At 30.5% G+C, this 55,856-nt stretch carries 64 protein-coding genes (1 of these 64 cut by a window edge); 35 read left to right on the forward strand and 29 right to left on the reverse strand.

Going from position 1 to position 55,856, the window contains the following annotated elements; all coding sequences use genetic code 11:
- The 4 genes from AJ888_RS09505 to AJ888_RS06560 all read right to left on the reverse strand — a co-directional run.
- Positions 1-93, reverse strand: a 93-nt coding sequence (locus AJ888_RS09505; RefSeq protein WP_250538648.1) for a hypothetical protein, incomplete at its 3' end; no start/stop codon positions are given.
- A 213-nt stretch (positions 94-306) separates the two neighbouring features.
- Entirely contained in the window at positions 307-879 is a 573-nt protein-coding gene (locus AJ888_RS06550; protein ID WP_002861073.1) for a cytolethal distending toxin subunit A, read from the reverse strand.
- Positions 880-893: 14 nt separating this feature from the next.
- Positions 894-1,700, reverse strand: coding sequence for a cytolethal distending toxin subunit B family protein (locus AJ888_RS06555; protein ID WP_002861074.1), 807 nt, complete (start codon positions 1,698-1,700; stop codon positions 894-896).
- 17 nt (positions 1,701-1,717) lie between these two features.
- Positions 1,718-2,518, reverse strand: a complete 801-nt coding sequence (locus AJ888_RS06560) for a cytolethal distending toxin subunit A/C (RefSeq protein ID WP_070296208.1) — start codon at positions 2,516-2,518, stop codon at positions 1,718-1,720.
- A gap of 454 nt (positions 2,519-2,972) precedes the next feature.
- On the opposite strand from AJ888_RS06560, the gene surE reads away from it, so the two are divergent.
- The 3 genes from surE to blaOXA are packed head-to-tail and all read left to right on the forward strand — an operon-like array spanning position 2,973 to position 5,150.
- A complete protein-coding gene (gene surE, locus AJ888_RS06565; protein ID WP_002861076.1) occupies positions 2,973-3,749 on the forward strand; it encodes a 5'/3'-nucleotidase SurE in 777 nt (258 codons plus the stop codon).
- Positions 3,739-4,404 carry a ThiF family adenylyltransferase gene (locus tag AJ888_RS06570; RefSeq protein WP_079860917.1) on the forward strand — a complete coding sequence of 222 codons (666 nt, stop codon included), beginning with the start codon at positions 3,739-3,741 and terminating at the stop codon, positions 4,402-4,404. Before surE ends, AJ888_RS06570 begins: the two co-directional genes overlap by 11 nt.
- Entirely contained in the window at positions 4,401-5,150 is a 750-nt protein-coding gene (gene blaOXA, locus AJ888_RS06575) for an OXA-184 family class D beta-lactamase (RefSeq protein ID WP_002861078.1), read from the forward strand. Before AJ888_RS06570 ends, blaOXA begins: the two co-directional genes overlap by 4 nt.
- Here the strand turns inward: blaOXA and traT are convergent.
- A complete protein-coding gene (gene traT / locus AJ888_RS06580; RefSeq protein WP_002861079.1) occupies positions 5,147-5,923 on the reverse strand; it encodes a complement resistance protein TraT in 777 nt (258 codons plus the stop codon). The genes blaOXA and traT overlap by 4 nt on opposite strands.
- 132 nt (positions 5,924-6,055) lie before the next feature.
- Positions 6,056-6,445: a hypothetical protein gene (locus AJ888_RS06585; protein ID WP_180753238.1), complete on the reverse strand. Its 390-nt coding sequence runs from the start codon at positions 6,443-6,445 to the stop codon at positions 6,056-6,058.
- Positions 6,446-6,572: 127 nt separating this feature from the next.
- On the opposite strand from AJ888_RS06585, the gene AJ888_RS06590 reads away from it, so the two are divergent.
- Positions 6,573-6,800, forward strand: coding sequence for a helix-turn-helix domain-containing protein (locus AJ888_RS06590; RefSeq protein ID WP_002870726.1), 228 nt, complete (start codon positions 6,573-6,575; stop codon positions 6,798-6,800).
- On the opposite strand, the gene AJ888_RS06595 is transcribed toward AJ888_RS06590, so the two are convergent.
- From AJ888_RS06595 to AJ888_RS06625, 7 genes are read right to left on the reverse strand one after another with little or no spacing between them, the layout of a single operon-like run.
- Complete coding sequence (locus AJ888_RS06595) at positions 6,797-7,675, reverse strand: sulfate/molybdate ABC transporter ATP-binding protein (RefSeq protein WP_002861082.1); 879 nt, start codon at positions 7,673-7,675, stop codon at positions 6,797-6,799. The genes AJ888_RS06590 and AJ888_RS06595 overlap by 4 nt on opposite strands.
- Positions 7,672-8,346 carry a molybdate ABC transporter permease subunit gene (gene modB / locus AJ888_RS06600; protein WP_002861083.1) on the reverse strand — a complete coding sequence of 225 codons (675 nt, stop codon included), beginning with the start codon at positions 8,344-8,346 and terminating at the stop codon, positions 7,672-7,674. Before modB ends, AJ888_RS06595 begins: the two co-directional genes overlap by 4 nt.
- Positions 8,339-8,740, reverse strand: a complete 402-nt coding sequence (locus AJ888_RS06605; protein WP_002861084.1) for a molybdopterin-binding protein — start codon at positions 8,738-8,740, stop codon at positions 8,339-8,341. The genes modB and AJ888_RS06605 overlap by 8 nt, the downstream gene beginning before the upstream one ends.
- The gene (modA, locus tag AJ888_RS06610; protein ID WP_002861085.1) at positions 8,737-9,486 is read right to left on the reverse strand and encodes a molybdate ABC transporter substrate-binding protein; all 750 of its coding nucleotides are present in this window, start codon (positions 9,484-9,486) and stop codon (positions 8,737-8,739) included. Before modA ends, AJ888_RS06605 begins: the two co-directional genes overlap by 4 nt.
- 50 nt (positions 9,487-9,536) lie before the next feature.
- Positions 9,537-10,223, reverse strand: coding sequence for a malonyl-ACP O-methyltransferase BioC (gene bioC, locus AJ888_RS06615; RefSeq protein WP_044793919.1), 687 nt, complete (start codon positions 10,221-10,223; stop codon positions 9,537-9,539).
- On the reverse strand, positions 10,220-10,831 hold the full coding sequence (locus tag AJ888_RS06620) for a pimeloyl-ACP methyl esterase BioG family protein (RefSeq protein ID WP_002898995.1): 612 nt from the start codon (positions 10,829-10,831) through the stop codon (positions 10,220-10,222). The genes bioC and AJ888_RS06620 overlap by 4 nt, the downstream gene beginning before the upstream one ends.
- Positions 10,828-11,970 carry an aminotransferase class I/II-fold pyridoxal phosphate-dependent enzyme gene (locus tag AJ888_RS06625; protein ID WP_002906398.1) on the reverse strand — a complete coding sequence of 381 codons (1,143 nt, stop codon included), beginning with the start codon at positions 11,968-11,970 and terminating at the stop codon, positions 10,828-10,830. The genes AJ888_RS06620 and AJ888_RS06625 overlap by 4 nt, the downstream gene beginning before the upstream one ends.
- 67 nt (positions 11,971-12,037) lie before the next feature.
- Between AJ888_RS06625 and AJ888_RS06630 the strand changes: the two genes are divergently transcribed.
- Positions 12,038-13,321 (forward strand): adenosylmethionine--8-amino-7-oxononanoate transaminase, encoded by a 1,284-nt coding sequence (locus AJ888_RS06630; protein WP_044793921.1) that lies wholly within the window; start codon positions 12,038-12,040, stop codon positions 13,319-13,321.
- Here AJ888_RS06630 and AJ888_RS06635 read toward each other — a convergent pair.
- The 3 genes from AJ888_RS06635 to AJ888_RS06645 are packed head-to-tail and all read right to left on the reverse strand — an operon-like array spanning position 13,308 to position 14,578.
- Complete coding sequence (locus tag AJ888_RS06635) at positions 13,308-13,913, reverse strand: dethiobiotin synthase (RefSeq protein ID WP_044793922.1); 606 nt, start codon at positions 13,911-13,913, stop codon at positions 13,308-13,310. The two genes, AJ888_RS06630 and AJ888_RS06635, sit on opposite strands and share 14 nt — an antisense overlap.
- A gap of 9 nt (positions 13,914-13,922) precedes the next feature.
- Positions 13,923-14,237 (reverse strand): DMT family transporter, encoded by a 315-nt coding sequence (locus AJ888_RS06640; RefSeq protein ID WP_002857436.1) that lies wholly within the window; start codon positions 14,235-14,237, stop codon positions 13,923-13,925.
- 2 nt (positions 14,238-14,239) lie between these two features.
- Positions 14,240-14,578: a DMT family transporter gene (locus AJ888_RS06645; protein ID WP_002880510.1), complete on the reverse strand. Its 339-nt coding sequence runs from the start codon at positions 14,576-14,578 to the stop codon at positions 14,240-14,242.
- Positions 14,579-14,711: 133 nt separating this feature from the next.
- On the opposite strand from AJ888_RS06645, the gene AJ888_RS06650 reads away from it, so the two are divergent.
- From AJ888_RS06650 to AJ888_RS06730, 17 genes are all read left to right on the forward strand, one after another.
- A complete protein-coding gene (locus tag AJ888_RS06650; RefSeq protein WP_002791314.1) occupies positions 14,712-15,248 on the forward strand; it encodes a 50S ribosomal protein L25/general stress protein Ctc in 537 nt (178 codons plus the stop codon).
- Entirely contained in the window at positions 15,245-15,790 is a 546-nt protein-coding gene (gene pth / locus AJ888_RS06655; RefSeq protein WP_002854409.1) for an aminoacyl-tRNA hydrolase, read from the forward strand. Before AJ888_RS06650 ends, pth begins: the two co-directional genes overlap by 4 nt.
- A gap of 1 nt (position 15,791) precedes the next feature.
- Positions 15,792-16,850 (forward strand): LptF/LptG family permease, encoded by a 1,059-nt coding sequence (locus tag AJ888_RS06660; RefSeq protein WP_002870737.1) that lies wholly within the window; start codon positions 15,792-15,794, stop codon positions 16,848-16,850.
- 43 nt (positions 16,851-16,893) lie between these two features.
- Positions 16,894-18,102, forward strand: a complete 1,209-nt coding sequence (gene lysA, locus AJ888_RS06665; protein WP_070296210.1) for a diaminopimelate decarboxylase — start codon at positions 16,894-16,896, stop codon at positions 18,100-18,102.
- Between the two features lies 1 nt (position 18,103).
- Positions 18,104-18,865, forward strand: coding sequence for an HAD-IIA family hydrolase (locus AJ888_RS06670; protein WP_044793926.1), 762 nt, complete (start codon positions 18,104-18,106; stop codon positions 18,863-18,865).
- The gene (pheA, locus tag AJ888_RS06675) at positions 18,859-19,932 is read left to right on the forward strand and encodes a prephenate dehydratase (RefSeq protein WP_044779539.1); all 1,074 of its coding nucleotides are present in this window, start codon (positions 18,859-18,861) and stop codon (positions 19,930-19,932) included. Before AJ888_RS06670 ends, pheA begins: the two co-directional genes overlap by 7 nt.
- The gene (gene hisC / locus AJ888_RS06680; RefSeq protein WP_002922251.1) at positions 19,922-21,016 is read left to right on the forward strand and encodes a histidinol-phosphate transaminase; all 1,095 of its coding nucleotides are present in this window, start codon (positions 19,922-19,924) and stop codon (positions 21,014-21,016) included. Before pheA ends, hisC begins: the two co-directional genes overlap by 11 nt.
- A gap of 53 nt (positions 21,017-21,069) precedes the next feature.
- Positions 21,070-22,752, forward strand: a complete 1,683-nt coding sequence (fliF, locus tag AJ888_RS06685; protein WP_002861099.1) for a flagellar basal-body MS-ring/collar protein FliF — start codon at positions 21,070-21,072, stop codon at positions 22,750-22,752.
- Entirely contained in the window at positions 22,752-23,780 is a 1,029-nt protein-coding gene (gene fliG / locus AJ888_RS06690; RefSeq protein WP_002854670.1) for a flagellar motor switch protein FliG, read from the forward strand. The genes fliF and fliG overlap by 1 nt, the downstream gene beginning before the upstream one ends.
- A gap of 7 nt (positions 23,781-23,787) precedes the next feature.
- Positions 23,788-24,618 carry a flagellar assembly protein FliH gene (fliH, locus tag AJ888_RS06695; RefSeq protein WP_002861100.1) on the forward strand — a complete coding sequence of 277 codons (831 nt, stop codon included), beginning with the start codon at positions 23,788-23,790 and terminating at the stop codon, positions 24,616-24,618.
- Complete coding sequence (gene dxs, locus AJ888_RS06700; protein ID WP_070296211.1) at positions 24,611-26,458, forward strand: 1-deoxy-D-xylulose-5-phosphate synthase; 1,848 nt, start codon at positions 24,611-24,613, stop codon at positions 26,456-26,458. The genes fliH and dxs overlap by 8 nt, the downstream gene beginning before the upstream one ends.
- An 85-nt stretch (positions 26,459-26,543) precedes the next feature.
- On the forward strand, positions 26,544-26,954 hold the full coding sequence (perR, locus tag AJ888_RS06705) for a peroxide-responsive transcriptional repressor PerR (protein ID WP_002861102.1): 411 nt from the start codon (positions 26,544-26,546) through the stop codon (positions 26,952-26,954).
- Between the two features lie 45 nt (positions 26,955-26,999).
- Positions 27,000-28,196: a hypothetical protein gene (locus AJ888_RS06710; protein WP_002861103.1), complete on the forward strand. Its 1,197-nt coding sequence runs from the start codon at positions 27,000-27,002 to the stop codon at positions 28,194-28,196.
- 2 nt (positions 28,197-28,198) lie between these two features.
- Positions 28,199-28,906, forward strand: a complete 708-nt coding sequence (gene ubiE, locus AJ888_RS06715; protein WP_070295317.1) for a bifunctional demethylmenaquinone methyltransferase/2-methoxy-6-polyprenyl-1,4-benzoquinol methylase UbiE — start codon at positions 28,199-28,201, stop codon at positions 28,904-28,906.
- A complete protein-coding gene (gene xseA, locus AJ888_RS06720; RefSeq protein WP_070296212.1) occupies positions 28,903-30,066 on the forward strand; it encodes an exodeoxyribonuclease VII large subunit in 1,164 nt (387 codons plus the stop codon). Before ubiE ends, xseA begins: the two co-directional genes overlap by 4 nt.
- A gap of 9 nt (positions 30,067-30,075) precedes the next feature.
- Complete coding sequence (serC, locus tag AJ888_RS06725; RefSeq protein ID WP_070296213.1) at positions 30,076-31,152, forward strand: phosphoserine transaminase; 1,077 nt, start codon at positions 30,076-30,078, stop codon at positions 31,150-31,152.
- Positions 31,149-31,499, forward strand: coding sequence for a RidA family protein (locus AJ888_RS06730; protein ID WP_070296214.1), 351 nt, complete (start codon positions 31,149-31,151; stop codon positions 31,497-31,499). Before serC ends, AJ888_RS06730 begins: the two co-directional genes overlap by 4 nt.
- On the opposite strand, the gene AJ888_RS06735 is transcribed toward AJ888_RS06730, so the two are convergent.
- The 6 genes from AJ888_RS06735 to AJ888_RS06760 all read right to left on the reverse strand — a co-directional run bounded on the left by AJ888_RS06735 (position 31,496) and on the right by AJ888_RS06760 (position 34,789).
- Entirely contained in the window at positions 31,496-32,470 is a 975-nt protein-coding gene (locus tag AJ888_RS06735) for a beta-ketoacyl-ACP synthase III (protein WP_070296215.1), read from the reverse strand. The two genes, AJ888_RS06730 and AJ888_RS06735, sit on opposite strands and share 4 nt — an antisense overlap.
- Positions 32,463-33,449: a phosphate acyltransferase PlsX gene (plsX, locus tag AJ888_RS06740; protein WP_002861109.1), complete on the reverse strand. Its 987-nt coding sequence runs from the start codon at positions 33,447-33,449 to the stop codon at positions 32,463-32,465. The genes AJ888_RS06735 and plsX overlap by 8 nt, the downstream gene beginning before the upstream one ends.
- A 5-nt stretch (positions 33,450-33,454) precedes the next feature.
- The gene (gene rpmF, locus AJ888_RS06745) at positions 33,455-33,601 is read right to left on the reverse strand and encodes a 50S ribosomal protein L32 (protein WP_002858674.1); all 147 of its coding nucleotides are present in this window, start codon (positions 33,599-33,601) and stop codon (positions 33,455-33,457) included.
- Between the two features lie 23 nt (positions 33,602-33,624).
- On the reverse strand, positions 33,625-33,978 hold the full coding sequence (locus AJ888_RS06750) for a hypothetical protein (RefSeq protein ID WP_002857618.1): 354 nt from the start codon (positions 33,976-33,978) through the stop codon (positions 33,625-33,627).
- On the reverse strand, positions 33,979-34,392 hold the full coding sequence (gene ndk / locus AJ888_RS06755; protein WP_002854376.1) for a nucleoside-diphosphate kinase: 414 nt from the start codon (positions 34,390-34,392) through the stop codon (positions 33,979-33,981). It abuts the gene before it with no gap.
- 112 nt (positions 34,393-34,504) lie between these two features.
- Complete coding sequence (locus tag AJ888_RS06760) at positions 34,505-34,789, reverse strand: DUF362 domain-containing protein (protein WP_002854354.1); 285 nt, start codon at positions 34,787-34,789, stop codon at positions 34,505-34,507.
- A 205-nt stretch (positions 34,790-34,994) separates the two neighbouring features.
- Here AJ888_RS06760 and AJ888_RS06765 point away from each other — a divergent pair, with 205 nt between their 5' ends.
- On the forward strand, positions 34,995-35,591 hold the full coding sequence (locus AJ888_RS06765) for a peroxiredoxin (protein ID WP_002854219.1): 597 nt from the start codon (positions 34,995-34,997) through the stop codon (positions 35,589-35,591).
- 118 nt (positions 35,592-35,709) lie between these two features.
- Positions 35,710-36,798 (forward strand): flagellar biosynthesis protein FlhB, encoded by a 1,089-nt coding sequence (flhB, locus tag AJ888_RS06770; RefSeq protein ID WP_002861110.1) that lies wholly within the window; start codon positions 35,710-35,712, stop codon positions 36,796-36,798.
- A gap of 5 nt (positions 36,799-36,803) precedes the next feature.
- Here flhB and motB read toward each other — a convergent pair whose 3' ends face one another.
- The 3 genes from motB to polA are packed head-to-tail and all read right to left on the reverse strand — an operon-like array spanning position 36,804 to position 40,981.
- Entirely contained in the window at positions 36,804-37,547 is a 744-nt protein-coding gene (motB, locus tag AJ888_RS06775; RefSeq protein ID WP_002861111.1) for a flagellar motor protein MotB, read from the reverse strand.
- A gap of 2 nt (positions 37,548-37,549) precedes the next feature.
- On the reverse strand, positions 37,550-38,326 hold the full coding sequence (motA, locus tag AJ888_RS06780) for a flagellar motor stator protein MotA (RefSeq protein WP_002854170.1): 777 nt from the start codon (positions 38,324-38,326) through the stop codon (positions 37,550-37,552).
- Positions 38,327-38,341: 15 nt separating this feature from the next.
- Positions 38,342-40,981: a DNA polymerase I gene (gene polA / locus AJ888_RS06785; protein WP_002861112.1), complete on the reverse strand. Its 2,640-nt coding sequence runs from the start codon at positions 40,979-40,981 to the stop codon at positions 38,342-38,344.
- A 160-nt stretch (positions 40,982-41,141) separates the two neighbouring features.
- Here polA and AJ888_RS06790 point away from each other — a divergent pair, with 160 nt between their 5' ends.
- On the forward strand, positions 41,142-42,503 hold the full coding sequence (locus tag AJ888_RS06790) for an MFS transporter (protein ID WP_002854208.1): 1,362 nt from the start codon (positions 41,142-41,144) through the stop codon (positions 42,501-42,503).
- Positions 42,500-43,507, forward strand: coding sequence for a nucleoside hydrolase (locus AJ888_RS06795; RefSeq protein WP_002861113.1), 1,008 nt, complete (start codon positions 42,500-42,502; stop codon positions 43,505-43,507). The genes AJ888_RS06790 and AJ888_RS06795 overlap by 4 nt, the downstream gene beginning before the upstream one ends.
- Here AJ888_RS06795 and AJ888_RS06800 read toward each other — a convergent pair.
- From AJ888_RS06800 to AJ888_RS06810, 3 genes are all read right to left on the reverse strand, one after another.
- Positions 43,463-43,906: a YqaA family protein gene (locus AJ888_RS06800; protein WP_002854339.1), complete on the reverse strand. Its 444-nt coding sequence runs from the start codon at positions 43,904-43,906 to the stop codon at positions 43,463-43,465. The two genes, AJ888_RS06795 and AJ888_RS06800, sit on opposite strands and share 45 nt — an antisense overlap.
- Before the next feature lie 4 nt (positions 43,907-43,910).
- On the reverse strand, positions 43,911-46,736 hold the full coding sequence (gene uvrA / locus AJ888_RS06805) for an excinuclease ABC subunit UvrA (RefSeq protein ID WP_002854378.1): 2,826 nt from the start codon (positions 46,734-46,736) through the stop codon (positions 43,911-43,913).
- Between the two features lie 72 nt (positions 46,737-46,808).
- Positions 46,809-47,594 (reverse strand): sulfite exporter TauE/SafE family protein, encoded by a 786-nt coding sequence (locus tag AJ888_RS06810; RefSeq protein WP_002861114.1) that lies wholly within the window; start codon positions 47,592-47,594, stop codon positions 46,809-46,811.
- Positions 47,595-47,716: 122 nt separating this feature from the next.
- Here AJ888_RS06810 and AJ888_RS06815 point away from each other — a divergent pair, with 122 nt between their 5' ends.
- The 9 genes from AJ888_RS06815 (at position 47,717) to AJ888_RS06855 (ending at position 54,962) form a co-directional block, all read left to right on the forward strand.
- The gene (locus AJ888_RS06815) at positions 47,717-47,842 is read left to right on the forward strand and encodes a hypothetical protein (protein ID WP_002854718.1); all 126 of its coding nucleotides are present in this window, start codon (positions 47,717-47,719) and stop codon (positions 47,840-47,842) included.
- 169 nt (positions 47,843-48,011) lie between these two features.
- Complete coding sequence (locus tag AJ888_RS06820) at positions 48,012-49,262, forward strand: anthranilate synthase component I family protein (protein WP_002861115.1); 1,251 nt, start codon at positions 48,012-48,014, stop codon at positions 49,260-49,262.
- Complete coding sequence (trpD, locus tag AJ888_RS06825; protein WP_002861116.1) at positions 49,259-50,860, forward strand: anthranilate phosphoribosyltransferase; 1,602 nt, start codon at positions 49,259-49,261, stop codon at positions 50,858-50,860. The genes AJ888_RS06820 and trpD overlap by 4 nt, the downstream gene beginning before the upstream one ends.
- On the forward strand, positions 50,847-51,446 hold the full coding sequence (locus AJ888_RS06830; protein WP_002861117.1) for a phosphoribosylanthranilate isomerase: 600 nt from the start codon (positions 50,847-50,849) through the stop codon (positions 51,444-51,446). Before trpD ends, AJ888_RS06830 begins: the two co-directional genes overlap by 14 nt.
- Positions 51,443-52,621 (forward strand): tryptophan synthase subunit beta, encoded by a 1,179-nt coding sequence (gene trpB / locus AJ888_RS06835; protein WP_002861118.1) that lies wholly within the window; start codon positions 51,443-51,445, stop codon positions 52,619-52,621. Before AJ888_RS06830 ends, trpB begins: the two co-directional genes overlap by 4 nt.
- The gene (gene trpA / locus AJ888_RS06840; RefSeq protein ID WP_002861119.1) at positions 52,614-53,363 is read left to right on the forward strand and encodes a tryptophan synthase subunit alpha; all 750 of its coding nucleotides are present in this window, start codon (positions 52,614-52,616) and stop codon (positions 53,361-53,363) included. Before trpB ends, trpA begins: the two co-directional genes overlap by 8 nt.
- Before the next feature lie 70 nt (positions 53,364-53,433).
- Positions 53,434-53,856, forward strand: coding sequence for a chemotaxis protein CheX (locus tag AJ888_RS06845; protein WP_002854524.1), 423 nt, complete (start codon positions 53,434-53,436; stop codon positions 53,854-53,856).
- Complete coding sequence (gene fliN / locus AJ888_RS06850; protein ID WP_002824739.1) at positions 53,856-54,164, forward strand: flagellar motor switch protein FliN; 309 nt, start codon at positions 53,856-53,858, stop codon at positions 54,162-54,164. The genes AJ888_RS06845 and fliN overlap by 1 nt, the downstream gene beginning before the upstream one ends.
- Positions 54,165-54,962, forward strand: a complete 798-nt coding sequence (locus AJ888_RS06855) for a hypothetical protein (RefSeq protein WP_002861120.1) — start codon at positions 54,165-54,167, stop codon at positions 54,960-54,962.
- Here the strand turns inward: AJ888_RS06855 and AJ888_RS06860 are convergent.
- Positions 54,959-55,856, reverse strand: partial view of a Ppx/GppA phosphatase family protein gene (locus AJ888_RS06860; RefSeq protein WP_002861121.1) — the 3' portion only. 563 nt of this gene lie beyond the right edge of the window; 898 of the gene's 1,461 nt are visible here — the last part of the coding sequence; its start codon lies off the right edge, out of view — the gene reads right to left on this strand; its stop codon occupies positions 54,959-54,961. The genes AJ888_RS06855 and AJ888_RS06860 overlap by 4 nt on opposite strands.

The following is a 55,856-nucleotide window of genomic DNA, read 5'->3' on the forward strand; positions in this document are numbered from 1 at the left end:
AAATTCGCCAAAATCTTTTTTATAAGCTTTTAAAACTTCTTTTAAATGCAAATTTGCTGAAGGCTCTAAAGCACAAACTAAAAAGGTTTTCAAAAAATTTCCTTATCAATATTTTAAACATTTTATCTTATTTTGGCTTAATTAAAAGAAGTTATGCAAGAATATACGCTAAAAGTGTATATGAAGGTTTATTTTCTCCAGTAGTATTTTCTGAAAATTTTCTTAATATTTATAAACATATATTGCATCGATTTATTAAATATTTTAATTACTCACAAGCTTTTATTTTAGCTTGCTTGCAAGTAATTAATAAATAGGGGTTGCTTCTATAATAGCTGGGGTAAAAAACATTAATTCATTTAAATCTAAAAATAAAGCTGAATCTAAAGTACATGGTTGTATACCAAAACGTTTTTCTATTGGAACATTTGGGTTGTAAAATATTTTTATACATTCTCTTCCACCTTCAACTAAAGATCTTATTTGAACTGCTGAGCTAGTTGTTGGCATAATAGAAAATATAGTTTCTAACTTTCCATCTTTTAAATCTTGTTTGCATGATTTCCCTCCAAAAAAACCACTTTCTAGTATCGCCAAACAAATATCATCATCGTTTGGATTTACAAATTGCACATAACCAAAGCGTAACAATTCTCCTAATTCATCTTTTTGTTTTAATTCATCGCTAAGTATAATTTCTCTTAAGATCCAATTTTGGTCTTTTAAATCTTCTGAAGTCTCTCTAAAAGGGCTTAAACTAATTCCTGTCTGTAAGGATCTAATAGTAAACATTGGTGTAAAATCAGATAAATCGCCAGGTTCTTCGATAGATTTAGATAAGCTTAATAAAACCAATATTAAAATAACAATTTTTTTCATAACAACACCTTATATTAAAAAAATTTTCTAAAATTCACAGGAAAATGATCTGAAGCTAAAAATGTTCTAAGTCCAGCAGCAGCTAGTATAGCTAGTATAGCTGGGGGAGTATATCTTCTGGTTGTATCAGAATTTCCTGTAACAGCGTAATCAAGAACACCACCACTTGCTTGAGTATAAGATGCAGGAGAAACAAAATGTACTCGGTTTCTTAATCCTTGATCTAATAAAGACATTAATGAATTTGGATCTCTATTAAAATCTCCCAAGATCATCCAATTAATCAGAGGCATATTTCTAAAATGCATATCAACAGCAGTAACTATAGCTCCTGCATCATTTCCACCTCTTGCTAAAGCATGTGTGTTAAAAAATACATCATTGCAAATACGGATTCCTATGATAGGTCTTGAAGCAACGGTTGGAGGAGGTAAAACAATTACTTCATCCGCTTGTCTTCTACTTACTATTGCCATATTAACTCTATTTGCTCCTACATCAACTCTTGAATAATATATAAATACTGAATTAGGACGTGATGAAGTTCCCAAATTCCATTCGTATTCATGAATAGGAATACCCACACCAACAGGTTGGACTTGTCTTTGAGTCATCGTTGCGGTAGACGGTAAAACTCCTGCTTCTTGGACGGCTAAAACATCCATAGGGTTGCTTCCTGTAACAAGTTGTCTAATGCTAATATTCCATTTACTTTCTGTTGATGCTGAAGAACCTTGCAAATTCCATGTTCCAACATTATAATCTTCTAAAGAAGCAAAACTCAAATTGATACTTAAAATAATCAATAATATTTTTTTCATATTCAACTCCAATTGAATTATCTATAAGGATTTTGAGCGGTATAGGTAGGAGGTGCTATATACCACTGTCTATCTAAATTTTTTTCTCCTGATTTTACACATTCAGTGAGAAATATTTTATAATAGCTTAAATTAAATTCTTTCATAACATCATGTATCGGCGTTTGAATACATTGCTTGGTCGCTAAATTTTGAATTTGATATGCACCGTTGTCCATAGGAAGAAGGGTCCAAAATTGAGCGTAATTACTTTGATCGCAAGGGTAATGGACGATCCCTTCGCCATAAGCATTTAGACATGTGAGTGTTTTGACATTTTTAATCATAACTTTATTTTGAGGAAATTCTATAAGCTGCCATACATTTGCATCGCCAAAAGGTCTGCTTGAATATAATGTATAACCCCATATCCAATTTCCTGGTCTTAAAGCCCATACAGTTAAAGCTGCTCCTGATGGACCCATTATGGTTATGTAGTCACTAAAATATCCTCTGTTTTCATATACAGGAACATTGTTAAATTCTCCGTTTGATTGCGTTCTAGGCGAAGGTCCTTTAATAAAATCATTACCTTTAAAAGTATTTGTTTTTATTACAGGTGGTTCTAAAGGAACATCTTTTGGTATCGAATCTGAACTATCAACTAAAGCAGGAGTTTCTTGTTTGGCTGGTATTGTAGGTGTTTTTCCTATTTTAAGTGGATCGCTATCATGTAAATCACCATAAGATCGTCCCAGAGGATTAAGCTCTTTAGAAGAGCATCCGATAAAAAATATCAATAATAAGCTTAATACTATCATAGAATGAAATTTTTGCATTTTTTCTCCTTGAGTGAATTAAGATATCGATAAGTATAATAATATAATTTTAAAAATGTATAAAAAATTATAATTTAAGATTAAATAATTGTCTTCTACAAAAGAATAAAATTTTAATTTTTTATATTAATATCAAAATGAAAGTTAATTTTAATAATAAAAAAACTTTTTTTATTATTAAAATTTAAACTATGGAATTTTAAGTTTTTAAGAATAAAAATATAAATGAGTATGGAATTCAAAATATTTGAACATTAGAAGAGTTACGATTAAAATCGTGATTTTAAAGTGTAGATTGGACTAAATAATAAAAATTAAGTTAATTTTAAGTTAATTGTGAATTGCTTTATTGAGTTGAAAATAAACGAATTAATTATAAAGAACATTTCTATATAGCTTTATTTGTATTTATTCTTAAAGCTTTTTATGTTAAAATATCCAATAAGGAAAAGCAATGAAAGAAATTCTTATCACTAATGACGATGGCTATGAAAGCGAAGGACTTAAAAAACTCATTAAGATGTTAAAAAAAGAATTTAAAGCCAAGATTACCATAGTAGCTCCTGCTAATGAAAAATCAGCTTGTTCACACTCCATAACCCTAACCAAACCTTTGCGTTTTGTTAAAGTAGGAAAAAGATTTTACAAACTTGATGATGGCACTCCAGCAGATTGTGTTTATCTTGCACTTCACGCACTTTATAAAACACGCTTGCCCGATCTTGTAATCAGTGGGATTAACAAAGGAGCAAATGTAGGCGAAGATATTACCTACTCAGGAACTTGTGCAGGAGCTATGGAAGCAGTTTTGCAAGGAATTCCCGCTATCGCTCTTTCTCAATTTTATAAAAAAAGTGAAAAAGAACTAGACTATAAAAATGCTTTAAAAATTACCAAAAAAATCATTCAAAACATTTTTGATAAAGGTTTTCCTTTGGAAAAAAAAGAATTTTTAAATATCAATTTTCCTGCAAAATCAAAAATCAAAGGCATTAAAATTTGTAAAGCGGGCAAAAGGGTTTATAATTTTGAAGCCCACTCAAACGTCAATCCACGAGGAGTGGAGTACTATTGGCTTGCAGCGGCGAATTTAGATTTTGAAGATGAGAAAAATAGCGATATTGCCCTACTTAAAAAAGGCTACGCTACAATAACCCCTATAATGCTAGATCTTACAGCTTATAAAAGAATGAAAAAAGTTAAAAAATGGTTAAAGGCAAATGATGAATGATAGATTTACACGTATAAAATGGCTAGTTGGAGAAGAAAAATTTCAAAAAATTTCACAAACAAAAGTTTTGGTTTGCGGACTTGGTGGAGTGGGTGGAATTTGCGTTGATGCGCTTTATCGTAGTGGTTTTAAAAACCTTACTTTAATCGATGCGGATAAATTTGAAATCACCAATCAAAATCGTCAAATTCATAGCGAAAATATAGGTGAAGAAAAAGCTAAAGTATTTGAAAGAATTTATAAGGCTAAAGGTATAATCAGCAAAATCGATGAAAATTTTTTAAAAAATTTTGATTTAAGTGAGTTTGATCTTATCATAGATGCCATTGATGATATCCCTGCAAAAGTAGCTTTAGCTCATCTTATAGATTTTAAAAAACAAATTTTTATCTCTTCAACAGGTGGAGCTAGAAAGCTTGATCCAACACGCATTAAAACTACAAGTATTTTTAAAACTCATGGTGATGCTTTAGCAAAAAAATTTCGTTATGAACTTAGAAAATCAGGCTTTAAGGGAAATTTTGATGTGGTATTTTCTGATGAAGAAGCACATTGTAAAGATTTAGGTTCTTTTATGGGTGTGACAGCTTCTTTTGGTTTGGCTTTAGCAAGTTTAGCAATGAGAAAAGTCTTATCAAAATATAAAGAGCAATGAGAAATTTTATTGTATTTATATTGTTTTTGAATATAGCCATTGGAGAGGATAAAATACTTGGTAATTTTTTTAAAGATTGTAATACAAGTGGGACTTTTATAGTCTTTGATGGAAAAAATTATGCAAGTAATGATTTTAAAAGAGCTAAACAAGCCTTTTCTCCTGCTTCAACTTTTAAAATTTTTAATGCTTTAATTGCACTTGATAATGGTGTAGTTAGAGATACAAAGGAAATTTTTTATCATTATAAGGGCGAAAAAGTATTTTTGCCCTCTTGGAAACAAGATGCTAGTTTAAGCTCAGCTATAAAACGCTCTCAAGTGCCTGCTTTTAAAGAATTGGCAAGAAAAATAGGACTTAAAACCATGCAAGAAAGCTTAAATAAACTTTCTTATGGAAATGCAAAAATTTCAAAAATCGATACCTTTTGGCTCGATAATTCTTTACAAATTTCTGCAAAAAATCAAGCTGATTTACTTTTTAAACTTTCGCAAAATTCTTTACCTTTTTCTAAAAAAATTCAAGAAGAAGTTAAAGAAATTATTCTTTTTAAGGAAGATAAAATCCAAAAAATTTATGCTAAAACAGGTTTTAATGATAATATCAATTTAGCTTGGATTGTTGGATTTGTAAAGACTGAAAACAAAATTTTATCTTTTGCTTTAAATGTTGATATAAAGGACATTAAAAATATTAAAATAAGAGAAGAATTGCTAGAAAAATATCTAGCAATCATAACAAATTAAAATAATCCTGCAATCTGATTTGCAATTTTATCTTCTAAAATAGGCGTAGCTTCAGGAAGTTTAAGTCCTGTTTTCACAGCTTCTGCAAAAATAATAGTATTTTTTTCTATATATTTGCCTTCATAAGTTTGTTGTGTATTATTGATTTGATTTGAATTTAAATGTCCTACTTTATCACTGCGAACATTTCCACCAAAGCTATTTAAAAAGCCTGAGCTTTGGGAATCTCTTACGCTAGCTTGTCCGCTAACATTACCACTAGAAGTTAAAACTTTACCATCAGCTTTTTGCTTGATATTAATATCTACTTGCATTTGCCAAATTGTATCTTCGGTAAGTTTTCCTAAAAGTCCTCCTACTAAAGCACCTGCAGCACCTGCAGCAACCATACCTCCTGCACCGCCGCCATTATAGCCACTAACTGCCACACCCGTAGCACCTCCTGCAACAGCACCGCCTACAGCATTATTTTCTTGTTTTTTATCACAATATAAAATATTAGTACTTAAAATATAATTTGCTTTATCAGGATCATCTATAACTTTATATCCTTTAGCTTCCAAAGCACTTCTTAATTTAGGTTCTAAATTTACATCATGTCCGCTTGTATTTTTGATATTTAAAAATACAATTCTTTTTTCCTTAGCCACAGGATCAAGAAAAATACTTTGACTCATTGTTGCATTAGTTTGTAAAGTAGTTGTTAAACAACCTGTGAGTAAACTAGCTGCCAAAACACTACTTAATGTGATTTTAAAAATTGATTTTTTCATGATTTCTCCTTAAAGTATAGAATTTTGTTTATTTTTGCGTTCTTGTTCTTCTTTTTTGATATAGTCTTTATAAAGTTTTTCAAATTGATTAGTTTTATAAGTTAAATACATCTCAAAACTTAAATGAGGTGATTAAAGTTCTATTTTACAATCTCCATCCTGTAATTTTACATAACGATTACCTACATAAGGTACTTCTTTTTTGATAATTTTATATTTTGAAAGCGAAGATAAAATATCATTAAAACGATCTTTATGAAATTTTAATTGCACTAGTGTTAATCTATTTTCTTTATCAAAAATAAAAAGAACTTTATCTTTTAAACCCTCAAGCTCAAAATCACTTGAACTTACTTCAATAATCTTACCCCCTGTGTAAATACTAGTACCAGCATTTGAAAAGTTCGGATATTTTTTTACAACTTCATCGAAATTAGCTTTACCAAGTTCTAAGCCAAAAGGCATGGGATTTGCAAATATAACAGTAGTGTAAAAAATGCAAAATAAAAATATTTTTTTCACAATTAACTCCTTTTTAAAAAATGAAAAATCAATTATAAAGACTTAAAGCTTAACAAACACTTATAAGTGTTTGTTATTTTACACTTGCTTTTTTATCATTCTAAAAATAACAATTTAGGTATTCAAATTGGAACAAGAATTAGATATTTTTTTTAATAAAATTGTAGAAAAAGTTAAAAAAGAAAGAAAAAAGCGAAAAATATCTCAGCTAATGCTTGCTAGCATTTTAGGACATAAATCACCAAATTATATTGCAAAAATAGAAACTAGAAAACATGGAGCAAATTATAATCTTGCTCATCTTTATCAAATTTCTAAAGAATTTGGTATAGACATCAAAGACTTAATGCCTTAAATTTTTCCAACAATAATAGGATTAAAAGCTTTTACTGAAAGTATGAGAGTATCGCCTATTTTTATATCTTGATAAGCTTTTAAAAATTCCTCTTCACTAAGAGTGATTTTAATAATATCTTGATTTAAAAGCAAGGTTAAAACCACTAAAATATCACTTTTTTTAATTTCTAGCAAAGTTGCACTCAAACGCAATTTTGCACTAATACTTGAATGAGTAAAAAATTCATTTTTAGGAAAATCCTTAATGATTTTTCCATTTTTAAGTTCTAAAATTCTATGACTTAACTTATAAATTTCAGCCAAATCATGACTTACCAATAAAGTGCTTATCTTAAAATACTCTAAAATTTTAGCCAATTCATCTTGTAAATTGGCGCGCATTTTAAAATCCAAAGCGCTCAAAGGCTCATCTAAAAGCAAAATTTTTGGCTCCCTTACCAAAGTTCTTGCTAAGGCTACTCTTTGTGCTTGTCCTCCGCTTAAATGTTTAGGATAAATTTTAGCCAAATTTTCAAGTCCCATTAAGGCTAAAAGCTCATCAACCTTTGCCTTAGAACTAGCGGCATAGGCGATATTTTCTTTTACATTCATATTTGGAAAAAGCGCATAATCTTGAAAAACAAAACCAATTTTTCTTTTTTGCAAAGCTAAACTAAAATTTTTTGAAGAATCAAACCAAAGTTCATTATCTACTTCTATACGCCCAAATTTAGGCTCTATAAGTCCTGCTATGATTTTTAAAAGAGTGGTTTTTCCTGTTCCACTTTCGCCAAAAAGTGCAGTAATTTTTCCTGATTCTATATCTTTTTTAAAATTTAAATCCAGCCTTCCTTTGGCGGTATTCATAGGATGATTGATATCAATTTTTATCATTGAAAACTCATTTTTTTATTGACAAAATAAAGACTAAAAAGCACTAAAAAAGAAAAAATAAACAATATAAAAGCATATTGATGTGCCAAGCTATAGTTTAAGATTTCAAGTTCATCATAAATAGCTATACTAGCTACTAAAGTTTCACCTTGTTTATGTCCTCCTATCATCATCACGACTCCAAATTCACCCACAGTATGGGCAAAACTCATCGCACAAGCACTAAAAATTCCTGCTTTAGAATTAGGCAAAATCACTCTAAAAAGAGTGTAAATTTTACTTTTACCTAAACTATAAGAAGCATCGAGTAAATTTGGATTGATCGATGAAAAGGCACTTTGCAAAGGATTTACCATAAAAGGCAAAGAAAAAATCAAAGAAGCAAAAACAAGACCTTCAAAAGTAAAAACCAAAGAAAGATTAAAATATTCTTTTAAAACTTGCCCTAAAAAACTATTAGCCGAAAAAGTTACAAGCAAATAAAATCCCAAAACACTAGGAGGTAAAATCAAAGGCAAAGAAATAAAGCTTTGAAGGATTGTTTTAAAAGGAAAACGCACAAAACTTAACAAATAAGCTAAAAATACACCAATAAAAAAAAGAATAAAAGTCGTGATAAAAGCAAGTTTAAAAGTAAGATAAAGGGTTTGTAAAAAATCTGGATCAAGCACTATGACTCCTTAATACAATATCATTTGCTTTTACAAAACAAAGCCATTCTTGATTTTCACAAAGTTCAAGTTCTAAGGCTTTTTCTTTGGTGATGATGCTAGAAAGCTCATTACCTTTAAAATCAAAAAATACCTGATACAAAAGTTCGCCTTTTTTAATTTTTGTAATTTTAGCTAAAAAAGAATTTTCAACACTTAAAAGAGTTTTACTTGTACTAAAGCAAAGCTCATGCTCTTTAAAAAGAAGTTCTACACTCGCACCAATTTTTAAATTTTCTAAGGATTTTAATTCAAGCATTAAAACACTAAAAATCACTTCTTTGGAAAGTATTTTAACAATAACTATATCCTCTTGATTTAAAAGCTCACAAATTTGTCCTTTTATAAGGTTCATGGTGTGCTAAATCCGTATTTTTTGAAAATTTCTTTTGCTTTTGAAGAGCCAATAAATTCGCTAAATTCAAAGGCTAATTTTTTATCCTTAGCGTATTTTGTGATAACATAACTTTGCTCTAAAGGGCTAAAATACTTTGTATCAATTATAATAGCCTTACCCTTAGGATGATTGATAGGAGAAACTAAAGAATAAGCCACTATAGCTATATCTGCATTTTTACTATCCACATGTAAAACAGGCACTGAGATATTTTCGCCTAAAACGATTTTATCCTTAAAAAGCTCATTTAAATCCAAATTTTCAAGCACTTCTTTAGCCGCTACTCCATAAGGAGCTACTTTAGGATTGGCTATGCTTAGATGCGTGATTTTACCTGCCTTTTCTTTTAAATTTTCAATGCCTCCTTGGAGTAAATTTTCATCCAAACTATACAAAGCTAAAACTCCCAAAACATAAATTTTTGGCTTTATTAAAGCATTTTTATCATCATAAATAGCCTTAGCATATTTAGTATCCGCTGAAAAAAAGAGATCAAATTCTCTTCCTTGTTTTAAAAGCTCATAATATTTTCCAGAAGCACCAAAAACCAATTCTATTTTATCTTCTGGATGTGTTTTCAAAAACTCATCTTTAACTTCACTCATCGCCTTTGAAGCTGAAGAAGCTACAAAAATACTTAAATTTTGCGCATTTAAACACGAAACAAAAAGCAAAATCCCAAAAAATACTACAAACTTTTTCATTTAGTTTTCCTTGTGTAAAAATTTAATTTTTGGATTATAACACAAAAAATTCATTTTATATCATTTTTGCATAAAATAAATACAGGATGATAAGTAAGTTTGTTTTGAAATTTTTCTTCAAATTCTTTTAAAAAACTTTTATTTAAAGGATAAAATCCTAAAGAATTTACACCGCTTAATTTTAAATGCCTAAAAACATCTAAAGCATTATCAAAGCTTAATTTTATGAGTTCTTGAGTGATTTTTACTTCATCAAAATAGACTTTAAAAATTTGCTCTAATTCATTTAAACTAAAATAATTTAAACCAAAACCCGTGCTTTGTTTGATTTCTTTTAAATTTTGTTCTGCAAAAGTAGAAAGAAGTAAAATCCCATTTTGATTTAGCATATCCCTAAGACTTGGTAAAATGCGTTTTAAATCAAGCCATTGCAAAGTTGCATTTGAAACAATAAGATCAAATTTCTCTTTACTTAAATCTTGTTTTGCAATTTCGTTCATATCAAAAATTAAAATATTAGAATTTTCTTTAAAATCTAAAATATCATTTTTAACATACTCATCAAAAGTAATGAAATTTTGAAGTTTTTTGCTCAATTCACCCCTACCACAACCAAATTCAAACACTTTTTCAAAATGTGAAATTTTTAAATCTTTTAAAATTTCACAAAGTTTTAAACCCATGAAATCTTGCACTTTTGCATGTTTTTCATAATCTTTTGCTTTTAAAAAATTCAAATTTCATCCCAAGTTTTAAAATCAAAAAAAGCAAAATGTGGTTCATCTAAAAAAATCAAATTTTTAAAACTATTTTTCAAGGCATTTGGTGGAAAAATTTCATCTTCTTTACTTGAATAAACCTTATCCCAAAGTAAATTTTCTTCTTGTTTTGTTAAAGCAAAGTCAAAAAGTTTTTCAAGCTCTATTTTCAAAGCTTTTTCATCTTTAAAAATAAAATCTTTGGCTAAGCTTTTGCGTTCTTTAAATAAAGCCTCTTTAAAGTGTTCTAATTTAAAATTTTGCAGGGTTTTTTTAAAAATTGTAGGATGAATTCCTTTTGATTTATCTATGCCTAAATTTGTGCCATTTATGGCTATTTTTTGTTTAAAATTAAGCTCTTTTAAAAGTCTATTTGCCACACAAACTCCCATAGAAAAAGCGATTAAAAAAAGTTCATCAAAAGCTTTGAAATTAAAATTTAAATCAAAATTTTCATAATCATAAAATAAAATCACATTTTTATCGCTTTTTAAATGCGAAAAATGACTAGGATGTGAAGCAAACCCTCCAAATGCCACTATAAGTTTTTTTGAATCAGGATTTTTGCATAAAAATTCATATTTCATAAAAGCTCTATTATCCTTTCAAGTTCTTCTATATTAAGTCCCGCGTGTAAAGAAAAACGAATTCTTGCTGTATTTTTTGGCACGGTAGGTTCTTTGATCGCGGGAGCAAAAAATCCAGCTTTTTGAAGTTTTTGTGAAATTTCTAAGGCTTTTTTATTTTCACCTAAAAGCAAGCAAATAATATAAGCATCGCCCAAAATAGTGTGATTTTTTTCTTGCAATTTACTTTTAAAAAAAGTGCTTAAAAGCTCTAATTTTTCTCTTTCTTTCTTAAAATAAGGCATTTTTTTAAAAATAAATTGCGTCCAAGCTACATTAATAGGTGGCAAAGCTGTAGAATAAATAAAAGCTCTAGCTTTGTTGATGAAAAATTTTTTATATTTTTCCTCGCATATCATACAAGCACCCATGGAAGCAAGGGCTTTTCCAAAGGTAAAAACCAAAAAATCCACTTCATTTTCTAAGGCTAGTTTTTTAACAAGCCCCAAACCCTCTTCATCAAAACAACCCACGCTGTGTGCTTCATCTATATAAAGCTTGATTTTATCATAACGCTTTTTAAGCTCACACAAAGTTTTAAAATCGCTAAAATCTCCATCCATACTAAACAAAGCTTCGCTTAAAACGATGATATTTTCATAATTTTCATAATGTTTTTGGATTAAACTCTCTAAATGATTCATGTCTTTATGATGAAAACGAAAAAAATCAACCCCGCCAAGTCTTAAGCCATCAATCATACTTGCATGAATAAATTTATCGGCTAAAAAAAGCGTCTTAGAAACGCTAGAAAGTGCTGCTATACAAGAGATATTTAAATGATAGCCACTATTAAAATGCAAAATTTCCTTATCTTTAAATTTAGCCTTTAAAAAACTTTCTAATTCTTCATAAATTTCAAAATTTCCACTCAAACTTCTTGAACTCGAACTTGAAAAAAACAAATCTTGCTCTTTTAGGGTGTTTAAAAACTCAGCTTTTAACTCTTTAGAAGACGCCAAATAAAGATAATCATTTCCTGCTAAATTTAAAAGTTTGCGATCTTGCTTATAAACAAATTTATTTTCATGTTTTAAAGGTGTTAGAGTTCTTAGATTGTGATTTTGCTCTAGATCTTGCAAAATTTTTTCAAGCTTCATTTTTTTCCTGTAAATTTAAAAATTTAAAGTATTATTTTGCCAAAATATTTTTAAAAAAGAAGTTATAATGCAAAATCAAATCTTAAAAAATCTCGATTTAAAACACATTTGGCACCCTTGCACACAAATGAAAGATCACGAAACCCTGCCTTTAATCCCTATAAAAAAAGCAAAAGGCGTGTGGCTTTATGATTTTGATGATAAGGCTTATATGGATTGTGTGAGTTCTTGGTGGGTAAATCTTTTTGGTCATTGTAATGAAAAAATCGCAAATGCCATCAAAAAACAAGTTGATGAGCTTGAGCATGTGATTTTAGCAGGTTTTACACATGAGCCTATCATCAAATTTTCGGCTAGACTTTGTGAAAAAGTGGGGCATGATTTTAATAAATGTTTTTATGCGGATAATGGATCAAGTGCCATTGAAGTAGCGCTTAAAATGAGTTTTCATTATCATTTAAATAAAGGTTTGAAAAAAAATAAATTTTTATCTTTAAGCAATTCCTATCATGGCGAAACCTTAGGGGCTTTAAGTGTGGGCGATGTTGCGCTTTATAAAGATACTTACAAAGCCTTGCTTTTAGAGTGTTTAAGCACTCCTGTGCCACAAGGTAAAGACTATACTAAAGAGCTTGAAATTTTAAAAGATATTTTAGAAAAACACTCGAGTGAAATTTGCGCTTTTATACTTGAACCCTTGGTGCAATGTGCGGGAAATATGCACATGTATGAAGCTGGTTTTATTGATGAAGCGATCAAACTTTGCCATGATTTTAATGTGCAAGTGATTTTTGATGAAATTGCAGTGGGTTTTGGACGCACAGGAACTTTGTTTGCCTTACATCAATGCAAACAAAGCCCCGATTTTATCTGCCTTTCAAAAGGGATAACGGGTGGATTTATGCCACTTTCTGTGGTACTTACAAAGGATGAAATTTATAATACCTTTTATGCACCTTATAGCGAACAAAAAGCCTTTTTACACTCTCATAGCTACACAGGAAACACTCTAGCTTGTGCAGCAGCTAATGCGGTTTTAGATATCTTTGAAAATGAAAATATTTTAGAAAAAAATCAAATTTTAAGCGCCTTTATCCAGCAAGAATTTTCAAAACTTAAAAAATTTGATTTTTTAGGAAATTTTAGAACTTGCGGAATGATTAGTGCTTTTGACATTTTAAGCCATAAACACGAACGCGTGGGACTTTTTGTATTTCAAAAAGCCTTAGAAAAAGGCTTGCTTTTAAGACCTTTAGCAAACACTATATATTTTATGCCTCCTTACATCATCACAAAAGAACAAATCGTTTATGTGGTGGAAAGTTTAGAGCAGATTTTTAAGGAATTTTAAGTTGTAAAATTTCTTGCATTTGTTCCTTAAAATCTTTATTTAAAATACTATTTTCATCAAAAAAATCAAGATTGATTATAGGAATTTTTGCATAATTTTTTATAAAATCATCTTGCAAGGTATCTTTTTTGCCCATCATTATAAGGGCTAAAAGATTGATATTTCTTTGCTTTAAAGCTTCAATGCTAAGCAAGATATGATTAATACTTCCAAGATAGTATTTTGCTACTAAAATCGTAGGGTGTTTAAAAATATTCATAAAATCAATCATAGTGTAATTTTCATCCATAGGAGAAAAAAGCCCACCCGCAAGCTCAATAAGTAGGTTCTTACTTTTTGGTAAAATGATATCTAAGGCTTTATAATCAAGCTTTTCTTTGATTTTTCCAAGATGAGGAGAAGCAGGAGTTTGTAAAAAAACACCCTCTTTAAAAATCTTTGTTTTTGGGCTAAATTTTGCAATAAACTCGCTATCTGTTGGAGTTCCTGCTTGAATGAGTTTAAAATAATCATAGTTAAAATTCGCACAAAAAGCTGCACTAAAATGTGTTTTTCCTACATCAGTATGTATTCCACTTACATAAATTTGCACAAAAAATCCTTAAGAAAGAAATTTTAAACCCACTGTACAAGCAATAATCACAGTGATTAAAAAAAGTTTTAAAAAACTTTTACTTTCTTTATAAAAAAGCACTCCTATCATTACCCCACCAGCGGTTCCAGCTCCTGTCCATATAGCATAAGCAACACTCATAGCGATATTTTGCATACTTAAACTTAAAAAAGTAAAAGAAAATCCAAAACACACTATCAAAGCCAAAAGGTAAAGCTTGTTTTTAGTGCTTACAAGTTCTTTCATGATCACCACACCAAAAATTTCACAAGCAGTAGCTAAAAACAAATAAAACCATTCCATAACTAAGCTTCCTTGCTTACCCGTTTAAGGGCTATAATGCTTAAAAGTAAAATCGCTATAAGCACAAGTTTAATTACAGAAACAGCCTCGTTAAAAATAAACATTTCATTTAAAACCACTCCTATAGTGCCAATGCCTACAAAAACACTATAAGTAATGCTTACTTCAAGTCTTTCACAAGCTTTTAAAAAACAAGTAAAAGAAATACAAACTCCAATGGCTGTTAAAATATAATGCCAAATTTCTGTAGAATATTTAAGTCCGCTTACCCAAAAGCATTCTATAATCCCACCTAAGATTATTAAAAACCAAGCTATATTGATATTGAATTTTTCATTCACATGAAGCCTTAAATTAACATAATATTTGTAAAACAAATTATATCTTAAAGAAATTAAAAGAAGCTATAAATTTACTTTTCCATAAGCCAAAATTAGATATAATCAAAGCTCATTTTTTAAGAAAGGACAAAAGATGTTAGAAGGTATCGTTAGAGAGAGTATCGGTAGAAAAGCTGCTAAAGCTTTAAAAAGAGATGGTTATCTAATCGCAAACATCTATGGAAAAGGATTAGAAAATATCAATGCCGCTTTTAAAGTAAATGAGTTTATTAAAGAAGTTCGTAAAAAAACTACTTTAATTTTTGATGTAAAAGTAGGTTCTCAAACTTTAAGTGTTGTAGTTGTGGATTATCAAAAAGATCCTGTAACTGCAGAACTTAAACATGTGGATTTAAAAGTTGCACAAAAAGGTGTGATTTCTAAATACATGGTTCCAGTTAAAATCACAGGAACAGCTATAGGTCTTAAAAATAAAGGTGTTTTAATCCAATCAAAAAGAAGATTAAAAGTAAAATGTGCAGCTGAAAATTTACCAAATTTTTTCGAACTTGATGTAAGTAAACTTGATGTGGGTGATGCTTTACTTGTTCGTGATATTGTAGTTCCTGCGGGAGTAACTATGATTGATGCTGATAGAGTAGCGGTTGTAGGTGTAGAAAAAGCTAGATGATTTTAGTCGTAGGGCTTGGCAATATAGGCGTAGAGTATGAAAATACCCGTCATAATGTCGGTTTTATGCTAATTGACTTGCTTTTAAAAGAAAGCAATTTTACAAATCTTACAAACTCTAAATTTAAAGGAGAACTTTTTAAAATAGGTTCTTCTTTACTTCTTCTTAAACCTAGCACTTATATGAATAATTCAGGACTTAGTGTAAAAGCAGTGAATGATTTTTATAAATGCGAAAGAATGATAGTTATCCATGATGATATAGATATAAATTTAGGAGCCTTGCGCTTTAAAAAAGGCGGTTCAAGTGGTGGACATAATGGGCTTAAAAGCATAGATACTTTATGTGGAAATGATTATGAAAGAGTGCGTATAGGAGTGGGAAAGGGTGAAAATGTGATTTCCCATGTTTTAGGTAAATTTAAACCCGAAGAAGAAATAACCTTAAGCAAAGTTTTAGAGCATACAAAAAAAGCTTTGCTTGAGCTTATTGAAAATGATGATTTGTCTGCTATATCATCCAAATACAGCCTAAAGGCTTAAGATGTGGATATTTTTTCGTTTTATTTCAGGGATTTATCTAAAAAATTTTTTTATCATATTTTTTTCTTTACTTGGTTTTTATTGCGGTATTGATTTGCTCTTAAATTTTAAAGATCTACCAAAAGCCGCAAATCTTGATTTGCTTTATGTTATGTTTTTATCTTTCTCGGCAGTGCCTTATGTATTACCCATTTCTTTGATTTTTGCCTTGGTAGTTTCTTTGATTTCTATGATCAGAGCAAATGAATTTGTAAGTCTTTATGCGTTAGGACTGAGCAGAAATTATGTTATTTTATTTCCTTTTTTATGGGCTTTATTTTTTTGTTGTGTTTATATAGGATTGAATTTTACTTCTTTTGCTTATGCAAATGATTATAAGAGAAATATTTTAAAAAATGGCACTATTATGAATCAAAGTGGAGAAGTGTTTTTGAAATTTAACAATAATTTTGTTTATATTTCAAAGATAAACAATGGACAAAATAGTGCTCAAAATATAAAAATTTTTAATATCAATGATTTAAATTTAAGCTCTTTTGTAAGTGCTAAAAATGCCCATTTTGAAGGTGAAAGCTGGATTTTGCGAGATGGTAATATTACATTATTACCTAAAAACTATGAACTTGCTAATGATGGCTTAAAAATACAAGATTTCTCCGAGCTTAAATCACTTGAGGGTTTTAAACCAAAGATTATAGAAGGGGTTGCTAGTAATAGTGATTATTCAATATCTGATGCACTTGAAAGTTTTGAGCTTTTTAAAGCACAAAATGTCAATACAGATGCTCTTAAAATCAATCTTTATAAATTTGTTTTTACTCCTTTTTTTGCACCATTTTTAATGCTTATTATGTATTATTTTTTTCCTGTAATAGCAAGATTTTTTAATCTTGCTTTTGTAACTTTTATAGCTTTTGTAGCGACTTTGATGATTTGGGGAGTCTTGTTTTTGCTTACTAGATTAAGCGAAAATAGTGTGATTGCAAGTGAAATTGGCATTGTAGCGCCTATTATAATTTTGGGTTGTTTAAGTGCTTATATGTATTATAAGCATCGATAAATTAAGCTTTGTGTAGTAAAATTATAAAAATTAAAGGTTAAATATGGATTATAAACAATTAAAGCAAGAATTTAATACTCCTTTTTATATTTACAATTTTGATTTCATAAAAGAGCGTTTTTTAAATCTCAAAGAGGCTTTTAAGGCTAGAAAATCTCAAATTTTTTATGCTGTAAAAGCCAATTCAAATTTAAGTTTGTTGCAAATGCTTGCAAATTTAGATAGTGGATTTGATTGTGTGAGTATAGGCGAGGTAAAGCGTGCCTTAAAAGCAGGGGCAAAAGCTTATAAGATTATTTTTAGTGGAGTAGGAAAAACCAAAGAAGAGTTAAGACAAGCTTTAGAATATGATATTTTATATATTAACCTTGAAAGCGAAGCTGAAATGATGCTTTTAGAAAGTGTGGCTAAAGAACTTAATCTAAAGGCAAGAATTAGTATTCGTGTTAATCCAAATGTTGATGCAAAAACACATCCTTATATTTCTACAGGATTAAATGAAAATAAATTTGGTGTTGAAATTGATACAGCAAGAAAAATGTATCTTTATGCAAAAAATTCATCTTTTTTAGAGCCTGTTGGAGTGCATTTTCATATAGGTTCGCAACTTTTAGATATTTCTCCCATTCATGAAGCAGCAGGCATCGTTGCAAAACTTGTAAGAGAGTTAAAAGCCTTGCAAATCGATCTTAAATTTTTTGATATAGGCGGTGGTTTGGGTGTGGCTTATGAAAAAGATGAGTGTGAAGTTGATCTTTATAGTTATGCACAAGGTGTATTAGCACAACTTCATGGGCTTGATTTAACTATAGGAATGGAGCCTGGAAGGTATTTAGTTGCTAAAAGTGGAGAATTTGTTTGTTCAGTGCTTTATGAAAAACAAAATAAAATCAAGCGTTTTGTTGTAGTAGATGGAGCGATGAATGATCTTATACGCCCAAGTTTATACGAGGCTTATCATGAAATAATCTTACCTTATAATCAAGCCCAAGAGAGTTTATGTGATGTTGTGGGCGGAATTTGTGAGAGTGGAGACTTTTTTGCTAAAGCAAGGTCTTTACCCAGCACTCAAAGTGGTGATATAATGGTTATTAAAAATACTGGAGCTTATGGTTTTAGCATGAGTAGTAATTACAATACTCGTAATAAAGTTTGCGAATTAGCCCTCGAAGAAGGACAGGTAAGATTGATCCGTCAAAGAGAAAATTTTGAAGATCAAATCGCTTTAGAAGAGAAATTTTTAAAGGCTTAAAATGTTTTTTTTAGATGTTCAAGGGACTTTAATTTCTGATCATGATAAGAGTTTAATCCATGGTGCTAAAGAATTGATCGATTTTTTAAATGCAAAAAATCTTCCTTATGTTATTATTACTAACAATACAAAAAAACTTGATTTTTTAGAAAAATTACAGCAAAAAGGATTGGCTATAAAAGAAAATGCTTATATTGATCCTTTTAGCGTTTTAAAACACCTTTTAAAACCTTGTAAAGTTGCGGCTTTTGGTGCAGATGAGTTTGTAAAAAGTCTTGAAAATCTTGGTTTTGAATTTGATTTTGTAAATCCTAGTGCTGTGCTTGTAGCTAGTTATGATGATTTTAAATTTAAAGATTTTGCCACTATGATAGAATTTGCTAGAAGAGAAGTTAGGTTTATAGCTATGCACGAAACTAGCATTTATAAAAAAGATGGCAGGCCTTATCCTGGTGTAGGTAGCATTATGGCTATGCTTAAAAATGCTATTGATTTTAAATACGAGGTTGTGGGTAAGCCTAGCATTGCTTTTTATAAAGAAGCTTTAAATTTGATAAGAAGACAAAATTCAAAAATCGATTTTGAAGATATTAAAATCATTAGTGATGATTTTAGAGGAGATTTGCTTAAGGCAAAAGAACTCGGCATGAAAACCTTACTAGTTTTAAGCGGCAAAATAAGCGACACAAAAGGGCTTGATACGGATTTGCTTGATGGAGTTTATCCTAGTGTTTTTGAGTTTTTAAAGGAGCTAAAATGCTAAATTTAGAAGAATTTAGAAATAAAATCGATGCGGTTGATGATAAAATTTTAGAACTTTTAAACGAAAGAATGACTTATGTTAAAAGCATAGGCGAGCTTAAACAAAGTAGCGGGGGAAGTATTTATCGTCCTGAGCGCGAAAGAGCCATTATCAATCGTTTAAAAAATGCAAATTTAGGACTTTTAGATCAAAATGCCATAGAGGCAATTTATCAAGAAATTTTTGCAGTTTCAAGAAATTTAGAAATGCCTCAAACTATAGCTTATTTAGGGCCTGAAGGAACTTATACTCATCAAGCAGCAAGAAGTCGTTTTGGAGCGATGAGTCGTTATATAGCCTTGGCTAATATCGAAGATGTTTTTAAAGAGTTAAGCAACAAAGAAGCAAAATACGGTGTTGTGCCTATAGAAAATAATACCGAAGGTGCAGTAGGTATTACTTTAGATTGTCTAGGTAGGTATAATGAGCTTAAAATTTTTGGTGAAATTTATATGGATATTCATCATTCTTTTGTGGGAATTAATGAAAATTTAAAAGAAATCAAACGTATTTATTCGCATCCACAAGGTTATAATCAATGTCGTAAATTTTTAGAAAGTCATGAACTTAGTGCTATAGAATTTGTTCCTTCAAAATCTACAGCTAATGCGGCTTATCTAGCTTCGCAAGATAAATATGCAGCAGCAATTTGCTCTAAAATAGCGGCTAAGCTTTATAATGTGCCTGTGCTTTTTGATAAAATAGAAGATAATGCAGCCAATAAAACAAGATTTTTAATTTTAAGCGATATTAAAAATCCTAAAATACCAAATTGTAAAACTTCTATTTTAGCACACACAGCACATAAACCTGGGGGGCTTAGCTTTTTATTAGAGCAGTTTAAAAAAGAAAATATCAATCTTACCAAGCTTGAATCTCGTCCTGTAAAATCAAAAGAATTTTTACACAGTTTTTATATAGATTTTGAAGGGCATATTGATGATGAAAATGTAAAAAAAGCTTTAAAAGATATACAAGAGATTGTTTGGCTTGGATCTTATTTATCAGGAGAGAAAGATGAAATTTAATGAATTTTTAAATCATTTAAGCAATTATGAACCCGGCAAAGATATAGAAGTTATTGCTAAAGAATATGGCGTTAAAGAAGTGATAAAATTAGCAAGTAATGAAAATCCTTTTGGCACGCCACCAAAAGCTATAGAATGTTTAAGACAAAATGCAAACAAAGCCCATCTTTACCCTGATGATAGTATGATAGAACTTAAAAGCACATTGGCTCAAAAATACAAAGTTCAAAATGAAAATATTATTATCGGTGCAGGCAGTGATCAAGTGATTGAATTTGCTATACATGCTAAGTTAAATTCTAAAAATGCTTTTTTGCAAGCTGGAGTTACCTTTGCTATGTATGAAATTTACGCCAAACAATGCGGTGCAAAGTGCTATAAAACTCAAAGCATTACTCATAATTTAGATGAGTTTAAAAAGCTTTATGAAACGCACAAAGATGAAATTAAACTCATTTTCTTATGCTTGCCAAACAATCCTTTAGGCGAGTGTTTGGATGCAAGTGAAGTGACCAAATTTATTAAAGGTGTGGAGGAGGATTGTTTAGTTGTGATTGATGCAGCTTATAATGAATTTGCAAGTTTTAAAGATAGCAAAAAACATTTAGAACCTTGTGAATTGATTAAAGAATTTGACAATGTACTTTATTTGGGAACTTTTTCTAAGCTTTATGGATTAGGAGGCTTACGCATTGGTTATGGCATAGCTGATGCTAGTATTATTAGTGCATTTTACAAGCTTCGTGCGCCTTTTAATGTGAGCAATCTTGCTTTAAAAGCAGCAGTTGCAGCAATGGATGATGATGAATTTACTGAAAAAACTTTAGAGAATAATTTTTCTCAAATGGAGCTTTATAAAGAATTTGCTAAAAAACATAATATCAAAATCATTGATAGTTATACAAATTTCATCACTTATTTTTTTGATGAAAAAAATAGTACAGATTTGTCTGAAAAATTGCTTAAAAAGGGTATAATAATAAGAAATTTAAAAAGCTATGGTTTAAATGCTATACGCATTACTATAGGAACATCTTATGAAAATGAAAGATTTTTTACAGAATTTGATAAGATTTTAAGATAGATATAAATCAAATAAAAATATGTAAAATTCGCCAAACTAAGGGATGAGAATTAATGGATTTTAAAAATATGTTTCATCAAATTGGGCAACTTTATCAAAATTTAACTCGCAAGCAGCGTATAGTGATTGCTGCATCTATTGTAGTGGTGGTTGGGTTTTTGGTTTTTTTAGCTTTATTTCGCGGAAGTGGCAGTAATGCAAATAATGGATATGCAGTTTTAGTTGAAAATGTAAGCCCAAGTTCTTCTGCTGCAATTGTAGCTAAACTTGAACAAAATAATATTCCCTATAAATTAGAAAGTGAAAATAAAATTTTAGTTCCACAAGATCAGGTTTATCGTCAAAGAATGTTTATTGCAAGCGAAGGTCTTATAAAAGATAGTCGCGTGGGTTTTGAAGCTTTTGATACTCAAGCTTTTGGAGCTACAAATGAAGAACAAAAGGTAAAATACCAAAGAGCCATAGAAGGCGAACTTGCAAGAACTATTGAGACTTTAGAACCTATTCGTAGCGCTGTTGTACACATAGCATTTCCTAAAGATAGTGTTTTTACCGAAAGGCAAATTCCGCCTACAGCTTCAGTTGTTGTTAATGTTCGCGAAGGCTTAAAGCTTACTAGAAAACAAATTGATGGTATAAAAAATATTGTTTCAGCGGCAGTTCCAAAACTTACTAAAGAAAATGTTAAGATTAGTGATCAAAGTGGTGTGCCTTTAGATGAGCAAGAAGCATATGAAGATGATTTGGTTCGTGCGCAAATTAAATTTAAAAGTGATCAAGAAAAAGCTTTAGAAGATAAGATTATAGAAAATTTAGCTCCTTTTGCAGGTGGTATGGATAAAGTAAAAGTGAGTGTAAATATAGATTTTGATTTTTCCAAGCAAGAATCTCAAAGTGAAATTTATGATCCAAATCCTATAGTGCGTAGCGAGCAAACTTTAAACGAGGAAAGAACAGGTAGAAAAGATCCAGAAATTCAGGGTGTTCCAGGTGCTGTTTCTAATATAGGTCCTGTTGAAGGACTTGACAATAAGGGTCAAATTGACACTTATAAAAAAAATCAAGTTACTACAAATAATGAACTTTCTAAAACTATTACAAATACCAAAAAACAATTTGCAACAGTTTTACGCACTTCAGCAGCTGTTACTATAGATGGAAAATATCAAGATGTGGTTGATGAAAATGGGGATGTGAAAAGCGAATATGTTCCATTAACCAAAGAAGAGCTTGCAAGTGTTGAGAGTATAGTTAAAAATACTATTAATTTTAGTGCTACTAGAGGTGATAGTGTTGTAGTTCAAAATTTACCATTTCATCGTGAGTCGATTAGAGTTGAGAGTAAAGTTAAAACTTTTTATAATCGTTTTATTGAGCCGTTTATTCCACCGGTTAAGTATTTTATTGCAGCGATTTTACTTTTTATTTTTTACAAAAAAGTTATTACTCCATTTACTCAAAAAATGCTTGAAGATGTCGCAGCGCAAGAAGAAATGCAGCAAGGTCCAAATGCTGTTTTAGATGATGTTGAAGATACTTTGGAAAAAATGAATGCAGCAAGGAAAAAAGTTGAAGAACAACTTGGTTTTGGAGATAATTTCAATGAAGATTCTATCCAGTATGAGGTTTTGCTTGAAAAATTGCGTGGTTTGGTAAGTGATAAAAGCGAGGAAATTGCTGCACTTTTGCAAAATTTAATTCAAAACGATAGTGAATTCGGTGAAAAGGATATGTGATGATAAAGCTAAGTGAAGAACAAAAAATGGTCTATGATGATTTATCGATGCCTGAAAAGGTGGCGATATTTCTTATACAACTTGGCGAAGATGCAACAACTTCTGTGTTTTCACATATGGAAATTGATGTAATTACAGAAATTTCACGTTATATTGCTATGGCTAAAAATGTTGATAGATCCGTAGCTACTGCAGTTTTAGAAGAATTTTACACTCTGCTTCAATCAAATCAATATATTAAAAGTGGTGGTTTGGAATATGCTAAAGAAATACTTTTTCGTACTTTTGGGCCAGAGATTGCAAATAAAATTCTTGAAAAACTCACTAAAAGTATGGAGAATAATCAAAATTTTGCTTATTTGGCGCAAATTAAACCACAGCAACTTGCAGACTTTATTACTAAAGAGCACCCACAAACCATCGCTCTTATTTTGGCACATATGGATTCTATTCATGCGGCAGAAACTTTAGAGTATTTTAGTGATGAATTAAGGGCTGAGGTGGTTATAAGAATGGCAAATCTTGGCGATATTTCTCCAAGTATTATTAAAAGAGTTTCTGCAGTGCTAGAAAGCAAGCTTGAAAGTCTTACCTCTTATAAGGTTGAAGTGGGCGGCCCAAGAGCAGTAGCAGAAGTGCTTAATCGTTTGGGTCAAAAAGCAAGCAAATCAACCATTACTTATATTGAACAAAGTGATGAACGCTTAGCAGAGACTATTAAAGAGCTTATGTTCACTTTCGATGATATACAAAAACTTAGTACTCAAGCTATAAGAGAAATTTTAAAAGTAGCTGATAAGCGTGATTTAATGATAGGTTTAAAAGGCGCAAGTGAAGAGTTAAAGCAAAAATTCTTAGCCAATATGTCTACGCGTGCAAGCGAAGCTTTTCTTGAAGAAATGGGTTTTTTGGGTGCTGTGCGTGTTAAAGATGTTGAAGATGCACAAAGAAAGGTTGTTGAAGTGGTGCAAAAACTTGCAGAACAAGGTCTTGTTCAAACAGGCGATGCGGATGAAATGATAGAGTAGGTGAGAGATGGTTAATCGTAGCAATGTAATTTCTGGTGGGGCTTCTGATCAGCATGTTGTTGAAGGATATCGTTTTAAAGTTATTTCAGAATTTGATAATCATACAGGTGAAAAAAAACATACTCAAACTCCAGATGAAGAAAATGCTAATATATCTTTAAATGATGAAAAATCAGTCGAAGAAAATCATGCTATTGCCCCTACGCAAGCTGTTATGGAAACTCAAATTCCAACATTTCAACCAAGTTTTGTTGAAGATTTGCTTAAAAAAACAGATGAAATGTCAAGCAATATTATTAAACTTCAAATGCAAATAGAAAGTCAAGAGAATGAATTTAATAACCGCTTAAATTCAGAACTTGAAAATGCTAAAGAAAAATTTGCCAAAGAAGGTTATGAGAAAGCAAAAGAAGAATTTCAAAAGGAATTGAGTGATTTTAAAGATAAGTATTTAAAAAGTATAGCCAAGCTCGATAATGCTTGTGAAAATCTTGAAAATTTTATAGAAAAAAACGAGAAAGAATTAGCAGATACTGCTATAGATATCGCTAAAGAAGTAATCTTAAAAGAACTTGAACTAAATTCAAGTAAGATAGCTTATGCTTTGGCCAAAGATTTAATCGGCGAGCTTAAGGGTGCTAGTGCAATTGAGCTTAAGGTTAATGCAGAGGATTATGAGTATTTAAAAGAGCAATTTGATCAGAATGCTCATATTAAAATAAGTCTTGATGATGCAATTAGCAAAGGAAGTGTTATTATTATAAGTGACGCAGGCAATATAGAATCCAATCTTAACTCTCGTCTAACTAAAATTAAAAAAATGGTGAATAATGAGTAAAAAATTTGCCCATACTCAAGAAGAGTTAGAAAAGCTAAGTTTAAAAGAATTAGAAAATTTAGCAGCATCTATACGTGAAAAAATCATACAAGTTGTGAGTAAAAATGGTGGACATTTAAGTTCAAATTTGGGTGCTGTAGAACTTAGTATAGCAATGCATTTGGTTTTTGATGCAAAAAAAGATCCTTTTATTTTTGATGTGTCACATCAATCTTATACACACAAGCTTTTAAGCGGAAAAGAAGAAATATTTGATACTTTAAGACAAATCAATGGTTTGAGCGGTTATACAAAACCTAGCGAGGGAGATTATTTTGTAGCAGGGCATTCTAGCACCTCTATTTCTTTGGCAGTAGGTGCTTGTAAGGCCATTGCTTTAAAAGGTGAAAAGCGTATTCCTGTTGCTTTGATTGGAGATGGTGCTTTAAGTGCGGGTATGGCCTATGAGGCTTTAAATGAATTGGGTGATTCTAAATTTCCTTGCGTAATACTTTTAAATGATAATGAAATGAGTATTTCAAAACCAATTGGAGCAATTTCAAAGTATCTTTCTCAGGCTATGGCAACACAGTTTTATCAAAGTTTTAAAAAGCGTATTGCTAAAATGTTGGATATATTACCTGATAGTGCTACTTATATGGCTAAGCGTTTTGAAGAGAGTTTTAAACTTATTACTCCTGGGCTTTTGTTTGAAGAATTAGGGCTTGAATATATAGGGCCTATTGATGGACATAATTTAGGTGAAATTATTTCTGCATTAAAACAAGCAAAAGCTATGCAAAAGCCTTGTGTGATACATGCTCAAACCATAAAGGGTAAAGGCTATGCTTTAGCTGAAGGAAAACATGCTAAATGGCACGGGGTAGGAGCTTTTGATATAGATAGTGGAGAGAGTGTTAAAAAAAGTGATACTAAAAAATCTGCTACTGAAATTTTTTCTAAGAATTTGCTTGATTTAGCCTCAAAATATGAAAATATTGTTGGGGTTACGGCGGCTATGCCAAGTGGAACAGGTCTTGATAAGCTTATAGAAAAATATCCAAATCGTTTTTGGGATGTGGCTATTGCAGAACAGCATGCAGTAACTTCTATGGCCGCTATGGCAAAAGAAGGATTTAAACCTTTTATTGTAATATATAGCACCTTTTTACAGCGTGCCTATGATCAAGTGATCCATGATTGTGCGATTATGAATTTAAATGTGGTTTTTGCTATGGATAGAGCAGGGATAGTAGGCGAAGATGGGGAGACGCATCAAGGTGTTTTTGATCTTAGTTTTTTAGCTCCTTTGCCAAATTTCACTCTTTTAGCCCCAAGAGATGAGCAAATGATGCAAAATATAATGGAGTATGCTTATTTACATCAAGGACCTATTGCTTTTCGTTATCCTAGAGGGAGTTTTATTTTGGATAAAGAATTTAATCCTTGTGAGATAAAACTTGGTAAGGCGCAATGGCTTGTAAAGAATAATAGTGAAATTGCTTTTTTAGGTTATGGACAAGGTGTGGCAAAAGCGTGGCAAGTTTTAAGAGCCTTGCAAGAAATGAATAATAATGCTAATTTGATCGATTTAATTTTTGCTAAACCTTTAGATGAAGAGCTTTTGTGTGAGCTTGCTAAAAAAAATAAAATTTGGTTTATTTTTAGTGAAAATGTTAAAATTGGTGGTATAGAAAGTTTAATTAATAATTTTTTACAAAAATATGATTTGCATGTAAAAGTTGTTAGCTTTGAATATGAAGACAAATTTATTGAACATGGAAAAACAAGTGAGGTGGAAAAAAATCTAGAAAAAGATGTCAATAGTTTGTTGACGAAAGTTTTAAAATTTTATCATTAAATAATAAAAAATATTATTTAATATAAACTTCTTTTAATAAAAATTTTATTATTATTTCCACTTAAAAAAGCAAGGAATAAATACAATGGAATTACTACAAATGCTTAAAAAACATGAGTTAAAAGCTACTCCGCAAAGACTATGTGTTTTAAAAATTTTAAAAAGACATGAGCATCCTAATATTGATGAATTATATGCAGAAATTAAAAAAGAATACCCTTCAATCTCTTTAGCGACGGTTTATAAAAATCTTAATACTTTACAAGAACAAGGTTTAGTTGTTGAAATCAATGTTTTAAATCAAAAAACTTGTTACGATATTTATGAAGAAGAACATATTCATGTAGTTTGCGCCAAATGTGGTGGTATAGAGGATTTAAGTTTTAAAGATGCTAAGCTTTATGAATATCAAGAGCATTTAGAAAAAAAGATAGGCAATCTCGTCAATCATCTGTCCGTTTGTGCTTATGTTGATAGTTGTAAAAAGTGTCATTAAGCAAAATAAGGTTAAAATAGCCCATATATTTTAAGGGTTATTTTAATGGTTTATGAAATTCAAAAAAACTTTTTACTATCTGATTGCACTCTTTTAGAGAATTTAAAAAAAGATAATATACCTTTTAGAAATTCTAAATTTGAAACTTTTTATACTCAAATAACTTCAAATCATAGTGTTAAATTTCAAAGTTTTTGCAATGAATTTTATAAAATTACAAAATTTAATAATTCAATTTTAGAACAGAATCAAGAAGAGAAAATTTCTAAAAAAAAATTTGAAAAAGCTCGAAAAAAGATTATAGGAAAGAGCATTAAAAAAGAACGCTTCGAATTTAAATTGTGTTCTTTAAAAAGTTATATTGATATTTATGAAGAGCCTAAAATTTGTATTTTAAAAATATTTTTTCCAACATTGGATAGTTCCAATGAATTTAAAATCCCTAAAGATTTTAAAATTCAAAAAGAATTACATCATGATTTAAATTCTAAACATATCGTTTTATATGGTTTTGAATATCAAAAGTTTGATATAGAGAAATGTTTTAAAATTATAGAAAAAAATCAGAATTTTAGCTTGGATTTTCCAAATTATATTAATGCTTATGATGGATTTAGGATTTTTTTATTTTATTTATTTAAAAAATTAAAATTTTATTGGACTTTATCTTTAGAGAGAAAAGATAAGCAAAGTTTATGTGAATTTTTATTTTATTCAAGAAGTTTGTATATAGTTTTATCAAGCATGAGTACTATTTTAGATAAAAATTTGAGTAATATTTTGGCTTTAAAGTTTAAAGATATAACGAAAAAAACTCAAGATATTTTAGCAAGTGAAAATTCAAATCAAGATTTATTGCTATTTTTAAGCGATGAAAAAATCCAAGATTTGTTTAATGATTTTGATTTTTTCATAAAGGAAAATTCTTTTTATGAAGGCGATTGCAAAGATAGGTTTTTTAAACAACTTGTTGCGTTAGAACTTAGAAAAAAAATTATTTTATTTAGAAAAAATATACTAAAAAATTTTGATTTAGAGCTTTTTGAAAATAGTTTTTTTGAATTGGCAATATTTTTAGAATATTTTTATCGTTTTTTAGAGATAAAAAATTTAAACAAACTTTATGAAAAATATTGCAAAGATAGAGATAAAAATATTTTTTCGAAAATAATCAATAATAAAAATAAATTTTGCAAATTGCTTAAAAAATCAAGTAAAAATTTGAAAATTTACAAAGGATAAAAATGCAAAAACAAGAAAAAATTATAGAAATGTTTAATCAAATTGCACCTACTTATGATAAGGCGAATAGAATTTTAAGCTTTGGAGCTGATGTAGCGTGGCGCAAAAAAGCTTGTCAAAGAGTGATGAGTTTGTATTTAAAAAAAGATTTAAAAATCGCTGATATTGCCTGTGGCACAGGGGATATGATAGAGATTTGGCAAGAGAGTGCTTTAAAAATGGAAAAAAATATTTTAAATATTAAAGGTATTGATCCAAGTAGTGGTATGCTAAATGTTGCAAGAGAAAAATTTCCAAATGTCGAATTTATAGAAGCAGGGGCGCAAAATTTGCCTTTAGAAAGTCAAAGTTTAGATATTTTAAGTATTAGTTATGGCATTCGCAATGTTGTAGAAAGACAAAAAGCCTTAAGCGAATTTGCTAGAGTACTCCAAAAAGATGGTATTTTGGTAGTTTTGGAATTTACAAAAAGAGAAAAGGGTGGATTTATAGCAGCTTGTAGAGATTTTTATCTTAAAAATATTTTACCAAGTATAGGTGGGATAATCAGTAAAAATAAAAGTGCTTATGAGTATTTGCCAAATTCTATTGAAGGATTTTTAAGTAAGGAAGAGTTTATTTTAGAGCTTAAAAATGCTGGTTTTAAAATGCTTGATTATAAAAGTTTTAGCTTTGGCGTGAGTTCAATGTTTATAGCAAAAAAACTATGACACCAACAGAATTAAATCTTAAAGCAAAGGCTTTATTAGAAACACATTTTGAGGATATAGTTTTAAGTGGAGAAATTTCAAAAATCACTTTGCATGGTTCAGGGCATTGGTATTTTGATTTAAAAGACGAAAGATCAAGCATTGCTTGTGCTATGTTTAAAGGAGCTAATTTAAAAGTCGGATTTAAACCCGCAGTGGGGGATTTTTTAGAGCTTTGTGGAAGTGTGAGTTTATATCCTGAAAGTGGTCGTTATCAATTTATCGCTACTAGTATGAAAAAAGCAGGTTTTGGGGATTTGGAAGCACAGTTTTTGGCTTTAAAAGAGCGTTTGCAAAAAGAAGGACTTTTTGATCCACGCTTTAAAAAATCTCTGCCAAAATTTCCTAAAAAAGTAGGTATTATCACTTCAAAAACTTCTGCTGCTTTGCAAGATATGTTAAAACTTATTCATCAAAAAGAATATTTTTTGGCAAAAATTTATATTTTTGATACTTTAACTCAAGGAAGCAATGCTTCTTTTTCCCTTATGCAAGCTTTAAAAAAAGCTGATGATATGGATTTAGATATTCTTATTATAGCACGTGGTGGAGGAAGCAGGGAAGATCTTTTTTGTTTTAATGATGAAAATTTAGCAAGAGAGATTTTTAAAGCAAAAACTCCTATCATTTCAGCCATAGGACATGAGATTGATTATGTTATCAGTGATTTTGTTGCAGATTTTAGAGCTCCAACGCCTTCGGCTGCTATAGATACTTTGTTTTATTCTAAGTTGGATATAGAGCAAAGTTTAGATTTAATGGAAGAAAAATTAATACAACTTTGGAATCATAAAATACAAAATTATGAAAATTTGCTTTTAAATTTAAGTAAATTTTTCAAATTTAATTCTTTGCCAAAAATAATAGATGAAAAAATAAAACAAAGCCATAATATAGAAAAGCAATTAAATCATCTACTGGAAAATCAAATGCGTTATAATGAATTAAAATTAGATAAATTGCAAAATGCTTATTTGCAACATGAGAATTTTTTTAATAAAAGCAAAAAGTTTATTTGTATCAGAAAAAATGGTAAAATAGTAAATTTAGAAGATCTTAAGAGTGATGATATTGTCATTTTAAGTTCTCAAACTTCTCAAAAAGAAGCAAAAATTTTATAAGGATAGATTATGAGAAAAATCAATTTCAGTGCAGGGCCATCAACTTTACCTTTAGAAATTTTAGAGCAAGCTCAAAAAGAACTCTGTGATTATCAAGGTAGGGGCTATTCTATAATGGAAATTTCTCACCGCACAAAAGTATTTGAAGAAGTGCATTTTGGAGCACAAGAGAAAGCTAAAAAACTTTACGGGTTAAATGATGATTATGAAGTATTATTTTTACAAGGTGGAGCAAGTTTGCAATTTGCTATGATTCCTATGAATTTAGCTTTAAACGGGGTTTGTGAATATGCAAATACAGGAGTTTGGACAAAAAAAGCAATTAAAGAAGCACAAATTTTAGGTGTCAATGTTAAAACCGTAGCAAGTAGCGAGGAAAGTAATTTCGATCATATTCCTAGTGTGGAATTTAGTGATAATGCTGATTATGCTTATATTTGTTCTAACAATACTATTTACGGCACTCAATATCAAAATTATCCTAAAACTAAAGCTCCTTTGATTGTGGATGCATCGAGTGATTTTTTTTCTAGAAAAGTAGATTTTTCAAATATCGCTCTTTTTTATGGCGGAGTGCAAAAAAATGCTGGAATTTCGGGTTTAAGTTGTATTTTTATCCGTAAAGATATGTTAGAAAGATCTAAAAATAAACAAATTCCTAGTATGTTAAATTATTTGACTCATGCCGAGAATCAGTCTTTGTTTAACACGCCTCCAACCTTTGCCATTTATATGTTTAATCTTGAAATGGATTGGCTTTTAAATCAAGGTGGGCTTGATAAAGTGCATGAGAAAAATTCTCAAAAAGCTACTATGCTTTATGAATGTATTGATTTAAGCAATGGATTTTATAAAGGACATGCAGATAAAAAGGATAGATCTTTAATGAATGTGAGTTTTAATATTGCTAAAAATAAAGATTTAGAACCTCTTTTTGTAAAAGAATCCGAAGAAGCTGGAATGATAGGACTTAAAGGACATAGAATTTTAGGAGGAATTCGTGCAAGTATTTATAATGTACTTAATTTGGATCAGGTAAAAACCTTGTGTGAATTTATGAAAGAATTTCAAGGAAAATATGCATGATAAAGCGTTTTGATGAGTGTAATAGAATGTCGCAAATTATTGTTTTTGATAAATATTTTAAAACTGCAGGACAAGTGGCTTTTGAACCTAGCGGAGATATTAAAAAACAAACCAAAGAAGCGCTTGCAGAACTTGATGCTTTGTTTGAAAAAATAGGTGCAAGCAAAGGGGATTTGATTCAAATTCAAATCTGGCTAGCTAATATGCAAGATTTTGATGCAATGAATGAAATTTATGATGCTTGGATTAAAAATTATCCTAAACCTGTTAGAGCTTGCGTAGGAAGTGCTTTAGCAGAAGGTTATTTGGTGGAAATTCAAGCTTTTGGAAAGCTAAGAGAGAATTAAAAATTCTCCCCTCCAAATTTTAAAAGCGCAGATCCCCAAGTAAAACCACCACCAAAAGCATCCAGTAAGATCAGACTTCCTTTTTTAAGTCGACCTTCTTCATAGGCATCATTCATTGCCATAGGTATAGAAGCAGCTGAAGTATTGCCATATTTTTGTACGGTAATCACACATTTTTCATCGCTTAGATTGAGTTTTTCTTGGACGGCTTTAATGATGCGTAGATTAGCTTGATGAGGAATAAAAAGATCAATTTCTTGTGCTAAAATGTTATTTTTAGCTAAAATTTCTACAACATCATTGCTAAGCGTGTTTACTGCTATTTTAAAAACTTCATTGCCCCTCATTTGCATAGAAAGTGTTTGACATAGGCTTGATTTTTGCGATCTTTGAGTCATTAAAAGATCTCCATAATTACCATTGCTTGCAGTATGTACATCAAGGATATGATTTTCATTGTCCAAACTTACAACTCCAGCACCCGCACCATCTCCAAAAAGTATACAAATGCTTCTGTCATTGTAATCCATAATTGAACTTGTTTTTTCAGTTCCTATGATTAAAACATTTTTTTTTAAACCACTTTCTACTAAGGCTTTAGCTTGTTCAAGTAAATAGATAAAACCAGAACAAGCTGCTGAAATATCAAAAGCACTAATATTTACAAGTCCTAAATTTGAAGCAATTTTACAAGCCGTTGAAGGCATAGTAAAATAATCAGGACTTAAAGTGGCTACAAGAATTGCATCAATATCTTCAGGTTTTAAATTTGCTCTTTCTATGGCTTTTAATGCAGCTTTTGTACCCAAATCGCTGGTATTTTCATTTTCATTAGCAATGCGTCTTTCTTTAATGCCTGTGCGTCTAGTGATCCATTCATCGGTGGTATCTACCATCTTCTCAAGATCAGCATTGCTTAAAATTTTTTCTGGAATATAAGAAGCTATACTTTTAAGACTGGCTTTAAGCATTGTATTTCCCAAGTTCATTTTCTATAAGTTCATTGATATGAGACTGGCTAAAATTTATAGCTTGAAAAATTGCATTTTTAATAGCTCTAGAATCGCTTTTTCCATGACTTATGATTACACAGCCATTAACTCCAAGAAGGGGTGCTCCGCCATATTCTTGCCAATCTATGTGTTTTTTTAATTTTTTAAAAGATGGCCTCATAAGTAAAGCACCTATTTTAGAAATAAAAGATTGCTTTACTTCGTTTTTTAGAAGCTGAAAAATAGCTGTTGCCACACCTTCACAAGCCTTTAAAATAACATTTCCATCAAAACCATCGCAGATTAAAACATCTATTTCACCATTGAAAATATCTCTACCTTCAGCATTGCCTATAAAATTTGGAATTTTTTTCATAAGCTGATGACTTTCTTTGGTAAGTTCATTGCCTTTGCATTCTTCTTCACCATTAGAAAGTAAAGCAAGGCGTGGTTTTTGAATTTGCATGATTGCTCTAGCATAAACTTCACCCATTATGGCAAATTGAAATAAATTTTCAGCTTTACAATCTGTATTAGCTCCAACATCCAAAAGTAAAGTTTTGTTAACGATATTTGGCATTAAAGTGGCAATAGCAGGTCTTGAAATACCTTTAAGTCTTCCAAGCCTTAAGGTAGCCAAAGACATACTTGCTCCACTATGACCCGCTGAAACTACAGCATCTACTTTTTTTTCTTTTAATAAATTAATAGCTTTGTATATGGTTGTTTCTTTATTTTTTAAAGCATCTGTGGCATTTTCATTCATCGAAAAAATTTCACTAGCTTCTTCGTATTGTATATATTGTTCTAATTTTTTTGGTATTAAAGGTTTTAGAATTTTAGAATTTCCCACTAAGATAGCGTTAAAAGGTTTTGCTTCTAGCGCCTTTAAAACGCCTTCTATAATGGGTTTTTCTCCAAAATCACCACCCATTGCATCAATGGCAATGTTAATCATTGATTTTAATATTCCTTAGTTGTTGGATTCGCACGGTGAGGCATTTTGTAGCTTCCATCTTTGTCTTTTATAGGCATAGGAAGACTAACTTTATAGTGAGTTCTGCGTTTAGCTGCACGAGTTTTGCTCACTCTTCTCTTTGGTACTGCCATTTTTTCTCCTTTATAAAATTTAATTAATTATTGCAATTTATGCAATAAAAATAATCACTTAAATAAGCTTCAAGCTCGCTGATAGCAACTTCTATTAAATCAATATGTCCATCGAAAAATTCTATAGTATTGCTCAATTCGTTTGCTTCATCTTTAAAAATACCGTCACTTGCAAAAAGTTCTAAATTTTCTTTAATTTCAAGTTCTAACTCAGTTCCACAACTATCACAAGGTCTATAGATAAAACCTTGCATAATAGCATTTATTTTAACAAGCTTAGGATTTATTTTTACTAAATTTCCCTCAAAAATCATATTTTCAAGATTAAGTTTAAAAGGATATTCCTTTGTATTAATCTTAGAAAAAGGGATTTTCATTTAGCAAATTTCATTTGGTTTAAAGAAAAAATCAATTTCTATTTTTGCATTTTCCAAGCTGTCACTTCCATGAACAGCATTAGCATCAATACTCTCAGCAAAATCGGCTCTAATTGTTCCTGCTTTAGCTTCTTTAGGATTTGTCGCTCCCATTAAATCTCTATTTTTTAATACAGCACCTTCTCCTTCTAGTACAGAAACAACAACAGGACCGCTAATCATAAATTCAACCAAGTCTTTAAAAAAAGGTCTTTCTTTATGAACAGCATAAAAATTTTCAGCTTGTTCTTTACTAAGTTGAACTTTTTTCATTGCAGCGATTCTTAATCCATTGCTTTCAAAACGATCTAAAATTTTTCCTATAACACCTTTTTTAACAGCATCAGGTTTAATTATAGATAAAGTTTTTTCCATCTTTGTAATAACTCCTTATTTTAATAAAGCTTAAAATTATACTTGAATTTGTTTAAAGAAAGTTAAATTAAAAGAAAAAGCTAGGAATCTCTAGCTTTTTAATTTTTTAAAATTATGCAAAAACTGGAGTGTCCCCACTTCTCATATCAGCGCCAATATTATCACGACTTGGTTGTCCTGATTCTACAGCACTCCAAACTATACATCCATCTGTTGGGCAAGCACTAGCACAAGCGGGTTGATCATTATGTCCTACGCATTCAACGCATTTGTTTGCATAAACATAATATCTATCTTCGCCTTCTGGATTGTTAGCATCATCAACGATAGCACTCACTGGACACTCATCAATACAAGAACCACAAGCAATACATATATCTGTAATTTTTACAGCCATTTTTTCTCCTTTTTAATATTAAGATTTAAAAGATTTTAGCATAAAATTCTTAAATAATGTAAATTTTGATAATCAAAAATTTACATTATTTGATAATAATTATAATTTTCTTAAATTTTTAATATTATTTTAGATATTTAAAAAAAAATAAAGATTTAAACGATATAATTTCGTTATCAATAAAATTTATTATTTAGGAGAAAATATGATAGTTACTAAAAAAGCTTTAGATTTTACTGCTCCAGCAGTATTGGGAAACAATGAAATTGTTCAAGATTTTAATCTTTATAAAAACATAGGTCCAAAAGGAGCGGTAGTATTCTTTTATCCAAAAGATTTTACTTTTGTTTGTCCTTCAGAAATTATAGCTTTTGACAAAAGATATCAAGAATTTAAAAACCGTGGCATTGAAGTAATTGGAATTTCAGGAGATAATGAATTTTCACATTTTGCTTGGAAAAATACTCCAGTAAATCAAGGTGGTATTGGTCAGGTTAAATTTCCGCTTGTTGCTGACTTAACTAAGCAGATTGCTAGAAATTTTGATGTACTTTATGCAGAAGCAGTTGCCCTTCGTGGTTCGTTCTTGCTTGATGCTGATGGAACAGTTCGCCATGCTGTGGTTAATGATTTACCACTAGGTAGAAATATAGATGAAATGTTAAGAATGGTTGATACTATGCTTTTTACAAATGAGCATGGTGAAGTTTGTCCTGCAGGATGGAATAAGGGTGATGAAGGTATGAAAGCTAACCCTAAAGGCGTGGCTGAATATCTTGGTAAAAACGAAGCTAAACTTTAATTTCTTAGTATAAAGCCTCTTCATGAGGCTTTTTCTTCATTTTTATTCTTTAATTGAAATTCATAAATTTTCTACTATAATTTTACACACATATTAAAATTTTTACTTAGGCTAAAATATGGCAGGCGAAGATCAAGAAAAAACAGAAGAACCCACGTCCAAAAAGATAGAAGATGCGCGTAAAGAAGGTAATGTTCCAAAGTCTCAAGATGCGGCAGCTATTGTAACTTTGATAATTGGAGTAACTATAACTTTACTTATGATGAGTTTTATGGGCGAGAGAATTGTAAATTTATATAGATACTATCAAAGTTTTATTGGTGTTGAATTTGATTTGCGTATTATTCAAGCCATTATGATTAAAAGCATTTTTGAGGTTTTAATTATTCTTGCACCTATTGTTTTAAGTATTATGATTGCTGGGGTTTTGGGAAATATTATGCAATTTGGTTTTATTTTTACAACTAAACCTATTATGCCAAATTTAGGAAAAATCAATCCTCTAAAAGGTTTAAAAAACCTTTTTTCATTGAAAAAAATTGTTGAAAGTATAAAAATTATTTTAAAAGTGGGTATTGTTTTTACTATAGCTTTTATAGTTTTACTTAAATTTATGCAAGAGCTTCCAAGAGTTGAGCTTTATACTATGGTTGCACAGCTTACTTGGCTAAGAGACAGAGCTATTGTTTTAGCAGCTATTGTTATAGTTGCTTTTTTAATTATTGCTGTTTTAGATGTTTTTTTGGTGCGTTTTCAGTATTTTAAAGGTTTGCGTATGAGCAAACAAGAAATAAAAGATGAGTATAAACAAATGGAAGGAGATCCTCAGGTTAAAGGTAGAATTCGTAGACTTCAAATGGAAGCTGCGCGTCGTCGTATGGTTCAAGATGTTGCAGGTGCGGATGTGGTGATCACAAACCCAACGCATTATGCCGTAGCTATTCGTTATGATACAAGTAAAGAACAAGCCCCTAGGGTTGTTGCCAAAGGAGTGGATTTTCTCGCTCTTCGCATAAAACAAGTAGCCTATGAAAATAATGTTGTGGTTTATGAAAATCCTCCTTTAGCAAGAGAGCTTTATAAAGCTTGTGATGTTAATGATCTTATTCCTAGGGAAATGTTTAAAGCTGTAGCTGAGGTGCTAGGATTTGTTTATAATACAAATAATAAGAGTCGTTTAGCTGGTCAAGTAAAAAAAGGAAACTAAAACTTTTAAGGTGTTTTAGTTCCTATTTTATTGATAAGTTCAAGAACAGATTTTTGAGTGCTTGTATCTGCTGTATCGACTTTAAAATATATTTCTACTCTATTATTTTCTAAGGCTTGAGGATTTCCATTGATAGGATTATTAAGCCCGTAGCTTTTAATGCTAATATTTTTCAAATTTGCTCCACCTTCTATAAAATATTTTAATACATTTTCTGCTCTTTGGTAGGCGAGTTCATAACTTCTTATAATAGAGTCGCTATTGTCTGTATAGCCTCTAATTTCTATTTTTGCTTGAGGTGGCAAATATGTTGTTAGTTCAGCCATACGTTTTAAATAATCTTGTATATCAGCTGAAACGATTTGAGCGCTACCTCTTTCAAATTCAACTTTGGATGGAAGGTTAAGAGCAACCTGATTGTCGCTTTGATCTAGAGCCGCTTGAAGACGTTTGATGGTTTCTTGCTGTGTCATAGTCATTTGTTTTAACGATTTGAGTTCATCACTTTCTTCTTTTGCTGCACCCTTATATTTTTCTTGGGTTTTGCTCTCTTCTTTGACTGTTTGAGTAGAGGTATAATCAAAGATTTTAACAAATTCGGTTTTTAAAGCCTCTACTTTAGCAGGATTTGTTTTAGAAATTGCCCAAAGAGCAATAAAAAGCGCCAAAAGCAAACTTAGAAAGTCTGCATAAGGTACAGCCCATTTTTCACCTGCAGGACATTCTGGACATTTATGTTTCTTGGCCATTTTTAACCTTTGTCAAATTGTGAAATTTTTGGATCATCGTGACTTAAGAAATTAAAAAGCTTAGCTTCCAAATCTCTAGGATTCGCACCTTCTGCAATTCCTTTTATGGCTTCAGTGATGACAATTTGCTCTTTTACAAGATCCATTCCATTAGCTTTCATTTTTCTTCCCCAAGGTGCAAAAAGCGCATAAGCACCAAAAATCCCAGTAACCGTAGCTGTAAAAGCACCTGAAATACCCGCTGCCATTGCTTGAGGATTGTCTAGCAATTTAAGAGCTAGAATAAGACCAAAAACCGCTCCAACAAGTCCCATGGTAGGGCAAGTTTCTCCAAATACTATCCAATATTCTGCACATTCTTTATAATGCTCTTCAAGTTGTTCGGTTTGTATTTCCATGCTTTCGTGAATTTCTTCAAAGCTTTTACCATCTACAAGCATCATCATAGCATTTTTTAAAAATTCATTTTCAATCTCATTGGTTCTTGATTCTAATGCTAAAAGCCCATCTCTTCTTGCAATAATGGCAAATTCTATTAACTGGGCTATCCTTTCAGGTAGATTTACTCCAGAGCCTTTAAAGACAACTTTGAGTTCTTTATAAGCTGCTTTTACAATTTTTTTATGTGTAGAAGTCATTGCACAAAATGCAGCTGTTGGCATAACTATAAGAAAGGAAGAAAGATGTACAACATGTAAAGGATTACCACCTTCTAGTATATCTCCTACTGAAATACTAGTAACTGCAAGCACCATTCCCAGTATGGTTGAAAGATCCATTAAATATCTCCTTGATTATTTTAAATCGCCCCAATTTTTGGCGATACTTGAGCTTGTTTTTAATTTTACTTTTAATTTTACTATATTTTCCATAATATCTCTAGTTTTTTTTACAAAATTTTCACATAAATCATCTTTTACTTCAAAAATTAATTCATCATGAATTTGTAAAATAAGCTTTTTGTCTTCATTTAATTCTTTATCGATTTCTAACATAGCAAGTTTGATTACATCTGCTGCTGAACCTTGCAAGATTGAATTAATACTTTCTCTTTCATACATGGCAATTTGCATAGGTTTTGCATTTTCAAAATCAAAATAACGCTTGCGACTGTTTAAAGTAGTGATAAAACCATTTTGTTTAGCTTCGTTTTTAACTGTTTCAAAATATTTCTTAATACTAGTAAAATTTTCAAAATATTTTTCTATGTAAGATTTGGCTAAATGAGCTTCTATTTTTAAATTTTGACTTAAAGTTTTATAGCCCATGCCATAAATAAGTCCAAAATTTATACTTTTTGCAACACTTCTGGTTTCATAATTGCTTTCTCCAAAAATCATTATAGCTGTTCTTGCATGTATATCTTCATCGTTAGCAAAAGCATTTAAAAGTTTTTCATCTTCGCTAAAATGCGCAAGCATTCTCAGTTCGATTTGAGAATAATCAAGAGAGATAAAACTAAATCCATCTTTAGCTACAAAGCAAGATTTATAATCTTTTGCGTATTGTCCGTGTGCAGGAATATTTTGCAAATTTGGATCTTTAGATGAAAGGCGTCCTGTAGCGGTTCCAGTCTGTAAAAAACTTGAATAAATGCGTGAATTCTTATCTTTTAACGCTAGTTTTAACAAAGGTTCGCAATAAGTGGAATAAAGTTTGGCAAGTTCTCTATAATCTAAAATTTTGGGAATTATAGGATGTTTATCTAAAAGTGCATTTAAAACTTTTTCATCGGTAGAATATCCTGTTTTTCCTTTTTTTCCACTTGGAAGTTTAAGTTTTTCAAAAAGTATATCACCTACTTGTTTAGGTGAGTTTAGGTTAAATCTATCCTCACAAAGAGTATAAATTTCTTCACTTAAATTTTTGATTTCATTTTCAAATTTTTTCATAAGGGCTTCAAGTGCATTTGTATCAAGCTTTATGCCATTTTCTTCCATCATCATAATGATTCTAATGAAATCAAATTCACAGTTTTTAGCAAGTTCTAATAAAGGAGCTTCAAGATTTTTTAAAAAATAAAGATAAAATCTTAAAGTGATATAAGCATCTTCTGCTGCGTATTTGCAAGCTTTTTCAAGTTCTACGCTTGCAAAATTTTCTCCTTTTTTAACAAGGCTTTCAAAATGTAAGGTTTCATAATTAAAAAGTCTTAAGGCTAAATCATCCATATTTACTCTTAAAGAAGGATTTTTAAGCCATGCTAAAATCATTGTATCTGCGTATTTTTGAGGTAAATTTAATCCAAAATTGTTTTGAATGATTTTAAAATCATATTTGAGATTGTGTCCTATAACAAAATGATTAAAGATTAGCTCTATAGCTTTTTTGGCACTTTGCAATGAGATTTGCTCACCTACTCCAAGATAATTATGAGTTAAAGGCACGTAAAAAGCTTCATTTTCACTCATGCAAAAACTAAAACCAACAATTTTTGCTTCTTTTGTATCAAGTCCTGTGGTTTCGGTATCAAAAGCAATAATACTTTCTTTATCAAGGGTATTTAAAATTTCAAAAAGTTTGTTTTCATCTTGTATTAAAGTGGCTTTAAAACCTAAATTTTTATCTTTATTATCAGGATTTTGACGCAGTTTTTTAAGTAAAGTATTAAGTTCGTAATGTTCTAAAATTTCAAGTATTTTTAAAAGAGGTTCTTCATCAGGATAAGTTGCTTTTTCTATAAGATCTTGCACTTCTAAATTTTCATACAAAGAGGCTAATTTTTTGCTTAAAAATGCATTTTCCTTACCCTCTAAAAGCAAGTTACGACTTCTTTCGTTGCGTACTAGGGTTAAATTTTCATAAATTCCTTCTATACTACCAAATTCATCAAGTAAGGTTTTAGCCCCTTTTGCACCTATACCTTTAACGCCTGGAATATTATCAGAACTATCTCCGCAAAGAGCTAAAAAATCTCTGATTTGATGAGGTTTTACTCCGTATTTTTCTAAACACGCTGCTTCATCATAGTCGTTTTTAGAAATAGGACTGTAAATGCTTGTTTTACCATCTTTTATGAGTTGATAAAGATCTTTATCTTGAGTGATAATGCGTACAAAAATATCCCTATCTTCACAAGTTCTTACAAAAGAAGCGATGATATCATCGGCTTCATAACCTTCCCTAGAAACGCTTATAAAACCCATTTTTTCTATCATCTCTATGCAAATTGGAATTTGTTCTAGAAGTTCAGGTGGTGGTGGAGTGCGATTTTGTTTATAGTTTGGATCAATTTCGCTACGAAAAGTTTTTCCTTTGGAGTCTAATGCAAAAACAATATAATCACTTTTGTGTTCATTTTTTAAGCTATAAATAAAATTTGCAAAACCGCTAATCATTCCACTAGCTTGTCCTTGTGAATTTTTAAAACCTTTTAATGCGTAGTAAAGTCTGAAAAAAAATCCAAAAGTATCAATAATAGTTAAAGTTTTCATAATAATTTCTTCTTTGATAAAATATATTTTTGGGTTATATTATTTCAAAATTTTGCTTAAAATGTCTACAATTTAAGATCTTTAAGCAAAAACACTGCAATTTTTAGCCATAATTACAAATTATTTATAAAAAAATATATTAAAATATAAGGATAATGTAATGACAAATCAGCAAATTGATGGAATTGCGGATAAGAATTTTAATACACCTGAAGGTAGGAAAGTTTTTAAAAAGGCAGTTTTTTCTTGCTGGTTGGGAACTGCTATGGAATATGCAGATTTTGCACTTTATGGTTTAGCAGCTGCAACAATTTTTTCAGAAGTGTTTTTTCCTGAGCAAACTCCAGTAATTGCACTTTTGCTTAGTTTTGTAACTTATGGCATAGGTTTTATTGCAAGACCTATTGGGGCTTTGTTTTTTGGTTATTTAGGTGATAAACACGGAAGAAAAAATGTTATGATGGCTACAATAGCTTTAATGGGAATTTCAACTACTCTTATAGGTTTTATTCCAAGCTATGCAGTGATTGGTGTTTGGGCGCCTATTTGTTTGGTTGCATTACGTTTTATGCAGGGTTTTGGCGCAGGAGCTGAACTTTCAGGTGGAACAGTTATGCTTGGAGAATATGCTCCTAGCAAGAGAAGAGGGCTTGTTTCTTCTGTGATTGCCTTAGGATCAAATAGCGGAACTTTGCTTGCGTCTTTTGTATGGCTTTTGATGGTACAAATGGATGAAGCAAGTTTTAAAGAATGGGGTTGGAGAGTTCCTTTTATGGGAAGTATTTTAATCGCTCTTTTTGCTGTATATATTCGTTTTCATGTCAAAGAAACCCCTGTTTTTGAAAAGCAAAAAAATGAAATGATGAAATTGCGTCTTAATAACGAAAAGCATATGAAAAAAGATGAAAGAAGTTTTTGGCAAAGAAGTCGTGCTTTTTGGACTATGGTGGGCTTAAGAATAGGCGAAAACGGACCTTCTTATCTTGCGCAAGGTTTTATTGTAGGTTATGTGACTAAAATTTTACTTTTAGACAAATCAGTTGCCACTACAGCGGTAATGATAGCTTCATTGGTGGGTTTTTTGGTTATTCCTTTGGCAGGTTATTTAAGTGATAGATTTGGAAGACGTATTACTTATAGAATGTTTTGTTTGCTTTTGATGATTTATGCTTTTCCTGCTTTTATGCTTTTAGATAGTAAAAATGAAATTATTGTGATTTTAACTATTATTGTAGGTATGTCTTTAGCATCTTTAGGGATTTTTGGTGTACAAGCGGCTTGGGGTGTAGAACTTTTTGGGGTAAAAAACCGTTATACAAAAATGGCTTTTGCTAAGGAGCTAGGTTCTATTCTTTCAGGAGGAACAGCGCCTATGGTGGCTTCTGCTTTGCTTGCGTATTATGGCACTTGGTGGCCTATCGCAACGTATTTTGTATTAACTGCAGGTATAGGTTTTGTGACTACATTTTTTGCGCCAGAAACTAGAGGCAGAGATTTAAATAAAATAGAAGATGCGATATGAGACTTATCTTAGACACGGATATAGGCAATGCTATTGCAGGAGCAAATACCGATGATGGTTTAGCGCTTGCTTTGATTTTGGCATCTAAAGAAATCAAACTTGAAATGCTAAGCACAATTTGCGGTAATGTTCCAAGTCTTGTTGCCTATAGCGTGGCTAAGGATTTATTTAAACGTTTAAATTTAAATATCCCCGTTTATTTAGGAGCGAATGAAGCCTTAAAAGAACCAAGTAAAGCTTGGCGTCAAAGACTTGATGAAAGTGTAAAAAATTTTAAACTCGAATATCTTTGGGAAAATATAAAAAGTCCTGAAATTTTAGAAAATATAAATCCTGATGCGATTTTTAAAATGGGTGAGTTGGTGGGTAAAAATCCTAAAGAAATTTCTATTTGTGCGATAGGACCTTTGACAAATATCGCTATGGCTATGAAAATTTTTAAAGATTTTGATATAAATCTTAAAGAGCTTTTTATTATGGGCGGTAGTTTTGATATGCCTTATTACACTAAAGATACAAATTTTGGTTTCGATCCTGAGGCGGCTAGTATAGTGTTAAATTCAAGAGCTAAAATTACACTCGTACCTTATAATGTAACCATGCAGACTTTATTGACTCATGAGGATTTAAAAGAGTTGCAAGCTAAGAATATTTTATGCGATTTTATCGTTAAAACTTTAGGCGTTTGGATTGATTATGCTTCTAAAACACGTGGTACAAAGGGAACTTGGATACATGACGCTTTAACGATAGCTTACGCATTAGATTCTAGTATTGCAGATTTTGATGAGTGTTATGCTGATGTTATTTGCGATAGTTCTTTGGCAAGAGGTATGAGTTGGCGTTGCTTTAAAGAACCAAAAATGAGTATGGGGATGGATTTAAGCACTAAAAATTGTGTTAAAATTTTAAAAAATGTAGACAATGCAAAGCTTTTAAAACTTATAAAAGAGAGGCTTTTAAAAGGAGTTTGCTATGAAAATTATGAAAGCATAACGACTTAATTTTCCAAGTAAGATAAAAAATATAGTTTTTAAAAAAGAATATTTCGCAAAACCAAGTCCTAAGGCAAAAAGATCTCCCACTAAAGGTAAAAAGCTTAAAAAAGCAAATATACTTCCAAATTTGGCAAAATTAGCATTGAAATTTTCTAATTTTTTCAAGGATTTGCTAAAGTATTTTTCTAAAATTTTTTGCTTACCAAGATAAGCCAAGCCATAAGTACTTAAACTTCCTAAGGTATTACCCAAAGTAGCTACGATAAGCACTAAATTTGGATTAAAATCAAGTTTTATAAAGCCTAAAACAAAGGCTTCGCTTGCCAAAGGTAATAGTGTGCTTGAAAGAAAACACACTATAAAAAGTCCTAAATAACTTATATCATTATATAAAAAATCAAACATAAAATTATGATTTTTGTGTATTTTTAAGCTCTAAGTCTAGATAATATCCTGTGTAAGAACGGGTTTTTTTGTGTTCTTTAGCGACTTTTTCCACGCTTCCTGTGCTAATAACCTTGCCGCCTTTAACTCCGCCTTCAGGCCCCATATCGATGATATAATCAGCATTTTTAATCACATCTAAATTATGCTCTATCACAAAAACCGAATTTTTAAGATCAACTAAATGTTGTAAAACTAAGATGAGTTTATTAACATCTTCAAAATGCAGTCCTGTTGTAGGCTCATCAAGTATATAAAGGGTTTTTCCTGTATCGCTACGACTTAGTTCTTTGGCAAGTTTGATTCTTTGTGCTTCACCTCCACTTAAGGTGGTGGCATTTTGTCCTAGGGTTAGATAATCTAAGCCCACTTTTACTAGAGTGTCTAATTTTTGTTTGATTTTAGGAACGGCTGTAAAAAATTCACTCGCTTCTAAAACACTCATATTTAAAATTTCACTGATATTTTTGCCTTTATATTTGATTTCTAGCGTGGCATCATTGTAGCGTTTGCCCCCGCAAGTATCACAAACCACCATAACATCAGGTAAAAAATGCATTTCTATTTTGATTTCTCCATCTCCGCTACACTTCTCACATCTTCCCCCTTTTACATTAAAAGAAAAGCGTCCTGCTTTATAACCACGCATTTTAGCTTCTTTAGTGGCGGCAAAAAGATTTCTGATTTCATCCATAGCGCCTGTATAGGTGGCAGGATTTGAACGTGGTGTGCGTCCAATTGGGCTTTGATCAAGATAAATAACTTTATCAAGTTTTTCAAGTCCTTCTATTTGCACCCCACCAAGTTTTTTAACTTTTTTAGCGCGGTTTAATTCCTCTTGTGCAAAAGGAAGTAGGGTTTGAAGTATCAAAGAACTTTTTCCAGAACCTGAAACTCCTGTTATAGCGACTAAATTTTGTAAAGGAAATTTTACGCTTAAATCTTGGATATTGTTAATATTTACATTTTTAAGTTCAAGCCATTCTTTTTGTGCTCTGTTTTGAAGTTGTGAAATTTGTTTTTTCCCATTCATATAAAGTGCAGTTTCGCTTTTGCTTTTTAAAAGTTCTTTATAAGTTCCACTAAATACAACCTCACCTCCAAATTTTCCTGCTTTTGGGCCAATATCCACAATAAAATCTGCTTCTTCTATAGTCATTTTATCATGCTCTACGACAATTAGGGTATTGCCCTTTTGTTGTAAATTTCTTAAAGTTTTAATCAGTTTTGCAGTATCTCTTTCATGAAGTCCTATGCTAGGCTCATCTAAGACATACATCACTCCGCTTAAACCACTGCCAATTTGTGAAGCTATGCGGATTCTTTGTGCTTCACCCCCACTAATCGTTCTTGCATCGCGCCCTAAGGAAAGATAACCTAGCCCCACATCATACAAGAAAAACAATCTTTCGTTGATTTCTTTTAGGATAGGTTTAGAAATAAGTTTTTGTTGCTCGCTTAAATAAGAAAAATTTTTCTCATCTGCAAAAAAGGCCGTACTATCTTCTATGCTCATATCTAAAATTTCACCCAAGCCTTTTTTGGCTACTTTCACGGCTAAACTTTCGGGTTTTAAACGATGCCCACCGCAGTCTTTACAAATTTTTTCACTCATATATTCGGCTAAATCTTTTTCATCTTTTAGCATTTCATAAGCCATTTTAACCACGCCTTCAAAAGTGCGTTTTAGACGATTTCTTTTCCAAAGAAATTCTATAGTTTTGGCATTACCATACAATACAAGGCGTTTTTGTTCTTCGCTTAATTGCATAAAAGGTATTTTGATAGGAATTTCATTTTGTTCGCAAAAGGCGATTAGGAATTTATAATAATAACTTTTGTTAAAACCATACATGATTTTAACAGCACCATTTTCGAGGCTTAAATTTTCATCGATGATTTTTTTCATATCTAAAGTATAACGAATTCCAAGTCCATCACAAGCTTCACATGCTCCTTTTGGAGAATTAAAAGAAAAGCTTAAAGGTTCAAGTGGAACAAAGGAAATTTTACAATCAAAACAAGCTGAATGCTCGCTAAAATGATAGTGTTTATTAAGGTTTATTTCTTCATGATTTAAAACTTCTATTTCTATTTCTCCAAAGCTTTCTTGTAAACCTTTTTCTATATCGCTTGCAAGGCGAGAAAGTAAATCTTCTTGAATTTCAAGTCTATCTATGACAAGTTTAATGGTGTGTTTTTTGGTTTTAGCCAGTTCAATTTCTTCATCAAGTCTTACTAAAACTCCATCGATTTGAGCTCTTACATAGCCTTTGTTGCGTAAATTTTCAAGTAAATCTGCATAAGTTCCTTTTTTTTCTCGTATGAGTGGAGCGTAGATGATGATTTTTGCACCTTTTGGAAATTTTAAAATTTCACTGACTATATCACTTGCACTCATAGATGAGATTTTTTGTCCACATTGATGACAATGTTGAATACCTACTCTTGCATATAAAAGTCTTAGATAATCATAAATTTCAGTGATGGTTCCTACGGTAGAGCGTGGGTTTTTAGAAGTGGTTTTTTGATCTATAGCAATGGCTGGGGTTAAACCTTCGATTTTATCAACATCAGGTTTGCCTACCTTATCTAAAAATTGTCTAGCATAAGCGCTTAAACTTTCTATATAACGGCGTTGTCCTTCAGCATAAAGAGTTCCAAAAGCAAGGGTTGATTTTCCACTCCCACTCAGTCCTGTAAAAACAATGAGTTTGTTTTTGGGAATTTCAAGGTGGATATTTTTTAGGTTATTTTCTCTTGCACCAATGATTTTTATGGTATCGTTCATAGTCTTTCCTAAACATTAAATAAATTTAAGATTTTAGCATAATAATATTAAAAGAACTTGGATAAATCCAAGTTAAAAATTTATAAGATTTAGCTTATTAAGCAAAGAGTGGGTGGTTCCAAGTATTGATAAGGCATATACGCAAAGTAAAATTTTTCTATGAGCTGAAATATGCATTTTTTCTATGATTTTAATTCCTATAAAAACTCCAACCATAGAAGCTATACCTACTAGTATTCCTTTATGAATAACTTCAGAGTCTATAACTCCAGAATTTGAAAAAGATATAATACCAGAGACTGAAGCAAAAATAACAAAAAACAAGGATAAGGAAACAACTTTTTTACTATCATAGCCTAAAAAATAAGCTAAAATTGGAGCAATTAAAAGTCCACCACCAATTCCCAAAGAAATAGCAAAAATACCAGTAAAAGCTCCAGCAATAAATAAAATGATATTCTTTACCCAAACGCTTCTTTGAATTTGCATAATGTTTTCTTTAATTCCAAAAGCATATTTGATAAAAAATATACAACTTGCCGCCAAAAATACGCTAGTAAGAGCTACATCGCTTAAAGCTTTTAAAAGCATTCCGCTAAAGCTTGCCCCTATGAGCCCTCCAAAACCTATCATAACACCATCTTTAAGATTTAGATTTTTTTTCTTATAATTAATATAAGAGCCAAAAACTGCTGCAAAAATCATTTGCAATACTGAAATTCCGATAGCATGGTGAGCGCTTGCTCCAAGTGCGAACATAGAAGGAACGATAATCATACCTCCACCAATGCCAAAAAGTCCAGAAGCAATACCTGAAATGATTCCTATGATTAGATAAGGTAAATCTGTGATTTCCATAGCTTTTCCTAAAAAATATTAAATATTTCAAATACGGAATAATTTTATCTTATTAAGCTAAGTATTATCTTAGTTTTTTAAAACAATAGAATATTTTTTTGGTAACTTTAAGCATCGTAAAAATGTTTCAAAATATTATAAAATATAAAGATTTTATAATATTTATTTTAAATTTAAAGCAAAATTTATATTTATTGATTAAAATTAACTTAGACTTTAAAAATTTTCATAAAAGTCTTAATTTTTGAAATATTTTATAAGAAAGGTAAAAGATGAGTGAAAATGATTTTTTTGGTAATTCTTTGATTTTAAAACTTACACACACTCTTCGCTCTTGGCGTTTCTAAACTTCTTTTTATCTAAATTTTTTCTTTAGTATTATTTTTATTTATTTTATTTTTTTAAAAAAGGCCTATTATGTTTGTTAAAAATGTAAATTTTTATTACAGACAAATCCTTGAAAAATTTGAAAATTCTTATTTTGCAGAGGATTTGACTAAGGTAATTATAGGGATTGATTGTGATTATTTAGATGCTAATGAATTATCATTTAGCGAGTTTAAGGCAAAATATTATGAAGCTTTAAGTAAGAATAAAATTTGCGACTTTGCTGGATTTTTTGGAGTTTTTAGTGCGAATTTTGTATCTTTGTTTGAGAAAATTCCACTTTCTTCTAAGAAAAATTATGATTTTCCTTTATTTTTATTTGCCAATGCTAAAGCTTATTTGATTTATGAGAAAAATAGTAAGATGTTTTTTAAATTTGGCGCTTCAAAATATTTTGAATATTTAAAAGATGATATTGAACCAATTAAAAAGAAACAAAAAAATGCTTTTGAAATTTTAAATTCTTTAGAAGATGAAAAAAATGATTTTTTAAAAATGTGTGAAAAAGCTAAAGAATATCTTTTAAGTGGAGATATTTTTCAAGTGGTCTTAAGTAAGCAACTTTGTATCAAGCATCAAGTAAATGCTTTTGATTATTATGAGAGTTTAAGTGCTTTAAATCCAAGCGCTTATATGTATTATTTTCCAAGTAAATATGGTGTTGTTTTGGGTTCTTCTCCAGAGTTTTTATTGAAAATTAAAAAAAGAGAGATTTATTTAGCCCCTATTGCTGGAACTAGAAATTTGGAAAATAACTGTGATCTTTTAGCTTTAGAAAAAGATCTTTTAAGTGATGAAAAAGAACTTAGTGAACATAAGATGCTTGTAGATTTAGCAAGAAATGATGCTTCTAAATTTGGCGCTCAAACAAGAGTGGAAAATCTTTTTTCTATTATTAAAAATAAATTTGTAATGCACATAGTGAGTGAAGTGTATGCCAATATGAAAGAAGATGCGAGTATTTTCGATGTGATTGAAGCAGTTTTTCCAGCGGGAACTTTAAGCGGAGCTCCTAAAATAAGAGCTTTAGAGATCATTAGTGAGCTTGAAGATTGCGATCGTGGAATTTATGGTGGTGCGGTAGGATTTTTAAATTTTAACGAAGACATAACTTTAGCGATTTTAATTCGTTGCGCTTTTTTTACTCAAGATAAGGCTTATTTGGCAAGTGGGGCGGGTATTGTTTTGCAAAGTGAGAGTCAAAAAGAATATGCAGAAATTTGTGCTAAACGCAAGGCGCTTTTGGTAGCTTTTGAAAATTTAAAAAAGGAAAATCAATGATACTTTTAATTGATAATTATGATTCTTTTGTTTTTAATGTCAAAAGCATGTTAGAGCAACTCAGCAATGATGAAATTTTAGTAAGAAGAAATGATGAAATTTCTCTGAGTGAAATTAAAAATTTAAATCCTACTCATATTATTTTAAGTCCTGGTCCAAAGCATCCAAGTCAAAGTGGGATTTGTCTTGAAATTTTTAAAGCAAGGCTTAATATCCCTGTTTTGGGCATTTGTTTAGGACATCAAGCTTTAGCTTTAGCTTTTGATTCTTTAGTGGTTAAGATGCAAGAGCCTATGCATGCAAAAAATTCTTTGATAAAACAATGCAAGGAAAATGAATTATTTTCTAATTTGCCTCCAAATTTTAGCGTGATGCGTTATCATTCTTTAGAGGTTAAACAGCTTAGTGATGAGCTTGAAATTTTAGCCCTTGATGAGAAGGGTGTGATTATGGCTTTGGGACATAAAAATTTACCTTATTATGGTGTGCAATTTCATCCTGAAAGCTATTTTAGTGAATATGGCTTACAGCTTTTTTCTAATTTTTTAAAACAAGATATAAAAAAATCACAAAAACAGGAAAATCCTTTAAGTTTTTATTTGCAAAAAATGAGTGAAAATCATTTTTTACAAAGCGATGATTTTGAGCAAATTTGTAAGATTATTATGTCTAAAGATTATGAAATTTTGCAAGTGGCGGCTTTGTTGATTTTAATCACTGAAAAGTCTTTAAACGAAAAATCTTTAAGTGCTTTTGTAAGACAAATTTTAAGATATTCTCAAACTTTTAGTGATGAGAGTGAGATGATTGATATTTGTGGAACAGGTGGAGATGGTTTTAAAAGTATCAATGTTTCTACGACTAGTGCTTTTATTTTAGCAGCTTTAGGAGTAAAAGTAGCCAAACACGGAAATCGTGCCATTTCAAGTTCTAGCGGAAGTACAGATGTGTTAGAAGCTTTAAATATAACTACTCCAAACACTTTAGAATCAGCTTTAAAACAACTAAACAATCAAGGGCTTAGTTTTTTACATGCTCCATTTTTCCATCCTTTAGTAGGAGAACTTAAAGAGATCAGATCAAGGCTTGGAGTAAGAACGGTTTTTAATGTTTTAGGTCCTTTATTGCACCCTAATTTAAAGTTAAAATATCAACTTATGGGAAATTATCACGCACCTGTGCATAGGCTTTTGATAGAGGTTTTAAAAAATTTAGGACGCAAAAAAGCTTTAGTGGTAAGAGGAAATGATGGTATGGATGAGCTTAGTATTTGCGATGAAAGTAAAATTTATGAGCTTTGCGAAGGAGAAATTTTAGAATATTCTATCTGTCCTGAACAATTTGGTTTTAAAAGAGCTTTTCATAGTGAAATCATAGGGTCTAGTGCATATGAAAACGCTAAGGATTTAAAAGATATTTTAAGTGGTAAAATGCAAGGGGCAAAATTTGATTTAGTAGTTTTAAATGCTATGTTTGCACTTTATACAGCCAATAAAGCAAGTTCGCCTTTAGTGGCTAAAGATATGATTTTAGAAGCCATTTATTCAGGTAAAGTTATAGAGTATTTTAAGGAGTATCAAGCCTATGCTAAAGCTTAAAATTTGTGGCATTAAAGATGAAAAAAATGCTAAAGATTTAGCTTTTTTAAATATTGATTTTTTTGGACTTATTTTTGCTAAAAGTCCAAGAAGAGTGAGTTTAAATCAAGCAAGAAATTTAAGTGCAATTTTTCATGAGAAAGATAAAAAAGTTGTTGGTGTTTTTGTAGATGAAAATTTGGAACAAATTTTAAGATGTATTAAAGAAGTTAAGCTTGATGGGATGCAAATTTATCGCACTATTACCAAAGAAGAATTTAAAATTTTAAAGGTGCAAAATGTTTTTGTTTGGCAGGTGATAAGTGTGGAAAATAGTTTAGATTTAAAAAGTGAAATTTTTGCTGATTTAGTGCTTTTTGATGCTAAGGGAATTTTAAAGGGCGGTAATGGAATAAGTTTTAATTGGACTTTATTAAGTTCTTATACTAAAGATTTTGCATTAGCTGGAGGCATAGGTTTGGATAATATTCATAAGGCTGTAAAAACAGGAGCTAAAATTTTAGATCTTAATTCAAAACTTGAAGATGAAAAAGGCTTAAAAGATATCAACAAAATAAAACAAATTTTAAAGGAGCTGAAAAAATGAAAAAAGCGTATTATGGGGATTTTGGTGGGCAGTTTTTGCCTGAAAGTGCAATGTTTGCTTTAAATGAGCTAGAAAGTGCTTTTTTGAAATTTTCTAAAGATAAACTCTTTAAAAAAGAATTAAACGATCTTTTAAAAACTTATGTGGGGCGTCCTACTCCGCTTTATTTTGCTAGAAATTTAAGCAAAAAATATCAGCATGAAATTTATTTAAAACGCGAGGATTTAAATCATACTGGAGCACATAAAATCAATAATGCTATCGCTCAAGCCCTTTTAGCAAAAAAAATGGGAAAGAAAAAAATCATAGCAGAAACAGGAGCAGGTCAACACGGGCTTGCAACAGCCACTGCAGCAGCACTTTTAGGACTTGAATGTGAAATTTATATGGGGGCAACCGATGTGCAAAGACAGGCTTTAAATGTTTATAAAATGGAGCTTTTGGGTGCTAAAATTCATGCAGTACAAAGTGGGCTTAAAACTCTAAAAGAAGCTACTACTGCAGCTATTCAAGCTTGGGTTGGAGATATTAAAAATATTTTTTATGTGGTTGGAAGTGCGGTAGGTCCTTATCCTTATCCTAAAATGGTAACCCATTTTCAAAGCATTATAGGAAAAGAATGCAAAATGCAACTTCAAAAACTCAATAAAAAAGTAGATTATATTATCGCAGCTGTTGGGGGTGGAAGCAATGCAGCTGGGATTTTTTATGATTTTATCAAAGATGAAAATGTTAAACTTATAGGTATTGAAGCAGGGGGGCTTGGCATTGATACGCCTTATCATGCAGCGACTTTAAATAAGGGAAAAACAGGCATTATTCACGGTATGAAAACCAAGGTTTTACAAGATGATTTAGGCAATATCTTGCCTGTACATAGTGTTTCTGCAGGGCTTGATTATCCAGGAATTGGGCCTTTGCATGCTTTTTTATTTGAAAGTAAAAGAGCACAATATCATGCTATAAGTGATGAAGAATGTATGCAAGCTTTAAAATTACTTTGCAAAGAAGAAGGTATTATTGCAGCGATTGAAAGTTCGCATGCTTTAGCGTTTTTAGAAAAACTTTGTCCAACTTTAAAAAAGAAAAGCGTGATAGTAGTAAATCTTTCAGGCAGGGGAGATAAAGATATGCAAATGATTAGAGATTATAAAAAAGGGGTGATTTATGGTTGATTTTAGAAAATTTTATAAAGAAAATGCAAATGTGGCTTATACGGTTTTAGGTTATCCAAATCTTCAAACAAGTGAAGCTTTTTTGCAAAGATTAGATCAAAGCCCTATTGATATTTTAGAACTTGGTGTTGCTTATAGTGATCCTATTGCCGATGGTGAGATTATTGCAGATGCGGCAAAAATAGCTCTTAATCAAGGCGTGGATATTCATAGTGTTTTTGAGCTTTTAGCTAGGATAAAAACTAAAAAAGCTTTGGTTTTTATGGTTTATTATAATTTAATTTTTTCTTATGGCTTGGAAAAATTTGTGAAAAAAGCAAAATCTTTAGGGATTTGTGCTTTGATTGTGCCTGAATTGAGTTTTGAAGAAAGTGATGATTTAATTAAAGAGTGTGAAAGATATAATATAGCTTTAATCACACTTGTAAGCGTTACAACCCCTAAAGAAAGGGTTAAAAAATTAGTAAAACATGCTAAAGGTTTTATTTATTTATTAGCAAGCATAGGTATTACAGGTACGAAAAGTGTCGAAGAAGCAATCTTGCAAGATAAAGTAAAAGAAATCAGATTTTTTACAAATTTGCCTATTTTTGTAGGTTTTGGCATTCAAAATAATCAAGATGTAAAAAGAATGAGAAAAGTTGCTGATGGAGTGATTGTGGGAACTAGCATAGTAAAGTGTTTTAAACAAGGAAATTTGGATATAATAATGAAAGATATTGAAGAAATTTTCAAAAAATAAAATTTTAAAACATATTTTTATTTTATATTTACTATAATTTTAAATTAAGTTTTTTATAGAGGTGGTAGCTATGTTAAAAATTCTTGAGTATTCCATCACTCATTTTTGCGAGCATATCTTAAGACTTCGCATTGAAGCAGCTCAAGATATAAGCGGTGAACTTTATGGAGCGAGTATTCCTATCATGGGCAAAAGCGAAGGAGAATGTAATTTTTATTTATTTTTTCCAAAAGAATTTTTAAAAAAAATTGCAGAAATTTTAATTAATGATGAAAAATTTAAAGAAGATGACTGGTGCGATTTAACTAAAGAATGCGCCAATCAGATTATAGGTTATGCTAAAAATTTGTTAAATGATGCCAAGGGTGATGACGAGTATAAACTCGGAATTCCGGAATATTTAGGAAAAGTTGATTTTTCTGAAATAGTTCTAGATGAAGCTTTAACTTATAAATTTGAAAATTGTTATTTTAGAATAGGATATTGCAAATAATGAGCGATGATATAGAGTTTAATATTCATCATGGGCTTTTACAATCTTATGAAGATATCTTAGATATTACAGTAGATTTTGTAAGCGAGCTTGGAACTACAAATATGAGTGTAGCGGAGCTTTTAAAACTTGAAGTAGGCTCGGTTATTGATCTTGAAAAGCCTGCTGGAGAAAGCGTTGAGCTTTATATCAATAAAAGAATTTTTGGCAAAGGCGAGGTTATGGTTTATGAAAAAAATCTCGCTATAAGAATTAATGAAATTTTGGATTCTAAGACTGTGCTTCAATACTTTAAAAAAGAAATTTAAATGAGATTGCTAGTATTATTTTTTTTAATTTTACCTTTATATAGTGTTGAGTTGATTGGTTATAATATCTACGATAGAAATGACCGAGTAGATTTAATGCTTTCTTTTGATAATACTTATAATGGTAAGATTTCTCAAAAAAAAGAAAAAAATTTAACTCTTTTAACTTTTAGTGATTTAACGTATTCTAAAGATGAATTAAAAGAACTTAACTCTCAACTTGTAGATAAAATTAGTATTAGTTCTAAAAATAATAATACCTATATTATGCTACAAAATAAACAAAATATTAATTTAGAACTTAGCTCTATCAATGATAAATTTGGAGTAAGAATACGAGCTATAGAGCAAGGGAAAGCAAATATCGAATCTGTACCTACAACTACTGCGAATAATTCTCAAGAATTAATGCCTAAACCAAAAAGTACAAGTTTAGAAGGGTATGATTATACAAATTATATCTTGGTAATGCTGATTTTAGTTATTTTGTTAATAGTACTTTGGTGGTTTAAAAAGACTATGGTTTATAAAAATAACAATGTTTCTAGAGATTTTACTATGATTTTCCAAAGATTTTTAGATAAAAATAATCAACTTGTTGTTTTTGATCACGCTAATAAACGTTATACAATGATAATAGGTAATTCCAATGTGCTTTTAGAAAGTGTTGAAATTCCAGAGGAACAAATAATAAAACATACAGAAAAAACAGAGAAAAATTTTGATTCTTTTTTTGAAGAGAATAAAAAAAGAATTCAAAATCTTATAGAGCAGCGTCAAAAAGGTAAAAAATCTTAAATTTTTTGATTGATTGCTAATGCTATGGTAGCTGGTTTTGCAATTTTTTTGAGCTCATCTTTGGGTAAATTAAGAATTTTGTTTTCTTGATATATATAAAGAGTATTGTTTGCAAAAGCAAAATCAATCTTATCTTCATTTGTGCTTAAAGTTTTAGCTAGGCACAAAATAAAATTAAGCCATGAAATGGTATGAATATTGGGTAAAAGTTGTTTATAGGGTTCAAGATTATAAGGATTAACTTTTTTTCCATTAAGCTTAATAATGCTAGCAATTAAAGCTTTTTCTTTATGTGAAAATCCATAATTTAATCCACCTAGTACAAAATGAGCAGAGTGTTCATTAGCAAAATAGAGATTTAAATATTCTCCAATATGGCATAATTTAGCAGCATTTAGTAAAGTATGCTTATAGTTATCGTTAAGTTTATGAAGATTTTTAAGGGTTGTAAAAATTTGCAGAGCAAAATGTGGAGTTTTATTTTTTTGTTTTGATTGTAAAAATTTATCTTGTAAACATTTTAAACTGGGATTGAAATTTGGTGGAAAAGTGATTTTAGGACGAAGCAAATCTTGTAAATAAACTCCTTCTCTGATTCCAACCCCACTCGTGATAACTTGTTTGGCTTTTATTTTTTCCGCAATCTTTAAAAAAATAAATATACCCTCTTTAATGGTATCAAAACGATCCTTTTTTATGCCAAAATTGATTAAAGAGTCTAAGTTTGAATTAAAAATTTTTAAAATATGTCCTTTTTCTTCATCTAGCATATAGCGAAAATCATGTAAATTTTTCAGTGGATAGGAATTTTTTTGCATAATGGAATTAGATATTGCTCTTAAGCTTCCACCTATTGCAATAAGGTTTTGATTGCAAAATTCTTTAGGAATTTGT

Source organism: Campylobacter sp. BCW_6467 (assembly GCF_001762855.1).
In the GTDB taxonomy this organism is placed as follows: domain Bacteria; phylum Campylobacterota; class Campylobacteria; order Campylobacterales; family Campylobacteraceae; genus Campylobacter_D; species Campylobacter_D jejuni.

Excerpts from the sequence above, each read along its gene's own strand:
- AJ888_RS06570 (WP_079860917.1), top strand. The coding sequence starts at position 3,739 with ATGATGAATGATAGATTTACACGTATAAAATGGCTAGTTGGAGAAGAA.
- AJ888_RS06595 (WP_002861082.1), bottom strand. The coding sequence starts at position 7,675 with ATGATAAAAATTGATATCAATCATCCTATGAATACCGCCAAAGGAAGG.
- AJ888_RS06730 (WP_070296214.1), top strand. The coding sequence starts at position 31,149 with ATGATAAAGCGTTTTGATGAGTGTAATAGAATGTCGCAAATTATTGTT.
- AJ888_RS06765 (WP_002854219.1), top strand. The coding sequence starts at position 34,995 with ATGATAGTTACTAAAAAAGCTTTAGATTTTACTGCTCCAGCAGTATTG.
- ndk (WP_002854376.1), bottom strand. The coding sequence starts at position 34,392 with ATGGAAAAAACTTTATCTATAATTAAACCTGATGCTGTTAAAAAAGGT.
- AJ888_RS06760 (WP_002854354.1), bottom strand. The coding sequence starts at position 34,789 with ATGGCTGTAAAAATTACAGATATATGTATTGCTTGTGGTTCTTGTATT.
- AJ888_RS06670 (WP_044793926.1), top strand. The coding sequence starts at position 18,104 with ATGTTTTTTTTAGATGTTCAAGGGACTTTAATTTCTGATCATGATAAG.
- AJ888_RS06620 (WP_002898995.1), bottom strand. The coding sequence starts at position 10,831 with ATGAAATATGAATTTTTATGCAAAAATCCTGATTCAAAAAAACTTATA.
- trpD (WP_002861116.1), top strand. The coding sequence starts at position 49,259 with ATGATACTTTTAATTGATAATTATGATTCTTTTGTTTTTAATGTCAAA.
- AJ888_RS06650 (WP_002791314.1), top strand. The coding sequence starts at position 14,712 with ATGTTAGAAGGTATCGTTAGAGAGAGTATCGGTAGAAAAGCTGCTAAA.
- blaOXA (WP_002861078.1), top strand. The coding sequence starts at position 4,401 with ATGAGAAATTTTATTGTATTTATATTGTTTTTGAATATAGCCATTGGA.
- fliG (WP_002854670.1), top strand. The coding sequence starts at position 22,752 with ATGATAAAGCTAAGTGAAGAACAAAAAATGGTCTATGATGATTTATCG.
- AJ888_RS06830 (WP_002861117.1), top strand. The coding sequence starts at position 50,847 with ATGCTAAAGCTTAAAATTTGTGGCATTAAAGATGAAAAAAATGCTAAA.
- AJ888_RS06605 (WP_002861084.1), bottom strand. The coding sequence starts at position 8,740 with ATGAACCTTATAAAAGGACAAATTTGTGAGCTTTTAAATCAAGAGGAT.
- AJ888_RS06660 (WP_002870737.1), top strand. The coding sequence starts at position 15,792 with ATGTGGATATTTTTTCGTTTTATTTCAGGGATTTATCTAAAAAATTTT.
- hisC (WP_002922251.1), top strand. The coding sequence starts at position 19,922 with ATGAAATTTAATGAATTTTTAAATCATTTAAGCAATTATGAACCCGGC.
- AJ888_RS06855 (WP_002861120.1), top strand. The coding sequence starts at position 54,165 with ATGAGATTGCTAGTATTATTTTTTTTAATTTTACCTTTATATAGTGTT.
- xseA (WP_070296212.1), top strand. The coding sequence starts at position 28,903 with ATGACACCAACAGAATTAAATCTTAAAGCAAAGGCTTTATTAGAAACA.
- motA (WP_002854170.1), bottom strand. The coding sequence starts at position 38,326 with ATGGATCTTTCAACCATACTGGGAATGGTGCTTGCAGTTACTAGTATT.
- serC (WP_070296213.1), top strand. The coding sequence starts at position 30,076 with ATGAGAAAAATCAATTTCAGTGCAGGGCCATCAACTTTACCTTTAGAA.
- fliN (WP_002824739.1), top strand. The coding sequence starts at position 53,856 with ATGAGCGATGATATAGAGTTTAATATTCATCATGGGCTTTTACAATCT.
- plsX (WP_002861109.1), bottom strand. The coding sequence starts at position 33,449 with ATGATTAACATTGCCATTGATGCAATGGGTGGTGATTTTGGAGAAAAA.
- AJ888_RS06800 (WP_002854339.1), bottom strand. The coding sequence starts at position 43,906 with ATGTTTGATTTTTTATATAATGATATAAGTTATTTAGGACTTTTTATA.
- pheA (WP_044779539.1), top strand. The coding sequence starts at position 18,859 with ATGCTAAATTTAGAAGAATTTAGAAATAAAATCGATGCGGTTGATGAT.
- surE (WP_002861076.1), top strand. The coding sequence starts at position 2,973 with ATGAAAGAAATTCTTATCACTAATGACGATGGCTATGAAAGCGAAGGA.
- AJ888_RS06810 (WP_002861114.1), bottom strand. The coding sequence starts at position 47,594 with ATGGAAATCACAGATTTACCTTATCTAATCATAGGAATCATTTCAGGT.
- AJ888_RS06555 (WP_002861074.1), bottom strand. The coding sequence starts at position 1,700 with ATGAAAAAAATATTATTGATTATTTTAAGTATCAATTTGAGTTTTGCT.
- pth (WP_002854409.1), top strand. The coding sequence starts at position 15,245 with ATGATTTTAGTCGTAGGGCTTGGCAATATAGGCGTAGAGTATGAAAAT.
- AJ888_RS06735 (WP_070296215.1), bottom strand. The coding sequence starts at position 32,470 with ATGCTTAAAGCCAGTCTTAAAAGTATAGCTTCTTATATTCCAGAAAAA.
- AJ888_RS06630 (WP_044793921.1), top strand. The coding sequence starts at position 12,038 with ATGCAAAATCAAATCTTAAAAAATCTCGATTTAAAACACATTTGGCAC.
- flhB (WP_002861110.1), top strand. The coding sequence starts at position 35,710 with ATGGCAGGCGAAGATCAAGAAAAAACAGAAGAACCCACGTCCAAAAAG.
- dxs (WP_070296211.1), top strand. The coding sequence starts at position 24,611 with ATGAGTAAAAAATTTGCCCATACTCAAGAAGAGTTAGAAAAGCTAAGT.
- uvrA (WP_002854378.1), bottom strand. The coding sequence starts at position 46,736 with ATGAACGATACCATAAAAATCATTGGTGCAAGAGAAAATAACCTAAAA.
- AJ888_RS06550 (WP_002861073.1), bottom strand. The coding sequence starts at position 879 with ATGAAAAAAATTGTTATTTTAATATTGGTTTTATTAAGCTTATCTAAA.
- AJ888_RS06625 (WP_002906398.1), bottom strand. The coding sequence starts at position 11,970 with ATGAAGCTTGAAAAAATTTTGCAAGATCTAGAGCAAAATCACAATCTA.
- AJ888_RS06640 (WP_002857436.1), bottom strand. The coding sequence starts at position 14,237 with ATGGAATGGTTTTATTTGTTTTTAGCTACTGCTTGTGAAATTTTTGGT.
- motB (WP_002861111.1), bottom strand. The coding sequence starts at position 37,547 with ATGGCCAAGAAACATAAATGTCCAGAATGTCCTGCAGGTGAAAAATGG.
- trpA (WP_002861119.1), top strand. The coding sequence starts at position 52,614 with ATGGTTGATTTTAGAAAATTTTATAAAGAAAATGCAAATGTGGCTTAT.
- ubiE (WP_070295317.1), top strand. The coding sequence starts at position 28,199 with ATGCAAAAACAAGAAAAAATTATAGAAATGTTTAATCAAATTGCACCT.
- AJ888_RS06795 (WP_002861113.1), top strand. The coding sequence starts at position 42,500 with ATGAGACTTATCTTAGACACGGATATAGGCAATGCTATTGCAGGAGCA.
- AJ888_RS06750 (WP_002857618.1), bottom strand. The coding sequence starts at position 33,978 with ATGAAAATCCCTTTTTCTAAGATTAATACAAAGGAATATCCTTTTAAA.
- fliF (WP_002861099.1), top strand. The coding sequence starts at position 21,070 with ATGGATTTTAAAAATATGTTTCATCAAATTGGGCAACTTTATCAAAAT.
- AJ888_RS06815 (WP_002854718.1), top strand. The coding sequence starts at position 47,717 with ATGTTTCAAAATATTATAAAATATAAAGATTTTATAATATTTATTTTA.
- traT (WP_002861079.1), bottom strand. The coding sequence starts at position 5,923 with ATGAAAAAATCAATTTTTAAAATCACATTAAGTAGTGTTTTGGCAGCT.
- modA (WP_002861085.1), bottom strand. The coding sequence starts at position 9,486 with ATGAAAAAGTTTGTAGTATTTTTTGGGATTTTGCTTTTTGTTTCGTGT.
- trpB (WP_002861118.1), top strand. The coding sequence starts at position 51,443 with ATGAAAAAAGCGTATTATGGGGATTTTGGTGGGCAGTTTTTGCCTGAA.
- AJ888_RS06845 (WP_002854524.1), top strand. The coding sequence starts at position 53,434 with ATGTTAAAAATTCTTGAGTATTCCATCACTCATTTTTGCGAGCATATC.
- lysA (WP_070296210.1), top strand. The coding sequence starts at position 16,894 with ATGGATTATAAACAATTAAAGCAAGAATTTAATACTCCTTTTTATATT.
- polA (WP_002861112.1), bottom strand. The coding sequence starts at position 40,981 with ATGAAAACTTTAACTATTATTGATACTTTTGGATTTTTTTTCAGACTT.
- perR (WP_002861102.1), top strand. The coding sequence starts at position 26,544 with ATGGAATTACTACAAATGCTTAAAAAACATGAGTTAAAAGCTACTCCG.
- AJ888_RS06820 (WP_002861115.1), top strand. The coding sequence starts at position 48,012 with ATGTTTGTTAAAAATGTAAATTTTTATTACAGACAAATCCTTGAAAAA.
- AJ888_RS06790 (WP_002854208.1), top strand. The coding sequence starts at position 41,142 with ATGACAAATCAGCAAATTGATGGAATTGCGGATAAGAATTTTAATACA.
- fliH (WP_002861100.1), top strand. The coding sequence starts at position 23,788 with ATGGTTAATCGTAGCAATGTAATTTCTGGTGGGGCTTCTGATCAGCAT.
- AJ888_RS06710 (WP_002861103.1), top strand. The coding sequence starts at position 27,000 with ATGGTTTATGAAATTCAAAAAAACTTTTTACTATCTGATTGCACTCTT.
- AJ888_RS06560 (WP_070296208.1), bottom strand. The coding sequence starts at position 2,518 with ATGCAAAAATTTCATTCTATGATAGTATTAAGCTTATTATTGATATTT.
- rpmF (WP_002858674.1), bottom strand. The coding sequence starts at position 33,601 with ATGGCAGTACCAAAGAGAAGAGTGAGCAAAACTCGTGCAGCTAAACGC.